At 66.9% G+C, this 55,266-nt stretch carries 54 protein-coding genes and 2 riboswitches (1 of these 56 only partly in view); of the genes, 28 read left to right on the top strand and 26 right to left on the bottom strand.

Translation table 11 applies throughout. From position 1 onward, the window contains the following. Positions 1-410: the 3' end of a tetratricopeptide repeat protein gene (locus CXK94_RS19350; RefSeq protein ID WP_102895532.1), read on the top strand. Its footprint begins 682 nt before the window's first position; only the last 410 of its 1,092 coding nucleotides appear in the window; its start codon lies beyond the left edge, outside the window; its stop codon occupies positions 408-410. A gap of 404 nt (positions 411-814) precedes the next feature. On the opposite strand, the gene CXK94_RS19345 is transcribed toward CXK94_RS19350, so the two are convergent. The 7 genes from CXK94_RS19345 to CXK94_RS19315 all read right to left on the bottom strand — a co-directional run bounded on the left by CXK94_RS19345 (position 815) and on the right by CXK94_RS19315 (position 7,918). Further along, the gene (locus CXK94_RS19345) at positions 815-3,241 is read right to left on the bottom strand and encodes a TonB-dependent siderophore receptor (protein WP_102895531.1); all 2,427 of its coding nucleotides are present in this window, start codon (positions 3,239-3,241) and stop codon (positions 815-817) included. Between the two features lie 78 nt (positions 3,242-3,319). Then, the gene (locus tag CXK94_RS19340) at positions 3,320-4,153 is read right to left on the bottom strand and encodes a FecR family protein (RefSeq protein WP_102895530.1); all 834 of its coding nucleotides are present in this window, start codon (positions 4,151-4,153) and stop codon (positions 3,320-3,322) included. Beyond that, positions 4,143-4,664 (bottom strand): RNA polymerase sigma factor, encoded by a 522-nt coding sequence (locus tag CXK94_RS19335; RefSeq protein WP_102895529.1) that lies wholly within the window; start codon positions 4,662-4,664, stop codon positions 4,143-4,145. The genes CXK94_RS19340 and CXK94_RS19335 overlap by 11 nt, the downstream gene beginning before the upstream one ends. Positions 4,665-4,766: 102 nt before the next feature. Then, a complete protein-coding gene (locus CXK94_RS19330; RefSeq protein ID WP_102895528.1) occupies positions 4,767-5,285 on the bottom strand; it encodes a DUF3299 domain-containing protein in 519 nt (172 codons plus the stop codon). Positions 5,286-5,293: 8 nt separating this feature from the next. Next, positions 5,294-6,559, bottom strand: coding sequence for an ABC transporter permease (locus CXK94_RS19325; RefSeq protein ID WP_102895527.1), 1,266 nt, complete (start codon positions 6,557-6,559; stop codon positions 5,294-5,296). A 3-nt stretch (positions 6,560-6,562) separates the two neighbouring features. Then, on the bottom strand, positions 6,563-7,270 hold the full coding sequence (locus CXK94_RS19320) for an ABC transporter ATP-binding protein (RefSeq protein ID WP_102895526.1): 708 nt from the start codon (positions 7,268-7,270) through the stop codon (positions 6,563-6,565). Between the two features lie 27 nt (positions 7,271-7,297). Then, on the bottom strand, positions 7,298-7,918 hold the full coding sequence (locus CXK94_RS19315) for a DUF2796 domain-containing protein (RefSeq protein ID WP_102895525.1): 621 nt from the start codon (positions 7,916-7,918) through the stop codon (positions 7,298-7,300). Between the two features lie 109 nt (positions 7,919-8,027). On the opposite strand from CXK94_RS19315, the gene CXK94_RS19310 reads away from it, so the two are divergent. Next, the gene (locus CXK94_RS19310; protein WP_102895524.1) at positions 8,028-8,375 is read left to right on the top strand and encodes a hypothetical protein; all 348 of its coding nucleotides are present in this window, start codon (positions 8,028-8,030) and stop codon (positions 8,373-8,375) included. A 42-nt stretch (positions 8,376-8,417) separates the two neighbouring features. On the opposite strand, the gene trxA is transcribed toward CXK94_RS19310, so the two are convergent. Then, positions 8,418-9,287 (bottom strand): thioredoxin, encoded by an 870-nt coding sequence (gene trxA / locus CXK94_RS19305; RefSeq protein ID WP_102895523.1) that lies wholly within the window; start codon positions 9,285-9,287, stop codon positions 8,418-8,420. 207 nt (positions 9,288-9,494) lie between these two features. On the opposite strand from trxA, the gene yedE reads away from it, so the two are divergent. Further along, positions 9,495-10,721 (top strand): selenium metabolism membrane protein YedE/FdhT, encoded by a 1,227-nt coding sequence (yedE, locus tag CXK94_RS19300; protein ID WP_037044298.1) that lies wholly within the window; start codon positions 9,495-9,497, stop codon positions 10,719-10,721. Continuing rightward, the gene (gene yedF / locus CXK94_RS19295) at positions 10,690-10,929 is read left to right on the top strand and encodes a sulfurtransferase-like selenium metabolism protein YedF (protein ID WP_102895522.1); all 240 of its coding nucleotides are present in this window, start codon (positions 10,690-10,692) and stop codon (positions 10,927-10,929) included. The genes yedE and yedF overlap by 32 nt, the downstream gene beginning before the upstream one ends. Before the next feature lie 5 nt (positions 10,930-10,934). On the opposite strand, the gene thpR is transcribed toward yedF, so the two are convergent. From thpR to CXK94_RS19280, 3 genes are read right to left on the bottom strand one after another with little or no spacing between them, the layout of a single operon-like run. Next, positions 10,935-11,459: an RNA 2',3'-cyclic phosphodiesterase gene (thpR, locus tag CXK94_RS19290; protein ID WP_102895521.1), complete on the bottom strand. Its 525-nt coding sequence runs from the start codon at positions 11,457-11,459 to the stop codon at positions 10,935-10,937. A 15-nt stretch (positions 11,460-11,474) separates the two neighbouring features. Then, a complete protein-coding gene (locus tag CXK94_RS19285; RefSeq protein WP_102895520.1) occupies positions 11,475-12,128 on the bottom strand; it encodes a class I SAM-dependent methyltransferase in 654 nt (217 codons plus the stop codon). Then, positions 12,125-12,550, bottom strand: coding sequence for a YbaY family lipoprotein (locus CXK94_RS19280; RefSeq protein ID WP_102895519.1), 426 nt, complete (start codon positions 12,548-12,550; stop codon positions 12,125-12,127). The genes CXK94_RS19285 and CXK94_RS19280 overlap by 4 nt, the downstream gene beginning before the upstream one ends. Before the next feature lie 113 nt (positions 12,551-12,663). Between CXK94_RS19280 and nrdR the strand changes: the two genes are divergently transcribed. The 12 genes from nrdR (at position 12,664) to CXK94_RS19220 (ending at position 22,168) form a co-directional block, all read left to right on the top strand. Next, entirely contained in the window at positions 12,664-13,131 is a 468-nt protein-coding gene (gene nrdR, locus CXK94_RS19275) for a transcriptional regulator NrdR (RefSeq protein WP_102895557.1), read from the top strand. Further along, the gene (gene ribD, locus CXK94_RS19270) at positions 13,128-14,231 is read left to right on the top strand and encodes a bifunctional diaminohydroxyphosphoribosylaminopyrimidine deaminase/5-amino-6-(5-phosphoribosylamino)uracil reductase RibD (protein ID WP_102895518.1); all 1,104 of its coding nucleotides are present in this window, start codon (positions 13,128-13,130) and stop codon (positions 14,229-14,231) included. The genes nrdR and ribD overlap by 4 nt, the downstream gene beginning before the upstream one ends. 319 nt (positions 14,232-14,550) lie before the next feature. Beyond that, a riboswitch (FMN riboswitch) is annotated at positions 14,551-14,690 on the top strand. 120 nt (positions 14,691-14,810) lie between these two features. Beyond that, positions 14,811-15,473, top strand: coding sequence for a riboflavin synthase (locus tag CXK94_RS19265; RefSeq protein WP_102895517.1), 663 nt, complete (start codon positions 14,811-14,813; stop codon positions 15,471-15,473). A 12-nt stretch (positions 15,474-15,485) separates the two neighbouring features. Further along, positions 15,486-16,565, top strand: a complete 1,080-nt coding sequence (ribBA, locus tag CXK94_RS19260) for a bifunctional 3,4-dihydroxy-2-butanone-4-phosphate synthase/GTP cyclohydrolase II (protein ID WP_102895516.1) — start codon at positions 15,486-15,488, stop codon at positions 16,563-16,565. Between the two features lie 240 nt (positions 16,566-16,805). Beyond that, the gene (gene ribE / locus CXK94_RS19255) at positions 16,806-17,282 is read left to right on the top strand and encodes a 6,7-dimethyl-8-ribityllumazine synthase (RefSeq protein WP_037039572.1); all 477 of its coding nucleotides are present in this window, start codon (positions 16,806-16,808) and stop codon (positions 17,280-17,282) included. Further along, positions 17,279-17,764 carry a transcription antitermination factor NusB gene (gene nusB / locus CXK94_RS19250; RefSeq protein ID WP_037039574.1) on the top strand — a complete coding sequence of 162 codons (486 nt, stop codon included), beginning with the start codon at positions 17,279-17,281 and terminating at the stop codon, positions 17,762-17,764. The genes ribE and nusB overlap by 4 nt, the downstream gene beginning before the upstream one ends. A 12-nt stretch (positions 17,765-17,776) precedes the next feature. Then, positions 17,777-18,739, top strand: a complete 963-nt coding sequence (thiL, locus tag CXK94_RS19245; protein WP_102895515.1) for a thiamine-phosphate kinase — start codon at positions 17,777-17,779, stop codon at positions 18,737-18,739. Between the two features lie 37 nt (positions 18,740-18,776). Continuing rightward, positions 18,777-19,277: a phosphatidylglycerophosphatase A family protein gene (locus tag CXK94_RS19240; protein ID WP_037039576.1), complete on the top strand. Its 501-nt coding sequence runs from the start codon at positions 18,777-18,779 to the stop codon at positions 19,275-19,277. Positions 19,278-19,411: 134 nt separating this feature from the next. After that, positions 19,412-20,065, top strand: coding sequence for a retropepsin-like aspartic protease family protein (locus CXK94_RS19235; protein WP_102895514.1), 654 nt, complete (start codon positions 19,412-19,414; stop codon positions 20,063-20,065). A gap of 281 nt (positions 20,066-20,346) precedes the next feature. Continuing rightward, complete coding sequence (gene ribA / locus CXK94_RS19230) at positions 20,347-20,964, top strand: GTP cyclohydrolase II (protein WP_102895513.1); 618 nt, start codon at positions 20,347-20,349, stop codon at positions 20,962-20,964. Further along, on the top strand, positions 20,961-21,368 hold the full coding sequence (locus CXK94_RS19225; protein WP_037039579.1) for a hypothetical protein: 408 nt from the start codon (positions 20,961-20,963) through the stop codon (positions 21,366-21,368). The genes ribA and CXK94_RS19225 overlap by 4 nt, the downstream gene beginning before the upstream one ends. Continuing rightward, the gene (locus CXK94_RS19220) at positions 21,368-22,168 is read left to right on the top strand and encodes a cobalamin-binding protein (protein ID WP_102895512.1); all 801 of its coding nucleotides are present in this window, start codon (positions 21,368-21,370) and stop codon (positions 22,166-22,168) included. Before CXK94_RS19225 ends, CXK94_RS19220 begins: the two co-directional genes overlap by 1 nt. Before the next feature lie 18 nt (positions 22,169-22,186). On the opposite strand, the gene CXK94_RS19215 is transcribed toward CXK94_RS19220, so the two are convergent. From CXK94_RS19215 to CXK94_RS19185, 7 genes are all read right to left on the bottom strand, one after another. Continuing rightward, positions 22,187-24,040, bottom strand: coding sequence for a TonB-dependent receptor domain-containing protein (locus CXK94_RS19215; RefSeq protein WP_102895511.1), 1,854 nt, complete (start codon positions 24,038-24,040; stop codon positions 22,187-22,189). Positions 24,041-24,137: 97 nt separating this feature from the next. Further along, positions 24,138-24,354: riboswitch (cobalamin riboswitch) on the bottom strand. A gap of 125 nt (positions 24,355-24,479) precedes the next feature. After that, positions 24,480-28,133, bottom strand: coding sequence for an AAA family ATPase (locus CXK94_RS19210; protein ID WP_102895510.1), 3,654 nt, complete (start codon positions 28,131-28,133; stop codon positions 24,480-24,482). Then, positions 28,130-29,365 carry an exonuclease SbcCD subunit D C-terminal domain-containing protein gene (locus CXK94_RS19205; protein WP_102895509.1) on the bottom strand — a complete coding sequence of 412 codons (1,236 nt, stop codon included), beginning with the start codon at positions 29,363-29,365 and terminating at the stop codon, positions 28,130-28,132. The genes CXK94_RS19210 and CXK94_RS19205 overlap by 4 nt, the downstream gene beginning before the upstream one ends. Before the next feature lie 257 nt (positions 29,366-29,622). Beyond that, positions 29,623-31,059: a putative bifunctional diguanylate cyclase/phosphodiesterase gene (locus tag CXK94_RS19200; protein ID WP_180984453.1), complete on the bottom strand. Its 1,437-nt coding sequence runs from the start codon at positions 31,057-31,059 to the stop codon at positions 29,623-29,625. Between the two features lie 167 nt (positions 31,060-31,226). After that, positions 31,227-31,760, bottom strand: coding sequence for a TadE/TadG family type IV pilus assembly protein (locus CXK94_RS19195; RefSeq protein ID WP_256046176.1), 534 nt, complete (start codon positions 31,758-31,760; stop codon positions 31,227-31,229). 25 nt (positions 31,761-31,785) lie between these two features. Beyond that, positions 31,786-33,900 (bottom strand): pilus assembly protein TadG-related protein, encoded by a 2,115-nt coding sequence (locus CXK94_RS19190; protein ID WP_102895506.1) that lies wholly within the window; start codon positions 33,898-33,900, stop codon positions 31,786-31,788. 47 nt (positions 33,901-33,947) lie between these two features. Beyond that, a complete protein-coding gene (locus CXK94_RS19185) occupies positions 33,948-34,427 on the bottom strand; it encodes a TadE/TadG family type IV pilus assembly protein (RefSeq protein WP_256046175.1) in 480 nt (159 codons plus the stop codon). Positions 34,428-34,766: 339 nt separating this feature from the next. Here CXK94_RS19185 and CXK94_RS19180 point away from each other — a divergent pair, with 339 nt between their 5' ends. Both CXK94_RS19180 and CXK94_RS19175 read left to right on the top strand, forming a co-directional pair. After that, positions 34,767-36,761, top strand: a complete 1,995-nt coding sequence (locus CXK94_RS19180) for a hypothetical protein (RefSeq protein WP_146032320.1) — start codon at positions 34,767-34,769, stop codon at positions 36,759-36,761. A gap of 169 nt (positions 36,762-36,930) precedes the next feature. Continuing rightward, positions 36,931-38,631: a ShlB/FhaC/HecB family hemolysin secretion/activation protein gene (locus CXK94_RS19175; protein WP_102895504.1), complete on the top strand. Its 1,701-nt coding sequence runs from the start codon at positions 36,931-36,933 to the stop codon at positions 38,629-38,631. A gap of 235 nt (positions 38,632-38,866) precedes the next feature. On the opposite strand, the gene CXK94_RS19170 is transcribed toward CXK94_RS19175, so the two are convergent. Together CXK94_RS19170 and CXK94_RS19165 are read right to left on the bottom strand one after the other, a co-directional pair. Then, complete coding sequence (locus tag CXK94_RS19170; protein WP_037039593.1) at positions 38,867-39,244, bottom strand: response regulator; 378 nt, start codon at positions 39,242-39,244, stop codon at positions 38,867-38,869. A 75-nt stretch (positions 39,245-39,319) separates the two neighbouring features. Then, positions 39,320-39,511, bottom strand: a complete 192-nt coding sequence (locus tag CXK94_RS19165; RefSeq protein WP_102895503.1) for a Flp family type IVb pilin — start codon at positions 39,509-39,511, stop codon at positions 39,320-39,322. Positions 39,512-39,831: 320 nt separating this feature from the next. Here CXK94_RS19165 and cpaB point away from each other — a divergent pair, with 320 nt between their 5' ends. From cpaB to CXK94_RS19125, 8 genes are read left to right on the top strand one after another with little or no spacing between them, the layout of a single operon-like run. Then, entirely contained in the window at positions 39,832-40,788 is a 957-nt protein-coding gene (cpaB, locus tag CXK94_RS19160; RefSeq protein ID WP_102895502.1) for a Flp pilus assembly protein CpaB, read from the top strand. Positions 40,789-40,797: 9 nt separating this feature from the next. After that, the gene (locus CXK94_RS19155) at positions 40,798-42,060 is read left to right on the top strand and encodes a type II and III secretion system protein family protein (RefSeq protein ID WP_423835250.1); all 1,263 of its coding nucleotides are present in this window, start codon (positions 40,798-40,800) and stop codon (positions 42,058-42,060) included. A gap of 16 nt (positions 42,061-42,076) precedes the next feature. Next, positions 42,077-43,237: a pilus assembly protein gene (locus tag CXK94_RS19150; protein WP_102895500.1), complete on the top strand. Its 1,161-nt coding sequence runs from the start codon at positions 42,077-42,079 to the stop codon at positions 43,235-43,237. Next, positions 43,234-44,481: a CpaF family protein gene (locus CXK94_RS19145; protein WP_037039605.1), complete on the top strand. Its 1,248-nt coding sequence runs from the start codon at positions 43,234-43,236 to the stop codon at positions 44,479-44,481. Before CXK94_RS19150 ends, CXK94_RS19145 begins: the two co-directional genes overlap by 4 nt. A 21-nt stretch (positions 44,482-44,502) precedes the next feature. Next, the gene (locus CXK94_RS19140) at positions 44,503-45,381 is read left to right on the top strand and encodes a type II secretion system F family protein (RefSeq protein WP_102895499.1); all 879 of its coding nucleotides are present in this window, start codon (positions 44,503-44,505) and stop codon (positions 45,379-45,381) included. After that, positions 45,381-46,271, top strand: a complete 891-nt coding sequence (locus CXK94_RS19135; protein ID WP_102895498.1) for a type II secretion system F family protein — start codon at positions 45,381-45,383, stop codon at positions 46,269-46,271. Before CXK94_RS19140 ends, CXK94_RS19135 begins: the two co-directional genes overlap by 1 nt. A 5-nt stretch (positions 46,272-46,276) precedes the next feature. Next, complete coding sequence (locus CXK94_RS19130; protein ID WP_256046174.1) at positions 46,277-47,176, top strand: tetratricopeptide repeat protein; 900 nt, start codon at positions 46,277-46,279, stop codon at positions 47,174-47,176. A 44-nt stretch (positions 47,177-47,220) separates the two neighbouring features. Next, complete coding sequence (locus CXK94_RS19125) at positions 47,221-47,484, top strand: DUF3613 domain-containing protein (RefSeq protein ID WP_102895497.1); 264 nt, start codon at positions 47,221-47,223, stop codon at positions 47,482-47,484. Positions 47,485-47,526: 42 nt separating this feature from the next. Here CXK94_RS19125 and CXK94_RS19120 read toward each other — a convergent pair whose 3' ends face one another. After that, complete coding sequence (locus tag CXK94_RS19120) at positions 47,527-48,273, bottom strand: response regulator transcription factor (protein ID WP_102895496.1); 747 nt, start codon at positions 48,271-48,273, stop codon at positions 47,527-47,529. A 159-nt stretch (positions 48,274-48,432) separates the two neighbouring features. After that, entirely contained in the window at positions 48,433-48,903 is a 471-nt protein-coding gene (locus CXK94_RS19115) for a prepilin peptidase (protein WP_102895495.1), read from the bottom strand. Positions 48,904-49,039: 136 nt separating this feature from the next. Between CXK94_RS19115 and CXK94_RS19110 the strand changes: the two genes are divergently transcribed. Then, the gene (locus CXK94_RS19110; RefSeq protein ID WP_256046173.1) at positions 49,040-51,682 is read left to right on the top strand and encodes a PAS domain-containing sensor histidine kinase; all 2,643 of its coding nucleotides are present in this window, start codon (positions 49,040-49,042) and stop codon (positions 51,680-51,682) included. Positions 51,683-51,916: 234 nt separating this feature from the next. Beyond that, positions 51,917-52,132, top strand: coding sequence for a hypothetical protein (locus CXK94_RS19105; protein ID WP_037039617.1), 216 nt, complete (start codon positions 51,917-51,919; stop codon positions 52,130-52,132). Between the two features lie 254 nt (positions 52,133-52,386). On the opposite strand, the gene CXK94_RS19100 is transcribed toward CXK94_RS19105, so the two are convergent. From CXK94_RS19100 to CXK94_RS19085, 4 genes are read right to left on the bottom strand one after another with little or no spacing between them, the layout of a single operon-like run. Continuing rightward, on the bottom strand, positions 52,387-53,703 hold the full coding sequence (locus CXK94_RS19100; RefSeq protein WP_102895493.1) for a sensor histidine kinase: 1,317 nt from the start codon (positions 53,701-53,703) through the stop codon (positions 52,387-52,389). Beyond that, positions 53,700-54,365, bottom strand: a complete 666-nt coding sequence (locus CXK94_RS19095) for a response regulator transcription factor (protein ID WP_102895492.1) — start codon at positions 54,363-54,365, stop codon at positions 53,700-53,702. The genes CXK94_RS19100 and CXK94_RS19095 overlap by 4 nt, the downstream gene beginning before the upstream one ends. After that, entirely contained in the window at positions 54,366-54,671 is a 306-nt protein-coding gene (locus tag CXK94_RS19090; RefSeq protein WP_102895554.1) for a PepSY domain-containing protein, read from the bottom strand. A gap of 8 nt (positions 54,672-54,679) precedes the next feature. Beyond that, positions 54,680-54,988 (bottom strand): PepSY domain-containing protein, encoded by a 309-nt coding sequence (locus CXK94_RS19085; protein ID WP_037039619.1) that lies wholly within the window; start codon positions 54,986-54,988, stop codon positions 54,680-54,682. Positions 54,989-55,266 lie beyond the last annotated feature (278 nt).

Here is a 55,266-nt window from a genome sequence, read left to right as displayed (position 1 = left end):
CCAAGGGGCTGCGCTTCAGCGAGGCCGAACTGGACAACCTGGTCTTGCTGGCCAGCGCCGCCGGCCAGCCCTGGCAGGGCGCCAAGCTGCTCGAAGGCCTGCTCGAGTCGCGCCTGCTGGCGAGCACCGCCACGCGCCAGGAGCGCCTGGGCATGCTCTGGTGGCAAGCCCGTGAGCGTACGGCGGCGTCGAAAGTCTATCGTCAGCTGGCGACCCAGACCGGCAGCGCCAAGTTCTGGATGAACGTGGCCCAGCTGGAACTGGAGCAGGCCCGCTGGCAGGCCGGGCTCGAGGCGCTGAAGCAGGCCGAGCGGGCCGGGGCGGAGCGCCGCCGGGTGCGTGAATGGCGTGACTGGGCCGAAGGCGAGCTCAGCTTCGAACGCGAGCGGCAGATCGCCCGCGCGAACTGATCGTACTTCCGTGGCGGTGGATGCTCACCGCCAGGCCGCCGCCGGAAGGCGACCTCATGAGCAGCGCCTTTCTGCCTGCTGCCGCTGGCCGTTGCGCCGGGCCAGGACAGCCATTTCGGCAGCCGAACCCGCGGCGACACTGTCGCGTCGGCTGCCTGCTGAGCACGATCAACGTATTCGGCCTACAGCCTGTGCCCCGCCAGTGAGTGGGCATAACGGCTCGAGTCTCTTCAGCACGATTTCAAACCTGTATGACGCGGGGCGCCGGCGGCGCTTCCAACGTGCCTCAGGGCTGGGCGGCCGTTTGGCGACGATGTCCCAGCATGCCGGGGTCGATTTCAAGAATCGAAGCGTGTGCGATGATGGCGACCGGCTGCCTTGCGCAACCGGTCGCTGCTGGCGTTCTACCAGCGGTGGTCGTAGCGCATCGCTAGCACGGTGCCGGCGGCCGGCAGGTGGCTGGTGTTGTCACTGCTGCGCAAGAGTTGGCTGTAGGTGGGGTAGTAGTGGCGATTGAGCAGGTTCTGCACGCCCAGGGTGATGCTGTTGTGCTCGTCCAGGCGATAGCGGCTGAGCAGGTCGACCAGCACATAACTGTCCACTTCGCGACGACCGAAGCTTTCCACGCCATCCAGGCGGTAGTCGCGCCGACCGAAATAGGTCGCCTGCAGGCGGTTGTGCCAGTCATCCAGCGGCGCATATTCCAGGTAGGCCGTGAGCTTGAGCGGCGGAATGCGGTAGCCGGTCATGTCCCGATCGTCACCACCCTTCGGCCGTTCGCGGCCCTGCAACCAGGTCAGGCTGGCGCCGCTGCCCCAGCGCTCGTCCAGCGAGCTGAAGTCCAGTTGCGCTTCGATTCCTTCGATGCGCTCGCGGGTGCGGCTGAGGATCAGCCCGTTATTGAAACTTTGCACACCGCCCAGGCGTGAGCGCGACTGGAACAGCGCCAGCGACGCACGGGTCTGCTCGAACTGGCCGCGCCAACCGATTTCGTAGTTGTCCACCTCGACTGGTTCCAGGTCCGACGAGCCGATATCGAAGTTGGCGCGGGCGTTGCGCACCTGCAGGCCAATGTCCGGCAGCTCGAAGCCCTGGCTGAACGAGGCGTACAGTTCGTGCTGCAGGTTGGGCGCGTAGACCACGCCGATGTTGTAGAGGGTTGCCGAGTAATCCACTTCGCCGCCGCGCACCGTCGCCGGGTTGGCCAGGTTCAGCTGGGACAGTGGCTGGAAGTCGTCGAATTCGGCGCTGGCACGCTCGTAGCGGATGCCGCCCTCGGCCGACCAGTGCGCATTGAAGCGGTGCTGCAGCTGGGCGAAAGTGCCCGTGCTGCGGGTTGTCACCCAGGGCATGTAGGTCAGTTCGCCGATCTTCTCGAATACCAGTCCGCCGCTGGCGTCGTAGATGGCCGGGTCGAACACGTCCAGCGGCATCTTGCTGCGCTCCTGGTTGTAGTCCATGCCCCAGAGCAACTGGGTACGGTTTTCCCGCAACGGGGTGGTCAGGGTCAGGCGTGCACCCTTGACCTTGGACTCCTGGGATATCTGGTCGACCTGCCCACCGCGGGTGACGACGGCGCGTGCGTCGAAGGGGCTGAAGCGGGTGAAATAGTCGCGGTAGTAGAGCTGCGCCGCCAGTTCGCTGCCGAGCAGGTCGGCGTGGCGGTAATCCAGGGACAACAGGTCATTGGTCAAGCGGGTCTGCTCGTCGAGCTCAAGCCCGCTTTGCGCACGCGCCGCTACGCTGCGTAGCGGCTGGGCCTTTACGCTCGGGTCGGGCGCATGGTCGGTGTCCTGCTGCACGTCGTAGCGGCTGGCCGACAGTTGCAGGTATTGCAGATCGTCCAGGTGTACGCCGAGCTTGCCGCCCAGGCTGTAGGCGGCCGAGTCGAACAGGTCGCCCTGGCTGGGTTCCGGCGCGATGCGTCGGCCGTCGGCGTCATAGGACGCGCCTTTGTATTGCGTGGCCAGGGCGAGGCCGTAGTCGACCGTGCCCTGGCTGCCGCTGAAGCTGTGGCGCAGGGTGCCGCCCAGCCCGTCGCTGTCCAGCTGCGACAGCGATGTTTCGGCGCTGATGCTGGTCCGCGCACGGTTCTCGCCTCCTGCCGCTACGGTGCTGACCGAGACGATGCCGCCGCTGGCGCCACCGCCATAGATGGCGCTGCTGCCGCGCTCCACGGCGATTTGCTCGATATCCAGCAGCTCCAGGTTGGCCAGGTCGCGCGACGAGCTGCGATTGGTGTTGAGTGGGATGCCATCCACCAGTACCAGCATGTTCCGTCCGCGCAGGGTCTGGCCGTAATCGGTGATGGTGCGGCTCGAGTCGGCCATGCCGGGCACCGCCTTGCTCAGCGCGGCGGCCAGGTTGGTCGAGCCCTGGCGCAGCTGTTCGAGCTCGCCGCGTTCGATCACCGTGGTCTGCCGCGCCGGGCTGACCAGATCGCTGCTGCGGCGGTCGGCGACCACTATCGCGTTGCCCAGATCCAATGGCGCAGCCTGGCCGGCCTGCTCGTCGCCGCTGCGCCGCGGTACCACGATCAGGTTGCCGTCGCGCACCTGCACCTGCAGGTCGCTGCCCTGCAGCAGCAGGCGTAGCGCTTCGCTGGCGCTGAAGGTGCCGTTGACGGCTGGAGCGTGGTGGCCGGCGGCCTGTTCGCTGCTGTAGAGAATTTCGACGCCGGCTTGGTGTGCCAGATTATCCAGCGATCGTTCGAGCGGACCGGCCGGCAGGTCCAGGTGCAAATCCTGCGCCGAGACCTCGGCCGAGAGGATCGCGCTGGCGATCAGAACAGGCAGCGCCAGGCGCCGGCGGAAAGGAGGGCGGTGTTTCATGTAGCGGATCTCTCTGGTCGTTGTTTGCCAGGTCTACCGCCGCGCGATGCCGCAAACCCTACCTCCAGATGAAAATAATTATCGTTGGTTGATCAGGAAGCCGCCGTCATCCGCTTCTGTCACGACCACGGGCAGCAGTGCCGGCAGTGCCTTGAGAAACGCGGCGACTCGCGTGGTGGACAGCGCGCCGGAAACCGGCAGCTCGGCCAGCGTCGGCTCGTTCAGCCGGATCGGTGCCGGGTGGTAGCGCTGCATCTGCACCAGCGCATCGGCGAGCGGTGTACGCCGGAAGATCAACCGGCCGCGGGTCCAGGCCATGGCCGTCTCGAGGTCCACCCGCTGCGCTTGTTCCAGGCCTCCGGCGTGCGCCGTGACCCGGTCGCCGGCGCGCAGTTCGGTGCGCCCGGCGCCCCGGGCGTCGGTTGCCGCCACCCGGCCCTCGATTACCGTGACCTGGGCCCGTTCATGCTCGCGCAGTACGCCGAACGTGGTGCCCAGCACTTCGACCTGCAGCGCGCCGGCATCGACCCGCAGCGGGCGCCAGGGCTGGCGCCGCACCGCCAGTTGCGCTTGTCCCTGCTCCAGGGTCAGCTGCCGCGAACGAAGATGCCAAGCGACGTGTAGCCGGGTACGGCTGTCGAGCAAGGCCTGACTGCCGTCGGCCAGCGTCACCGCCAGGCGCTGCTCGCCGCTGGCATGGGACTCATGGCGATAGGCCGGGTCCAGCCAGAGCAGGGCCGCGCTCGCCAACAGAAGCACCAGAGGTCCCAGCAGCGCCTTGCGCGAACGTCGCGCCGCGCGCGCAGGGGGCAATGCAAAGCGCTGCTGCAGTTCCTGGCGGTGCTGCTGTAACAGCTGCTCGGGGGAGGACCGTGGGGCTTGCCGGCCTCGTGACTGCTGCTTATCGCTCATGATGCTTTTCCAGCTCGGCGCGACACCTGGCCATGCCCAAGCGCAGATGCTTTTCCACGGTCTTGATGGAAATTCCCAGATGCGTCGCGACCTGCGCCTGCGGGACGAGGTGGATCTTGTGCATGACGAACACCTCGCGGCAGCGCTCGGGCAGCGCCTCGATCGCCTGCGTCAGTCTGTCCAGTGCCTGTCTGGCCTGTGCCAGGCGCTCCTGCTCGGACAGCGGGCAAGCCACCTCCGGCAGTTCGGGCAGCGACAGCACGCGCGATTGGCGGCGTCGCTCGTGGCGCCAGCAACTGATCGCATGCTCGTGGGCGATACGGCGCAGCAGGGCGAGCGGCGACTGGATACCGTCGCGTTCGGGCCGCTTCACCAGTTGCAGGCCGACATCCTGCACCACGTCCTGGGCGAAGTGGCGATCGCCGAAGCGCCGCACGATCTGTGCGAGCAGCGCATCGTAGTGGTGCAGGAAGCTGTCCAGTAACTGGCGCGGCGGCGAGTTCTCGGTCACGGCAGGCCCATTCGGCACGAACGCAGGGGGCGCCAATATAAATGAGATTAACTATCAATAACAATTGTGATGCATGACGGCCTCCGCTGGACCGGCGCCTCATCAATTATCGGATAGCTCGTAGACGTAGATATTCTGCGCTTCCATGCGATAGCCGGCCTCGGCCAGTTCGCTGCTGGCGTGCTCGACCTTCAGCGGCCCTTCGACCCAGAACGGCTGGTAGAGCGCATCGACCCTGACCCCCAGCTCGCTGGTGGCATGCACGATCTGGTTCGACGGTGGCGGTGGCACGTGGATGCAGGCGCCGAAGTAGGGCACCAGCAGGAACTCGGTGACGCGCCCGTCCTCGCTCAGGTCCAGCGGCACGATATACCCCGGCAGCTTCACCCGGGCGCCGTCCAGGGCCTCGACCACCGGCGCGGCGGGGGATTGCTGCGCGGCGGCGGGGCCGCTTTCGGCGGCCAGCACGTCCGCCAGCTGCGACAGGTCGTGGATCGCCACTGGCGGTGGTGGCGGCGGAGCATCCGCGGGGATCAGGTCCGCCCACTGCAGCTCACGGACCTCGGCGATCGCGAAAGGCGCCGCAAGGGCGAACAGCGTGGCGAGCAGCAGGCGCGACATGGAATTCCTCACAATCTGATCGACAGGCCATCGGCCAGGGACTGCCGGTAGGCGCGCCAGGCCGGCACGCCGCCGATCAGCAGTCCGGCCAGCAGTATGCCTGCGAGCAGCGACCATTCGTAGCGGCTCGGCCAGGCCAGCGGCAGATAGAGCCCGTACTGGGCCTGCAGCGGCGCCTGGGCGACGGCGATGGCGGCATAGAGCAGCAGCAACCCGCACAGCACGCCCGCCAGCGCCAGGCTGAAGGCCTCGGCCACCAGCAGGCCGGCGATGTGCCAGGGCCGGGCGCCCACCGAGCGCAGGATGGCCATTTCCCGGCGGCGCTCGTTGAGGCTGGTCAGGATCGCCGTCAGCATGCCGATCAGGCCGGTCAACACGACGAACAGCGAGACCACGAACAGCGCCTTCTCCGCCGTGCCCATCAGGCTCCAGAGTTCCTGCAGGGCGACGCCGGGCAGGATGGCCAGCAGCGGTTCGCCGCGGTACTGGTTGATCTCGCGTTGCAGGGCGAAGGTGGCCACCTTGCTGTTGAGCCCCAGCAGGAAGGCGGTGATCTGCTCGGGCTGCAGATCCATCCGGCGCGCCTGCTCGGCATCGATGCGCGCCGTACCGCGGGCCGGCATGCCGTTCTGCCAGTCGACGTGCAGCGCTTCCATGCCGGCGAGGCTGATGTGCAGGGTGCGGTCGACCGGCGTGCCGGTGGGGTGCAGCACGCCGACCACGCGGAACGGCTTGTCGTCGTGCTGGACCAGGCTGACCCGGGCGACGCCGTGGGCCAGCACGATCTCGTCGCCCAGCCGGTAGGCCAGCGCCCGGGCCACTTCCGCGCCGAGCACCACCTCGAACGGGTCGCTGGCGAAGGCGCGGCCTTCGGCCAGCTGCAGCGGCTGTTTGCGTCCGTAGCGGTAGTGCTCGAAGTAGGCACCGCTGGTGCCCATCACCCGGTAGCCGCGGTGCGAATCGCCCAGCGATATCGGGATCGCCCAGCTGACCCGTGGGTGTTCGGCGAAGTGCCGGTAGCTGTCCCAGCGGATGTTGTTGGTGGCGTTGCCGATGCGGAACACTGAATACAGCAGCAGGTTCACCGAGCCGGAGCGGGCGCCGACCACCAGGTCGGTGCCGCTGATGGTGCTGGCGAAGCTGGCGCGGGTTTCGTTGCGCACCCGCTCGACGGCGAGCAGCAGGCACACCGACAGGGCGATGGCGAAGATCGTCAGCAGCGCGGTGAAACGGCGGTTGTTCAGGCTCGCCAGGGCCAGGCGCAGGAGATACATCGGCTAAATCTCCGGTGTGCGGGCGGCGCGGTTGAGCTCGCCCAGCGCCAGGCTGCGGTCGAACAGCGGCGCCAGGCTCTGGTCGTGGCTGACGAACAGCAGGCTGGCCCCTGCCGCGCGGCATTCGGCGAACAGCAACTGCAGGAAGGCCTCGCGGCTGTCGGCATCCAGCGCCGAGGTCGGTTCGTCGGCGATGACCAGTTCCGGCTGGCCGATCAGCGCGCGGGCGGCGGCGACGCGCTGCTGCTGGCCGATGGACAGCGCTTCGGCGCGGCGTTCGAACAACTCGCGCGCCAGCCCGAGGTGTTCGAGCAGGCTGGCTGCAGCCCCGGCCACGCTGCCGTGACGCTGGCGCGCCCGCTCGGCGCGCAGGCGCGAGAAGTGGCAGGGCAGGCAGGCGTTCTCGCGCACCGTGAGAAACGGCAGCAGGTTGAACTGCTGGAAGATGTAGCCGGTATGGTCGACGCGGAAGCGGTCGCGCGCACCGGCCGACAGACTGCCCAGGTCCTGGCCGAGCAGCCGGACACTGCCGCGGCCGGCCTTCTGCACGCCGCCGATCAGGCCGAGCAGGGTGGTCTTGCCGCTGCCCGAGGGGCCCTTGAGGAACAGGCTTTCGCCGCGCTCCAGGCGGAACGCCGGGATGTCCAGCAGCTCGGCCTGGCGGGGCCAGGCGAAGCCGAGGTTTTCGATTGCGAGCAGAGGGGCCGTCATCGGGTCCTGTCTTTGAAGGTCGGTGGATCAGAACGGCAGTTGCGAACGCTCCGGCGTGAGTTCCGCGCCCTGCTGGCCGTTCGGGCCGATCAGTTGTACCTGAATCTTCTCGGTTCCGGGAAAGCTTTCGAACAAGCCGCGCAGTTCCAGGGCCTGCAGTGCGCCGGGGTTGCTGCAGCTGAACTGGTAATAGGCCTCGATATCGCTGTGCCCGGTGTGCTGCAGTGTGGCCGCCTCGTCATGGTCATGGTCATGGTCGTGGTCGTGCCGGTCCTGGCGCTGGTAGCCGGCATGGCTGGTGCCGAGCAGCTCGCCCTCGAATCGCTGTTCGCTCACCGTGCAATCCGCCGCGGGCGGCAGGCCGAACAGCCCGTGTGGCTGCTCCAGCTGTGCGCGGGCGTGGGCGATCCGGGCCTCGTCCGCGTCGTTGGCGGGCGCATGCTCGAAACCGAGCAGGTTGATCGCCGGGCTGTCGAACTCCAGTTCCAGGCGGTCGCCGTCCAGCGCGGCATTGAGGCGGGCCGCGCCGTGTTCGTGGGCGCCCAGGCTCAAGGCCTGTTCATGGTCGTGGTGGTGGTGATCCTCGTGTGCTTGGCTATAGCTCAGCGGCAGCAGGATCACGGGCAAGGCGAGCAGCAGGTGGCGCATGGTCGGCTCCGGTTCGAAGAAGTGGTTACGTTATAACAACTTTCATGCGCGACTGGCCAGCCCACGGCTGCCATGTGAGCATGAGCGCATACATTCGGGAGGAAGCAGCATGATTCGCATCCATGGCCGCATCGGCGATTGGCCGGTCGATCTGACTATCGAACTGGATGAGCAGGACTGGGAGCGCCTGGCGCAGGTGCCCGGTCTCGTGCTCGAAGCGGGAGGGCGGAACGGCGAGGGCGTCACGCAGCCCGCCGAGGCGCTATGGCACAGTGCGCGCGAATGCCTGCGCCGCGCCGGCAAGCTGGATGGCCCGCAGCTGCTGGCCGAGCTCGAGGCGCTTACCGGCAGCATGCAGACGGCCAAGCGTCTGCTGGTGCGGCTGCGTCATTGCGATCAGGTGCGGGTCGAGAGCGGGCCGGACATGGCCTGCTACCACTGGATCGGGGACGACTGACGGGGCCGCGGCGGATCCTGGCCGAGCGGCCCGCCGGCTTTTTTAGTAGATCGCCTGGTACAGCTTGCGGCGATAGCCGGTCACCAGTGGATGGTCGTTGCCCAGCAGATCGAACACCTGCAGCAAGGTCTTGTGCGGCAATCCTTCGGCATAGCCACGGTTGCGCACGAACAGCTTCAGCAGCCCGTCCAGTGCGGCTTCGTACTGCTGCCGCGCCAGTTGCTGGATCGCCAGCTGATAGGCGGCTTCGTCGTCTTCGGCGTTCTGTGCCAGGCGGCTTTTCAGCGTAGCGACCTCCGGCAGGTCGTTGGCCTGGCGCAGGAAGGTCAGTTGCGCCCGGGCGCCGGCCAGGGCCTGCTTGTGCGCGTCGCCTTTCACGGCATCGAGTACGGCCTCGGCCTCGCCCAGCTCGCCACGTTCGGCCAGGCAGCGGGCATAGAGGATCAGCCCCGCGCCGTTCTCGTTGTCCTCGGCCAGCAGTTGCTGCAGCTGGGCTTCGGCCTCGGCGAAGCGGCCTTCGGCGAACAGCGCCTGGGCATTCTCCAGCAGATCGCCTTCCACCGTGGCCGGCGCCTGCACGTGGGGTTCGAGCATGGCACGGATGGCCGACTCCGGCTGCGCGCCGGCGAAACCGTCCACCGGCTGGCCATCCTTGAACAGAACCACGGTCGGCAGGCTGCGGATGCCGAAGCGGGCGACGATGTCCTGCTCGATGTCGCAGTTGACCTTGGCCAGCAGCAGCTCGCCCTGGTACTCCTCGGCGATCTTCGCCAGCAGGGGCATCAGCGCCTTGCACGGGGCGCACCATTCGGCCCAGAAGTCGACCAGTACCGGCTTGTGGAAGGAGTTCTCGAGCACCAGTTGCTCGAAGCTGCTGGTGGTGGCGTCGAAGATATAGGGCGTCTGGCTCATCGGGATTCTCGTGGGCGCGTATGACTGAAAGCTGAGCATGGTATGTGGGGGCAGTCGAGACGGGAAGCAAGGGCTCGCGCGACGGTCGCTATTGGTCTATCGTTGCGCCCGCCTCGGCGCAGCGGCGCTCTTGCCGCTGCGCCGAGGCGCAACCTTTTTCCTAGACCGGTGCGGCGTTTGCAGTCGCGCGTCATAAGGAGCTTCGCAATGTCCCTTCTCTCCGTTTTCCGGGAGCGCTACCTCGTGCGCTTCTGGTCGCCCCTGCCGGCGCTCGTCGCCCTGGGCGTCGCCTCCGCGTATTACTTCGCCATCACCGGGACCTTCTGGGCCGTCACCGGCGAGTTCACCCGCTGGGGTGGCCATGTCATCGCCTGGTTCGGCTATCGTCCCGAGGAGTGGAGCTACTTCAAGCTGATCGGCCTGGCCGGCACGCCGCTCGATCGCATCGATGGCGTGATGATCATCGGCATGCTGCTCGGCGCGCTGTGCACGGCGCTCTGGGCCAACAACGTCAGCCTGCGCTGGCCGACCAGCAAGCGCCGCCTGCTGCAGGGCCTGCTCGGCGGGATCGTCGCCGGCTTCGGCGCGCGCCTGGCGATGGGCTGCAACCTGGCGGCGTTCTTCACCGGCATCCCGATGTTCTCGCTGCATGCCTGGGCGTTCATGCTGGCGACCGTCGGCGGTGCCTGGATCGGCGTGAAGATCTGCCTGCTGCCGTGGCTGCGCACGCCGCTGAAGGTGGGCAACCAGGCCAGTTCGCTGTTCGCCGATGCCGAAGGCACGCGCCGCCGCGCCAGCGTCCAGGCACGGCTCGGCACGGCGCTCGCGGTGCTCGCCATCGCCTTCGCCGCCTGGCGTTTCGACACGTCGCTGGTGCTGGGCATGGCGGTGCTGTTCGGCCTGCTGTTCGGCGGGTTGATCGAGCGCGCGCAGATCTGCTTCACCAGCGCCGCGCGTGACCTGTGGACCACCGGCCGCACCCGGGCGGCCTACGGCATCCTGCTCGGCATGGCCGTGGCCTGCGTCGGCACCTTCGGCGCGATCGCCCTGGGCGCCAGCCCGAAGATCTTCTGGATGGGGCCGAACGCGATCCTCGGCGGCCTGCTGTTCGGCATCGGCATCGTCGTCGCCGGCGGCTGCGAGACCGGCTGGATGTACCGCGCCATGGAGGGGCAGGTGCACTTCTGGGTGGTCGGCATCGGCAATGTCATCGGCGGCACGCTGGTGGCGATCTACTGGGATGCACTGGGCACGTCGCTGGCGCTGCCCTATCCGAAGGTCAACCTGCTGGAACGCTTCGGCCCGGCCAGCGGGCTGCTGCTGACCTTCGCCGGCCTGGCCGTGGCCATGCTGCTGGTCCATCTCAATGCGCGTCGTTTCCAACCGAAAAGGAGCCCTGACCGTGAGCCAGGCCAAACCGAATCTCTCGCTTGATCTGCGTGGCGAGCACTGCCCGTACAATGCCATCGCTACCCTGGAAACCCTGGCGACGATGCGGCCCGGGCAGTTGCTGGAAGTGGTGACCGACTGCTCGCAGTCGGTGCACGGCATCCCGGAAGACGCCAGGGCCAAGGGCTATAACTGCCTGGCCGTGGAGCAGCACGGTTCGCTGTTCCGCTTCCTGATCGAAGTCCCGGCCTGACGGCCTCAGCTGGCCGCCAGCAGCGGCCAGCGCCCCTGTTCCAGATAGCGCACACCGTCCGGGGTGTTCTGCGATTGGTAGAGCACGAAATGCTCGGCCCGCCAGCCAAAGGTGGGCGCCGGGCCGTGTGGCCGGCCGCGGGCCTGGCGGGTCAGGGTCAGGTGCGGCAGGAAGGGCCGGCTGTCGAGCACCACGCCGAGGGCGGCGAGCCGTTCGTTCAGCGCCGCGACGAGATACTCGAGCGCCAGCGGCGTCGCGCTCGGCTGCAGGCAGACGAAGCCCTTGCCGAGGGTGGCCAGCCGGTCCAGGTTCAGCTGGAATGCCGGCGCCTGCACCGTGGCGCCCAGTTCGAGCAGTGCCTGCAGGTGGTCGACGGGCTGCGCGCCGAGAAAGGCCAGGGTCAGGTGCAGGTTGGCGCGGGGCACCGGCCGGCCCTCCAGCTCGCGTTCGTCGCGCCAGGCGCAGATGGCCGCGGCCTGCTCGACGGGGCAGGGCAGGGCGAAGAACAGCCGCAGGGTTGGTTCGCTCATCGCATCCTCCACTGCCTATCGTGCGGCGTGGTAGAGGCTGACCCGGCGAAACTCCGCGGGTTCGGCCAGGTCCGGCCAGGTGCAGGCGTCCAGCACATCCAGCCGACGATACCGCGGGTGGGCGAAGTCGCGCACCCGCGAGTCGGCCACCAGCGCCTCGCGCCCGCGGCCGAGGAAGTGGTCCAGCAGCGGCAGGTTGGCGCGGTCGTAGAGCACGTCGGCGACGATGATCAGGTCGTAGCGGTCCTCTTCGCCGAAGAAGTCCGCCGAATAACGCAGCTCGACGCCATTGAGCGCGGCGTTCGCCCGGCAGGCCGCCAGCGCCAGCGGGTCCAGATCGCAGGCCACCACCTCGGCGGCGCCGGCCCGGGCGGCGGCGATCGCGGCGACGCCGGAACCGGCGCCGAAATCCAGCACGCGCTTGCCGCGCACCCACTCCGGCCGCTCGGCCAGCCAGCGCGCCAGCACCAGGCCGCTGGCCCAGCAGAAGCTCCAGTAGGGCGGCTCTTCGAGAATCCGCCGGGTTTCCTCGGGGCTGAAGGCACGATCCATGTTCGCCGCATCGATCAGCCACAGGCGCAGGTCGCTGCCCGGCAGCGCTTCGGCCACCAGCCGCGCATCGCCCAGCAAGCCGTTCAGCGCCGCCTGCAGCTGTGCGGGCGGCGTCACGGCGCGGGGACCAGTTGCAGCGGCCCCAGGGCCTGGCTGGCGGGGCTGGCGATGGTGCGCGGCGGCAGGCGCATGATCAGCTGGCCGTCGCGGGTGACCCGGCCGCGCAACTCGACCCGCTGGTCGGTCGGGAAGACGTCGGGGTTGAATTGCAGGATGAATGGCAGTTCCGAGCCCCGGCCCTGCAGCCGCACGTTGCTCAGCAGGCGGTCGGGCTGGTCGCGGCGGTCGACCTCGAGCAGCGCCAGTTCGACCTCGCTGCCGGCCGGCGCGCCGAGCAGGCTGCCGCTCAGTTCGTTGAGCAGCTTCGAATGCGGCGCGTCGCTCAATTCGACGGCGGGTGCCGGCGGTTCGGCGGGTGGGCTGCTGCAGCCTGCGAGCACGGCCAGCAGGGCGAGCGGAAGGGCGGGGCGTAGCGGCACGGAGAGCTCCTGGCGACGGCGAATGCGGGCCTGTATAGCAGCAAAGCCGCCGCCTTGTCTTGCCGGGTGGATGCGCTACCATGGCCGTCCCGACGTACGACCGATTCCAGCTCATGCATTGTCCCTTCTGCGGTGCCCACGACACCAAGGTCATCGATTCCCGCCTGGTCGCCGAGGGCGATCAGGTCCGCCGTCGCCGCGAGTGCCTGGCCTGCGGTGAGCGTTTCACCACCTTCGAGACCGCCGAGCTGGTGATGCCGCGGCTGATCAAGCAGGACGGCAGCCGCCAGCCGTTCGACGAGCAGAAACTGCGCGCCGGCATGCAGCGCGCGCTGGAGAAACGCCCGGTCAGCGTCGAGCGCCTGGAAGCGGCCATCGCCCATATCAAGCACCAGCTGCGCGCCACCGGCGAGCGCGAGATCAAGTCGCGGGTGCTCGGCGAACTGGTGATGGCCGAGCTGCAGAAGCTCGACGAGGTCGCCTATATCCGCTTCGCCTCGGTGTACCGCCGCTTCCAGGACCTCAACGAGTTCCGCGAGGAAATCGAACGGTTGTCCCGCGAGCCCGTGAAGAACGAATGAACGCCGCCGATCACGCCTGGATGGCCCGCGCCCTGCAACTGGCACGCAAGGGCCTGTATTCGACGCACCCCAACCCGCGGGTCGGCTGCGTCATCGTCGCCGATGGCGAGCGGGTCGGCGAAGGCTGGCACGTGCGCGCCGGCGAGCCGCATGCCGAGGTCCATGCGCTGCGCCAGGCCGGCGAACGTGCGCGTGGCGCCACCGCCTACGTCACCCTCGAACCCTGCAGCCACCACGGGCGCACGCCGCCCTGCGCCGAGGCCCTGGTCAAGGCCGGCGTCGCCCGTGTGGTGGCGGCGATGCAGGACCCCAATCCGCAGGTCGCCGGGCGCGGGCTGGCGTTGTTGCGCAGCGCCGGCATCGAGGTCGCCAGCGGCGTGCTGGAGGTCGAGGCGCGCGAACTCAATGCGGGCTTCATCAAGCGCATGGAAAGCGGCCTGCCGTTCGTTCGCGCCAAGCTGGCAATGAGCCTCGATGGCCGCACCGCGATGGCCAGCGGCGAGAGCCAGTGGATCACCGGGCCGGCGGCACGTGCCGAGGTACAGCGCCTGCGCGCCCGTTCCAGCGCGGTGCTGACCGGCGCCGATACCGTGCTGATGGATGCCGCGCGGCTGACCGTGCGCGGTGCCGAGCTGGGGCTGGACGCGCAAAGCACCGCGCTGGCGTTGCAGCGACCGCCGCTGCGGGTGCTGGTCGACGGGCGCCTGCGCGTGCCGCTGGATGCGCCGTTTTTCCAGGCCGGTGCGGCGCTGGTGGCCACTGCCGCCGATGGGCGCGAGGAGGCCTACCGCGGTGCCGGCCATGAGCTGCTGGCGCTGGGCCGGGAGCGTGTCGACCTCGCCGCGCTGTTGCGCGAGCTGGCCGCGCGCGGCGCCAACGAGGTGCTGGTCGAGGCCGGGCCGCGGCTGGTCGGCGCCTTCGCCAGCCTCGGGCTGATCGACGAATACCGGATCTTCGTCGCCGCCAAATTCCTCGGTTCGTCCGCACGGCCGCTGCTGGAGCTGCCGCTGGAGCGCATGAACGAGGCGCGCGAGCTGAAGATCGTCGATATCCGCGCGGTGGGCGAGGACTGGATGATTGTGGCGCAGCCGCGAGGCTAGGGGCTGTTGCCGATCGCGCTAAGTGCTCCTGCTCGTATCTGAAGCGTTGGCCGCCAGCACCTATACGAGCTGCAGCACCCTGCCCCCCTTTAGTAGGAGCAGGCCATGCCTGCGAACAGAGTCCACACATCGGTACGGTTGCTTTTTCGCGGGCATGAACTCGGCGTCCCCGCCCGTCCTACGGTTATCAACGCTACGTACAAAACTGAAACGTCAACAGACCCTAGCCTGCTGTGGCGTCATCGGCCGGCGCGCAGTGCGTCATCATGCATCGCCCCGGCAAATGTGATAAAACGCCACACGGCCACAGGCGTGGCCGCAACGTTCTCAGGGCGGGGCGCAATTCCCCACCGGCGGTAATGGCCACAGGCCTAGCCCGCGAGCGCTTGCTTCGGCAAGGTCAGCAGACCCGGTGCGATTCCGGGGCCGACGGTATAGTCCGGATGAGAGAGAGCGGGATATTCCGATGGGCGCCGTTCGTGCGCCCGTCATGCATCCCCATCGATCTGTCGTGCCCTGTTTTTCACAAACAGGAGTTCGTCGTATGTACCGCTGCAACAGCCTTCCACGGGAGGCCGCATGTTCACAGGAATAATCGAAGCCATCGGCACCATCCGGGCGCTCACGCCCAAGGGCGGCGACGTCCGCGTGCTGGTCGAGACCGGCAAGCTGGACCTGGCCGACGTCAAGCTGGGCGACAGCATCGCCGTCAACGGTGTCTGCCTGACCGCCGTCGAGCTGCCCGGCAACGGCTTCTGGGCCGATGTCAGCCGCGAGACCCTGGCGCGCACCGCCTTCATCGATCTCAAGGCCGGCAGCCGGGTCAACCTGGAAAAGGCCCTGACGCCCAGCAGCCGTCTCGGCGGTCATCTGGTCAGCGGCCACGTCGACGGTGTCGGCGAGGTCGTGGCGCGGGAAGATAACGCCCGCGCCGTGCAGTTCCGCATCCGCGCGCCGCGCGAGCTGGCCCGCTACATCGCGCTCAAGGGCTCGATCACCGTCGATGGCACCAGCCTCACCGTCAATGCGGTCAATGGCGCCGAATTCGAGCTGACCATCGTCCCGCATACCCTCGGCGAAACCATCATGGCCGACTACCGCCCCGGGCGGCAGGTGAACCTGGAGGTCGACCTGCTGGCGCGCTACCTGGAGCGCCTGATGCTGGGCGACAAGGCCGCCGAACCCAAGGCCTCGGGCCTGACGGAAAGCTTTCTGGCCGAACACGGCTACCTGAACAAGTGAAGGATCGGCCCCATGGCTCTGAATACCGCTGAAGAACTGATCGAAGACATCCGCGCCGGCAAGATGGTCATCCTCATGGATGACGAGGACCGCGAGAACGAGGGCGACATCATCATCGCCTCCGAATGCGTCACCGCCGAGCACATCAACTTCATGGCGCGCTTCGCCCGTGGCCTGATCTGCATGCCCATGAGCCGCGAGCGCTGCGAGCTGCTCAAGCTGCCGCTGATGGCGCCGCGCAACGGCTCGGGTTTCGGCACCAAGTTCACCGTCTCCATCGAGGCCGCCGAAGGCGTGACCACCGGCATCTCCGCCGCCGACCGCGCGCGTACCGTGCAGGCGGCCGTGGCCAAGCATGCCCAGGCCGAGGACATCGTCAGCCCCGGCCACATCTTCCCGCTGATGGCCCAGCCGGGCGGCGTGCTGGCCCGCGCCGGGCATACCGAGGCGGCCTGCGACCTGGCGCGCATGGCCGGCTTCGAGCCCAGCGGCGTGATCTGCGAGATCATGAACGACGACGGCACCATGGCGCGCCGGCCGGAGCTGGAGCTGTTCGCCGAGCAGCACGGGCTGAAGATCGGCACCATCGCCGACCTGATCCACTACCGGATGATCCACGAACGCACCGTCGAGCGTGTTTCCGAGCAGCCGCTGGAAACCGAGCTCGGGCAGTTCAACCTGGTCACCTATCGCGACGGCGTGGAAGATACCGTGCACATGGCGCTGACCCGCGGCGAGATCTCACCGGAGGAGCCGACCCTGGTGCGCGTGCACAACATGGAGCCGCTGCGCGACCTGCTGCTGGTCACCGTGCCCGGGCGCTGGAGCCTGCGTGCGGCGATGGGCGAGGTGGCCAAGGCCGGCAAGGGCGTGGTGCTGCTGCTCGGCAACCCGCTGACCGGGCCGCAGCTGCTGAGCCAGCTCAACCGCCAGCAGCCGCCGACGCCGGCCACCTACAGCACCGTCGGCGCCGGTTCGCAGATCCTGCGCGACCTCGGCGTGCGCAAGATGCGCCTGATGAGCTCGCCGATGAAGTTCAACGCGATATCCGGCTTCGATCTGGAAGTTGTAGAATACCTGCCCGCCGAGTAACGGCTGCCGCGCTACTGCGCTTGGACATACTGCGTTGAAAACAGGCGAGGCTTGCTCATTTACCTCGGTAAACTCCGCCGCCTCACCTGCTTGATTCGCTGCGCTCACCCTTCGGGCCAGCCTTTGGCTGTTACTCCCGTTGGTCGTTGCGCCTTGTCTGTCCGGCGCTCGCTACGCGCTGCTCCGCAGGGCTGCCAATTTTGCCTACAAGCTCTTTAACGCTATACGAGATTTGTTTCCATGCCCCTGAAGACCATCGAAGGAACCTTCATCGCCCCGCAGGGCAAGTACGCCCTGGTCGTAGGCCGCTTCAACAGCTTCGTCGTCGAGAGCCTGGTCAGCGGCGCAGTCGATGCGCTGGTGCGCCACGGCGTCAGCGAGAGCGACATCACCATCATCCGCGCCCCGGGCGCCTTCGAAATCCCGCTGGTGGCGCAAAAGGTCGCCCAGCAGGGTGAATACGACGCCATCGTCGCCCTCGGCGCGGTGATTCGTGGTGGCACGCCGCACTTCGAATACGTCGCCGGCGAATGCACCAAGGGCCTGGCCCAGGTGTCCATGGAGTTCGGCGTGCCGGTCGCCTTCGGCGTGCTGACCGTCGATTCCATCGAACAGGCCATCGAGCGCTCCGGCACCAAGGCCGGCAACAAGGGCGCCGAGGCCGCACTCTCCGCCCTGGAAATGGTGAGCCTGCTTTCGCAGCTGGAGGCCAAGTGAGCCTGAATCGCGACGACAGCCAGGACGCCCCGCAGCCCAAGGCCAAGGGCAAGATCGCTACGCGCCGGGTGGCGCGCAGCCTGGCGATGCAGGCGCTGTACCAGTGGCACATGGCTGGGCAGAGCCTCAACGAGATCGAAGCGCAGTTCCGCGTCGACAACGATTTCGATGGGGTCGACGGTGCCTACTTCCACGAGCTGCTCAATGGGGTCGCACGCAAGAAGAGCGAGGTCGACCAGGCCATCGCGCCGAACCTCGACCGCCCGCTGGAGGAACTCGATCCGGTGGAACTGGCGATCCTGCGCCTGTCCACCTACGAGCTGATGCAGCGCATCGACGTGCCCTATCGCGTGGTCATCAACGAAGGCATCGAGCTGGCCAAGGTCTATGGCGCCACCGACGGGCACAAGTTCGTCAACGGCGTGCTGGACAAGCTGGCGCCGTCGCTGCGCAGCGCCGAAGTGCGCAACCACAAGCGCTGAGGCCGGCTCGCCTTGCTGGGTGAGTTCGAACTGATCCGCCACTACTTCGCCGCCGCCGCTTGTGCCAGGGCCGGCGGCGAAGTCGTACTCGGCATCGGCGACGATTGCGCCCTGCTGGAGATTCCCGCCGGCGAGCAGCTGGCGGTTTCCACCGACACCCTGGTCGCCGGGGTGCATTTCCCCGAGCCCTGCGATCCTCATCTGCTCGGCCAGCGGGCGCTGGCCGTCGCGGCCAGCGATCTCGCCGGCATGGGCGCCACGCCCATCGGCTTCACCCTCGCATTGACACTGCCCGCTGCCAATCCGCTCTGGCTGGCCGAGTTCGCCCGTGGGCTGGACGCCATGGCGCTCGATTGCAGCCTGCGCCTGATCGGTGGCGACACCACCCGTGGTCCGCTGTGCCTGACCGTCACCGTGTTCGGCCGGCTGCCGGCCGGGCAGGCGCTGACTCGCGCTGGTGCGCAGGTCGGCGATCTGCTGTGTGTCGGCGGCGTGCTCGGCGAGGCGGCCGGAGCATTGCCGCTGGTGCTGCATCAGGCCGAGGCCGAGGCGGATGTGGCCGAACATCTGCTGGCCCGCTACTGGTCGCCGCAACCGCAACTGGCCCTGGGCGAAGCGCTGCGCGGCAAGGCCACGGCGGCGCTGGACATCTCCGACGGGCTGCTGGCCGACTGCGGGCATATCGCCAGGGCCTCGGGCGTCGCGCTGCGGATCGAGCGCGAACGCGTGCCACTGTCCGAACCGCTGCGCCGTTTCGCCGGCGATAACGAAGCGCTGCGTTGCGCGCTGGCTGGCGGCGACGACTATGTGCTGGCCTTCACCCTGCCACCCGCCGAGCTGCCGGCGCTGCAACTGGGCGGCTGGCCGTTGCACGTCATCGGGCGGGTGGTCGCCGGGCAGGGGGTGCAGTTGCTCGATACCGAGGGCGAGGAAATCGCCGTGTCCGCGCGTGGCTACAACCATTTCGAGGCCTGAGTCGGGGCGATCCCGGCCACATCATAAGGAAGGCGTTTTGAGCGAGATTCCGCAGGCGACCACCGCGCAGGTGCGCCCCGCCGTCTGGAACAATCCCTGGCACAACCTGGCCTTCGGCTTCGGTTCCGGGCTGATGCCCAAGGCGCCGGGTACCTGGGGGTCGCTGGTGGCCCTGCCGTTCGTACCGATGTGGCAGCTGTTGCCCGGCTGGGGCTACCTGCTGATGCTCGGCATGACGATGCTGTTCGGTATCTGGCTGTGCGGCAAGGTCGCCCGCGATCTCGGCGTGCACGACCACGAGGGCATCGTCTGGGACGAGTTCGTCGGTATCTGGATCACCTGCTGGCTGGTGCCGGAAGGCTGGTACTGGCTGCTGCTCGGGTTCGTCGTGTTCCGTGTCATGGACATCGCCAAGCCCTGGCCGATCAGCTGGGTGGACCGCAACGTCCACGGTGGCCTGGGCATCATGCTCGACGATATCCTCGCCGGCCTCGCCGCCTGGGCGGTGATGCAGGGAGTGGTGGCGCTGCTGGTTTAGACGCGATTGTGCGGCTGGTCGCTGCAGCGATCACGTGGCTGATGGATGATTCCAAGAATCTGTTACCGTTTCGCCACGAGCCACGTTGCCGCGTCAAATGGTGCCGGCCCCCGCGCCAAGCCGAGGAATGACCCATGCGTAGTATCGAAATCCTGTTCGCCGGCCTGCTGTCGCTGTCGCTGTCGCCGGCGATCGTCCAGGCGGCCTCCATGGTGCAGGTGGTCGGCCTGTTTCCCGGTGCGGCGGTGCTCAACGTCGACGGCCAGCGCAAACTGGTCCGGGCAGGGCAGACCGGCCCCGGCGGCGTCGAGGTGATCAGCGCCGATGCCTCTGGCGCGCTGCTGCGGGTCGACGGCATCGAGCGTCGCTACGACCTCAGCCGCGAATACAGCGGTGCTTACGCCGCGCCGATCAAGACGCAGCTGAGCGTCGCCAAGGGTACGGGCGGGCACTACTGGATCGCCGGCTCCATCAATGGCCAGTCGGTGCAGTTTCTCGTCGATACCGGCGCCACCTCGGTGGCGATCAACGAGAACCAGGCGCGGCGGCTGGGCATCGACTATCGTGTCAGCGGCCGGCCGATGGTGGTGAGTACCGCCAGTGGCACGGCGAAGGCCTGGCGCGTGCACCTGAACAGCGTCAAGGTCGGCACGATCGACGTGCTGGGCGTGGAAGCGGTGGTGGTCGAGGGCAACTCGCCGACCGAAGCGCTGTTGGGCATGAGCTTTCTCGGCCGGGTCAGCTGGCGCGAGGAGCAGGGCGTGCTGCTGCTGGAGTCGAAGCTGTAAAAAGCAGCTTCAAGCTGCAGGCGGCAAGAAAAGCTGCAGAATATTCGGCCATGCCCGCGAAGATTTTGCGCGCTGGCTATTCGCGGCATGGCCCGCTCCTACAGGGGATACGTCCATTCGCTACCAACAGCTAACCCAGCTATGAAGGTGCGCGGCTGGGCTTTAGGCCACGCTGAGCGCTATGGGTGGGCTGAAGCCCACCCTTGTGCTGATTCGCTTGCAGCTTGCAGCTTTTAGTTAGTGTTACAATATCCGCTTTTCTGCCTGCTGGGGTTTCTCCCGTGTCTGTCGTGTTCGTCGCTGCCTCCAAACTGCCGACGCCGTTCGGTGTGTTCACCATGCATGGTTTTCTCGATCAGGAAACGGGTAAGGAGCATGTCGCGCTGACGCTCGGCGACGTGGCCGATGGCGCGCCGGTGCTGGGGCGGCTGCATTCCGAGTGCCTGACCGGCGACGCGCTGTTCAGCCTGCGCTGCGACTGCGGCTTCCAGCTGGAGGCGGCGCTGCGGGCGATCGCCGAGGAAGGCCGCGGCGTCCTGCTCTACCTGCGCCAGGAAGGCCGCGGCATCGGCCTGCTGAACAAGATTCGCGCCTACGAGCTGCAGGATGGTGGCGCCGACACCGTCGAGGCCAACGAGCGCCTGGGCTTCGCCCCCGATATGCGCGACTACGGCATCTGCCTGCCGATGCTCGAACACCTGGGCATCGCCGAGATCAAGCTGATGACCAACAACCCGCGCAAGGTCAAGGCTTTGCAGGGCTTCGGCATCCGCGTCGCCGAGCGCAAGCCGCTGCAGATCGCGCACAACCCGCACAACCGCAAGTACCTCGCCACCAAGGCCGGCAAGCTGGGCCACATGCTCGGCGAGATCCATCAGGGCGAAGCCAAGCAGTCGTGAACCGCGTCGCCGCCCGCCGCCAGCTTGCCCGCGACGGCTGGCTGCATACCGTGTCGATGGTGCTGCCGGTGCTGGTTCTCGGCCGGGTCGCGGCCCCGCTGGCCGAGTGGGGGCTGGCGCTGTTCGCCGCCGGACTCGTCTCGCTGTTCTTCAGCCTGCCGGCCTTCACCGCCTTCAAGCATGCGCTGATCGCCGCCGAACAGGCTCTGGACGGCAGTGCCGAACCCAGTGCCTGGGCGCAACTGCGCCGCGTTCGCCGCCGCGCCCTGCTGGTCGCCTCGCTACCGGCCTGGTTCGCCGCCGCTGGTACGCTGGCGGGCATGGAGCCGGTGGCGCAATTGCTGCTGGTGTTCGGCAGCCTTGCGCTGCTGGTGCTCTACCGCATTCCGCGGCAGCTGCACTGATGCGCGGCTTGCTGCTCGCCGCGCTGTTGCTGGCGGTGCTGCCCGCACCAGCGGCGCAACGGGTGGTGAGCCTGGCGCCCTCGCTCAGTGAAATCATGCTCGAACTGGATGCCGCGGATCGGCTGGTCGGCGTGCTGGATGGCGGCGAGCGGCCCGCAGCACTGGCGCAGGTGCCCTCGGTGGGGCGCTACGGCCAGGTGGAAATGGAAACCCTGCTCAGCCTGCGTCCCGATCTGGTCCTGCTCTGGCCGGACAGCGTGCCGCGCAGCCAGCGCGAACAGCTGCAGCAGTTCGGCATTCCCGTGCTGGTGGTGGCGCAAACTCGCCTCGACGGGCTGGCCGAACAGTTCAGGGTGATCGGCCAGGCGGTCGGCCGCACAGAGCAGGGTGAGCGCCTGGCCGAGCGGTTTCGCTTAGGGCTCGCCGAGCTGCGCACAAGCTACGCCCGTGAGCGCCCGCTGCGGGTGTTCTACCAGATCTGGAATCGCCCGCTGTATACCCTCGGCGGCCGGCAGATCATCAGCGAGGCCATCGAAGTCTGTGGTGGGCAGAATGTTTTCGCCGATCTGTCCCTGGCGGCGCCGCAGGTGAGCATCGAAGCGGTGCTCGCCCGTGACCCGGAAGTCATCCTGGCCGGCAGCGGCGCACAGCTGGACGAGTGGCAGGCCTGGCCGCAGCTCGATGCCGTGCGCAACGGACGGTTGCTGGAAGTGCCCGACAAGGGGCTGGAGCGGCCGAGCTTCCAGATGCTGGGGGCGATCGGGAAGCTCTGCGAGGTGATGGTGCGGGCGGCGCCTTGAAGGCGTGCCCGCTTGCGGTCAGAGCGACGGAGTCCAGGTCATCGCGAACAGCAGGGTACGTCCGGCTTCGCGATACCCGTAGTTCCGTGACGGATCGAACCAGTTGGGCCCATCGGGGCGATCATAGGTTGCCAATGCATAGTCACGATCGAACAGGTTGTTGACCTTGGCCTCCCAACGCAGCTCCGGATGGCTCTGCCAGGCGGCGCGCAGGTCGAATACGCCATAGCCGGACAGCTCGCGGCTATTCGCGGCATTGTCGTAGCGGGTGCTGGAGATATGCCAGCCAGCCCCGACCGACAGGCTGGCGAAGGTCCGGTCGAGGTCGACGCTGAGCGTGCGTTTGGCGCGGCGCGCCAGAACATGGCCACTGTCCCGGTCGCGCGGATCGATGATGCTCAGGCCAAGGCTGGCCTGCCAACCCAGCAGCTCGCGCGCCGCGCTGGCCTCGAACCCGTTGATCCGCGCATGGCTGACGTTCTCCATCCGGGTTCCACCCCAGGCGATCATGTCTTCCACGTCGGTGCGATAGAGCGAGGCTTCGAGCAGGGTATCGTCCAGCTCGGCGCGCCACTGCAGCTCGTAGGTCTTCGAGGTCTCCGGCTCCAGGTCCGGGTTGGGGCCCCAGGCCGGCGGAGCATAGAGGTCGGTGAAGGTCGGCGCGCGGAAGCCCTCGCCATAGCTCAGAATCCAGCGCTGCGACTGGCCGACCGGCAGGCTGAACGCCGCGTTCCAGCTGTTGTGGCTGCCGAACTGCTGGTTGTCGTCGTGGCGCAGGCCCAGCTCGGTGCCAAAGTGCTCGCCCTGGAAGCTGTGCTGGGCAAAGAAGGCCAGGTTGTCGCGGCTGTCTTCCTGATAGGCCGTGGTGGCGTCCAGGCGGTCTTCGTACCAGTCGCTGCCGAGGCTCAGCTGCTGGCGCTCGTCCAGTTGCAGGCGGTTGATCCAGGCGGCGGAATGGCGGGTGGTCTCCAGCAACCCATCGTTGTAGTTGGAGCCGACCGCACGGTTGCGGTCGAAACTGCGGCCCAGCTCCAGACGGCTGTTCCAGATAGGGGCCAACTGGCCGTCCAGGTAGCCGCTGTAGCTGCTGAGGCGAAACTCGTCCTGCGGCGTGCCGGGGGCGAATTCGTAAGCGTCGTCGTACTCGTTCTTGCCGCGCTGATCGTTGAGGCTCAGGCCGGCTTTCCAGTCGGCGTTCAGCCGATGATCCAGCTTCAGGTGCAACGCCTTGCTGCGCTGGCCGTCGTCGTCGCGATCGGCGCCGCGATTGTCGCGGGTGATGTCGAAGCCGTCGCGCTCGTCGAGGCTCGCGCCCAGGTGGACGCGGGTCCGCTCGGTTCCGGCTGCCAGGCTCAGGCTGCGCTGGAAGGTCTGGTCGCTGCCGGCGGCAAGGCGGAGCTCCGGGGTCAACCCCGGCTCGCCGCTGCGGGTGAAGATCTGGATGACGCCACCAATGGCATCCGCGCCATAGAGCGACGAGCGCGGGCCGCGGATCACTTCGACGCGCTCGATATTGTCGATGGCCAGGTAATCGAGACGGGCGAAGCCGCTGGTGGCCGAGGCAATGCGCTGGCCGTCGACCAGCACCAGGGTCTGCGCCGTGCCGGTGCCGCGCAGCGATAGCGATGGCAGGCCGCCGGCACTGCTGATCTGCACGCCGGGCACGCGGCGCAGCAGCTCGGGCACGCTGCGCGCCTGCAGGCGCTCGATGTCGGCGCGGGTGAATACGGCGTTGGCTGCCGTGGCCTGGGCGCGGGGTTCGGCCTGGCGGGCCGAGGTGATGAGCATGCTCGGCAGCTCCTGCTCGGCATCGGCGAACACCTGGGCGCCGGGTAGCAGCGCTACGGCCAGGGCGAGACGGGACAGTTTCATTCTTGGAATTCCTCAAAAGATCGCAGACTTTTGAGGAGGGCAGGAACAAGCGCGGGGATGACGGGCAGCAGCGCTTGACGGTGCTGCCCTCCGCAACACCAGTCGAATCCGTCAGGCCGGTCTCCGGGCTTTCGACGCGCATCGCGCTCGCCTTCCCATGTCGGAACACAGTGGCTGTCGAGCGGACGGCGATCCCGAGGATCGCAGTCGATTACCGTTGCGGGGGCAGCGCCGGCCTTGCTCCTGCGAGCGCACCGGCTTCCCGTTTAATGCGGACCTTGCGGTCGTGCACACCTGGGCGGATAAGAAAACGCGCGAACCTTACGGCCGGGCGCGGGGAAACACAAGTGGATGACGCAAAGCAGCGGGCCTCCACCGAACCTGTGGGCGCGCCCTCGCGGCGATGCAGGCCGCAGACCTGCCCGAGCGGCGACAGGTCCTACGACAGCCCTCCGACGATGCGTAGCGCGCTCTGGCCATTGCCCTGGCGCTGCACCTGGATCTGCACCGGAATGCGCTCGTGCATCTCGGCCACGTGGGAAATCACCGCCACCTTGCGCCCCTGCGCCTGCAGCGAGTCCAGCGCGTCCATGGCGATCTGCAGCGACTCGGGGTCGAGGCTGCCGAAGCCTTCGTCGATGAACAGCGACTCGATCCTGAGCTTGCTCGACGCCATCGAGGCCAGGCCCAGTGCCAGCGCGAGGGAGACCAGGAAGGTCTCGCCGCCGGACAGCGAGTGCACCGAGCGCAGTTCGTCGCCCATCTCGGTATCCATCACCAAAAGCCCCAACGGGCTGCCGCCGCGCTTGAGCCGGTAGCGCCGGGCCAGCTGGCGCAGCTGCACGTTGGCGTGCTGCACCAGCAGGTCGAGGTTGTAGCCTTGCGCGATCTTGCGGAAGGCGCCGCCGTCGCTGGAGCCGATCAGCGCGGCGATACGTCCCCAGCGCTGCTGCTCGGCGCGCGCCTCGTCGATCTGCGCCAGCAGTGCCTGGCTCTGGCTGCGGCGCTTGTCGTCGTCGAGCAGCACGGCGCGGGTTTCGGCGCAGCGCTGCTCGGCCTGCTCGCAGCGCTGCAGCTGTTCGGCGTGGTCGTGTTGCAACTGCTCGGCATCCGGCGCCTCGGCCTGTTGTTGGTGGTGGCTGGCCAGCCGGCCGAGGCAGCCGTCGAGGCGCTCGCGGCAGCGGGTCAGGGTTTCGGTGTTCTGCTGCAGGCGCTGGCGCGCCTCGGCCAGTAGCGCGTCGTCCATCTGCAGCAACTGGGCGAGGGTGGCATCGTCCAGCTCCGGATGGGCGCTGCGCCAGGCGGCCAGTTCGGCCTGCAGCGCCTCGTGCTCCTGCGCCAGTTCGGCGTGGCGCTGGCTGCAGTTGTCCTGCTCGCTCTGCAGGCGGGTCAGGCCGAGCTTGCTGTCGTTGAGCTGGCGGTCGATATCGATCTGCGCCTGGCGGGCGGCCTGGATGGCGGTGTCCAGTTGCTGTTGCCAGGCGCTGGCGCTGGCCTGTTCGCCGAGGCTGGTGCGCAGTGCCTGCCGGCAGGCCAGCAGCAGCTGCTCGCGTTCGGCCAGGCGTATCTGGCTGCTCGTCTGCTTCTCTTGCCGATGGCGCTGCTGCAACTGTTCGTCACTCAGGCGCTGCTCGCACTGGCGCAGCTCCTCGGCCTGCTCGGCCTGCGCCTGCAGCTGTTGCAGGCGCGTCGCGACATCGGCGTCCAGTTGCATGAAGGTCTGTGCCGGATCTTCGCGCCAACGCGACAGCCGTTCGGCTGGCAGCAGCCCGGCGAACGCCTTCAGTTCCTCATCGAGCTGCTGGCCGTCGCGGGCGAGGGCGTCGCGCTGGCGGGCGAGCTGCTGGGTCGCTTCGACACAGACTTCGCGTGCCGCCTGCCAGGCCTGTTGCAGGGCTTCGCTGCGTTGTTGCAGGGCGAGCAGCTGTTGCTGGCGGCCGCTGGCGGCGGTGATCTGTTCCCTGAGCCGATCCAGTTCGCGTTCCAGCCATTGCGAGCGCTCCGCTTGCGGCTGCCGGAGCAGCTGCGCATGCGCAGGCAGGGTCTGCAGGCGTGGCGCCAGGGCCTGCAGTTGCGCCTCGACTTCGGCCTGGCGCTGCTGCGTCTGGCGCAGCTGGGTAGTGAGCGTGACGTGTCGATCGCGCAGTTCCTGCAGGCGCAGGTCTTGGGCCTGCAGCGCCTGGCGGGCGCGCTCGGCCTCGCCGTCGTCCTGCTGGTCGAGGCCGGCGAGCAGCGCATCGGCCTGGTGCCAGGGGTGCTCGTGGCTGCCGCAGACCGGGCAGGGCTCGCCGGGGATCAGCGCGGCGCGCAGCGCCTCGACGTTCTCGCTGCGCGCCAGGCGCTGGCGTTCGAGCAGGGCGAGGGTGACCTTGAGTGCCTGCTCGGCGGCATCGCGCTCGGCGCGCACCTGCTTGCCCAATGGCACCAGGCCGTCCAGCTCGGCCTGCTGCCCGCCGTGGGCATCGGCCAGCTCGCGTCGGCTGGCCTCGAGCGTCAGTTGCTGCGCCCAGAGTTGCCCGAGCGTTTCGCTTTCGCGTTCGGCCTGGCGCCATTCGTCCAGTTGGCGATGCAGCTGGGCAAGCTGTTCGGCCAGCCCGACTTCGCTGCCGCGCTCGCGTTGCAGCGTGTCGAGCGCCTCGCGGGCCAGATTCTGTTCGGTTTCGGCGGCCTTGGCCTGCGCCGCCAGCGCGGGAAGTTCGCGCTGGCCCTGCTGCAGGCGTGCGGCCAGTTGCACCGCCTGTTGCAGACGCGGACGGTAACCGCCCCAGGCGGCGCAGAGCGGCTGCAGTTCAGCACTCGCTTCGAGTTGCCGGGTCAGTGCCGCGTGCTGTTCGGCGACGCGCTGCTGGCGTTCGACGAGCTGTCCGAGCGCCGCCTCGCCGGCACGCGCGTCGGCCTCGGCCCGGGCGCTTTCTTCGCGGATCGTGGTCAGGTCGGCGTTCAGATGGCTCAGGCGTTCTTCCTCGCGGCGCGCCTGGGCGAGCCGCGGCTCGGCGGTCTGGCGGGTCTGTTCGGCCGAACGCAGCTGGTTGCCGGCCGCGTCGCATTGGCCCTGCAGTTCGGCGAGACGCTGCTGCAGGCTTTGCTCCTCGCGCTGCAGGCGAGCCAGGCTGTCGGCGGCCTTGCCCAGCAGCGGATCGAGCTCCTGCTGGCGGAGGAAGCGATGGCGCTGCGGTGCGAGCTGCTCGAACAGCTCGAGAATGCGCCGGGCTTCGCCCAGGCTCTCGTGCTCGTCTTCGGCGTCCTGCAACTGCTGGCGGGCGGCAGCGCGCTCGCCCTCCAGGCGCTGCAGCTCGGTGAGCCACTGCCGCTGGGCTTCGAGTGCCTTGAGTTGCTGCTGCAGGGCTTTCAGGTCGTCGAGCTGGGCCTGGTGCTCGTGTTCCAGCGTCGTGCGCTGTTCCGGCTCCAGCGGCTTTAGCCCGCCGGCCTGCTGCTCCAGGCGAGCGAGGTTTTCCCTGGCCTGCTTGGCGGCCTCGAAGGCGGCCTGGCCGAGACGGCTGTAGAGGCCGGTGTCGGTGAGCTTTTCCAGCAATGTGCCGCGCTCGTTGTCGTCGGCCTTGAGGAAGGCGGAGAACTCGCTCTGCGCCAGCAGCACGGCGCGGGTGAACTGCGCCAGGGTGAGGCCGAGCCGGGCTTCCAGCAGCTCCTTGAACTCGCGCTTCTTGCCGCTGGCCAGCACTTGCCCGCTGCCCAGCTCGGTGAGGCTCTGGTTGCTGGCCTGCAGGCGCCCGTCGAGCTTCTCGCGCGCGCGCTTGACCTCCCAGCGGGCGCGATAGCGGCGGCCATCGATGCCGACGAAATCCACCTCGGCATAGCCGCTGCCACAGCCTCGGCGCAGCAGGTTGCGTTCGTCGCCGCCGCCGATCTCGGTATCGAGATCGGGCACCTTGTTCAACGGCGAGACGTTGTCCAGCCGTGGCGTGCTGCCGAACAGCGCCAGGCACAGGGCGTCGAGGATGGTGCTCTTGCCGGCGCCGGTCGGCCCGGTGATGGCGAAAAGACCTGCGCTGGCCAGGGGCTCGGCGCTGAAATCGATGACCTGCTCGCCGGCCAGCGAGGCGAGGTTCTTCAGGCGGATGGCGAGGATCTTCATGCGTCACTCTCCTCGCTGGCAAACTCGACCCGTTGCAAGAGCGTGGTGAAGTCGTCCAGCGCCTGGTCGTCCGGCGGGTTGCCGAACTGTTCCTCCCAGGCGCGGGCGAACAGTTCCTGCGGGGCGATCTGGTCGAGGCCGAGCAGCACCTGCGACTCGCTTTCGCCACGCCTACCGGCATACTCGCTGGCGATGCGCACCAGGCGCGCCGCCTTGCCGGCGAGCGCGGCCTCGATACGCGGGCGCAGGTCCGGCAGCGGTTCGTCGAGCAGCACGCGCACTTCCAGCCAGGGCAGGTTGTCGTCGAACAGGCCGGTCGGCGGCAGGGCTTCCAGCGCGGCGATCACCTCGGCCAGTGGCGCGCGGCCGATGCGGAGCATCTCCACCGCGCGCGGCACCGGCAGGCTTTCGACACCTTTGAGCTGCTCGCCCTCGAACTCGACCAGCAGCACCTGATGCGGATAGTTCACCTCGGCGAAGGACAGCGGCAGCGGCGAGCCGCTGTAGCGGATGCGCGATTGCCCGGCGACCTGCTGCGGCTTGTGCAGGTGGCCGAGGGCGGCGTAGGCGATGGCCTCGGGAAACAGGCTGGCCGGCAGCGCCTCGGCGTTGCCGATGACGATATTGCGCTCGGAATCCTCCGATACTGCGCCACCGGCCATGTGTGCGTGGCTCAGGGCGACCAGCGCCTGGCCGGGCTGGCGCACGGCTTCGGCGGCGGCGATCAGCCGCTCGTGCACCTGGCGGATGCCGGCCAGGTAGTCGTCGCCGGCCTCGCCGCCGGTGACTTCGGCCGGGCGCAGGAAGGGCAGGGCGAGGCACCAGGCGGCGACCTTGCCGCTGGCGTCGTGCAGCGGCAGCAGCAGGCGGTCGTGGTCGAGCTGGCCATCGGCGATCCAGCCGATGCGGCCGACGGCATGGGCGTTGAGGCGCTTCATCAGCGGCGCCGGCAACTCGATGCGCCCGCCGGAGTCGTGGTTGCCGGCGATCATCACGATATCCAGCTGCGGGAGTCTTTCGTGGGCACGGACGATGAAGTCGTACAGGCGCTCCTGCGCCTTGAGCGGCGGATTGACCGTGTCGAACACGTCGCCGGCGATGAGCAGGGCGTCGGCCTGCCGGGCGACCAGCTGGTCGAGCAGCCAGTCGAGGAACTGCGCGTGCTCATGGTCGCGGTCCTGGCCGTGGAGGGTCTGGCCGAGGTGCCAGTCGGAGGTGTGGATCAGGCGCATTCGCTAAGGGCTCTTGGTGAGCGAAGGGGGCGCTGCGGCAGCGGGCCGGTGCGCTGTTCGTTGGGCTGAAATGTTCGCCATGACAAATGACAAGGATCTTCGTGGCCGGTCGTTGCGTATTGCTGATACGCGAACTGTACCTTCCGCCGGGGCGGATGGGGTGCAGACACGCACCTGTGCATTCCGATTGAGTGCTCGATGGTGGCGTGATGCGGGTTTGCCTGCCGACGGCAGGGTACCGTCGGCGGCCCCGGTCGCTATGGCAGCGGGCTGGCTGCCGCCGTCAAGTACTGGTGCAGCTCGGCTGGCGGCAGCGGCCGAGCGTACCAGAAGCCCTGGCCGAAGGCGCAGCCTCGCTGGCGCAGGTAGTCCAGCTGGGCGGGGTGTTCTATGCCTTCGGCGACAACCTGCATGCCGGCACTGCGCGCCATGCTCAGGATGCCTTGGACGATAGCCTGATCGACCGGGCTGTCGGGCAGCATGGCGATAAAGCAGCGGTCGATCTTGATTCGGTCGAACGGCAAGCTCTTGAGCAAGGCCGGCGAGGAGTAGCCGGTACCGAAGTCGTCCATTGCCATCTTCACGCCGAGTTGCTTGAGTGCACCAATGCTGCGCGCAGCCTGGTTCAGGTCATGGAGGGCTGTGCTTTCGACGATTTCCACCTCCAGGCGTTCTCCCGGCAGGCCGCTTTCTGCCAGCGCCTGCCGGACCGAGGCAAGGAAGTCATCACGCAGGAGGGTGTCTGCGCAGATGTTGATTGCCACCGGCACATCGAGAAGACCGGCATCGATCAGTGTGCGGTTGTCCCGGCAGGCCTGGCGCACCAGCCAACGGTTGATAACCGGCATCAAGTCGTATTCGGCTGCCAGCGGCAGGAAGCGTTCGGGCGGAACCAGCCCCGCATCGCCGTCGCGCCAGCGCAGCAGAGCCTCCAGCCCCGAGGGACGGTGGGTTTCGTTCAGTTCGAACTGCAACTGGTAGTGCACTTCCAGGTGGCCGCGCTCTACGGCCCGACGTAACCGGGAGACGGTCTTGTACACGTGCTCCGCCCGCTGACGTAATTCGCTGCGGAAGAAGCGCAGGATGTTGCCGCCCTCGGCCTTGGCCTGATGCATGGCCAGGGTGGCGTCGTGCAGTAGCTTTTCCGCGGTGGTAGCGATGCCCGAGTGGATGGCGATGCCTAGACTGGCTTTCACCTCCAGGCATAGCCCGCCGGCTTCGAAGGGCTCGTCGAACAAGCCACGCAGTCGATCACCGAGCAGGCGGGGCAATAGGCGTCCTTCCGGTAGCGGGGATGCCACGACGAAACGATCACTGTCCAGCCGGGCAAGCAAGTCGGTGTCGCGCAGGTTATGGCGCAGGCGTTCGACGACCATGACCAGCAGGCGGTCGCCGGCCTCCTGGCCATGGTTGTCATTGACCTCTCGAAAGTTGTCCAGGTCAATGCAGATCAGCGCCAGCTGCCGCAGATCGTGTTGGCTGTAGGTCATCATTCGTTGCAGGGCTTGGCAAAACCGGGTGGGCGTGGGCAGGGGTGCGGCGGCTCTTGGTTCCTGGCCACCGTGCCCGTAAATCTGGAGGGGGGCGGGGGCAATGTCTCGGATGATGCTGACGGCGCTTATCAGCGACAGGTCGAGCGCCGCTTCCGTTGGCGCCGGGAGCTGTGCGTGACGGCTGGGGAGTCTGGCGGGCATGCTGGCGTCCTCCGGGGTAGGCGGCATACCGGGTGCTCGACCGTCGGTATCGCATGTGCCTAGTAAATCTGCCGGCAGGGGCCGCGTACATATGTAATTGGTCCTAGTCGGATGGTCTGAGACGACGCGTCCGTGCGGGGCCGGCCACATGGTTTGCGGGAAGAGCTTTAAAGGCGGATCACGGTGCGTCCGCGCAGGACTGTCTCGCCGTCGTGTTCCGGCAGGTCAGGGATACTGAAGGACAGCAGCCGCAGGGGTGGGATGATCATCGCCTCGCTGGCTGGGCCATCGCGGTTGTACTTGCGTTGTAGGCAGACGTGCAGGAGCAGGCGGCCGTCCTCCGGCCGGCTGTCGTCGAGGCGCAGGTGACCGTAGGCGGTGCCACTGGTTGCCGGCAGCCGCTGCCAGCTACCTGGTCCCGGCGGTGGACAGTCGCCGTTGCGCCACTGTGCGGGCAGCCAACTGGCTTCGACGACACGCGAAACTTCGCGGTCGATGGCAGCGACATAGTCGGCAGGGGCTTGGGCGGGATTCACCTTGATCGCCGCCCGTGCCGCATCGGCACTGATCTCCTTGAAGGAGAGGGTGAGCAGCAGTGGAAGGCTGTAGGCCAGGATGGCGTAGAAGGTGACGAAGAACGACACGAAGAGCGCCGCGAATTCGATGGCGACCGCGCCGAGCTGGTGTTGCCGACTGGACATGGGAATAGCTCTACTGGGCATGGGGTTACCTGACCAGCCTGGGAATGCCGCAGCTCAGCGCGTGGAGCTCGACATCGGTACGGCCGAGTTCCAGACCAAGGCCGGCCAGCAGGCTGCTCAGGGCACTGCCGACCAGGTCGAGCAGCGGCTCCAGCAGCTGCACGACGGGGGTCAGCAGCTCGGCCAGCAGTGGTTGCACGGTATTGCCGAGCAGGTTCTGCAGCAGCCCCAGCACGCTGCCCAGCAACCCGTCGAGCAGGCCGCTCTGGCTGTTTTGCTGAAGGGACTTGACCAGTTCGCCGCGTACGCAGGCGGCGGCTTTGTTGGTGCCGGAGCAACGGTTGCCGACGTTGCTGCGCCATTCCTGCATGACCGTCTGGGTGCCCAGCCCAAGCAGGCCTCCCGGGCGATCCCAGTCGAAGCCGTCGTGTTCCAGGCGTTCGCGTATCCGGTTGAGGTCGGCGGATGAATACTGGCCGGCCGCCGTGGGCTGTAGCGCCGCCAGAGCCAGATAGCTGTCGGCCACGTCCGCAGCGGCGTCTGCCAGCAGCTTGTTGCGACTGCTGGCGTTGGCCTTGAGTTTCAGCAGCTCCAGCAGTTCCCGGGTCAGGTCCGCGACAAGGGTGCCGATGGGCAGGTGGTTGACCTCGGTCGAGACGGTCTCGCCGACGGTCAGCGTCACGTCCTCGTCGTTCGCCGGCAGGATGGGCAGGACGATCTTGCCCGGAACGGACAGGCCGGGCAGTCGGATCAGGGTTTCGTCGGCAACGTTACTGGCGCAGCTTGCCCGGGTGGCCCAGAGGGCGTCGTCGGGCATCCTGCCCACGCAAAGATTGCCTAGCTGCGACTGCATCCGGATGCTGGCCGTTGGCTTAGGCGCCTGGCAGTCGACGGCGTCCAAGGTGCCGGTCGAGCTGACCAGGTCGAGGATGATCGGCAGCTTGATGCGAATGCCGAGCAGGCTGGTGAGCGGCCCAACCAGAGTGGCGCCGTCGGTGTCGACGTTGACCAGGACGCGGATCTGGGCGTTGAACGCCGTGGTGCCCACCGGGCCGACCCCAATGGAGGGTGGTTCGACGATGCCGGCCTTGACGGTCGCCAGGCCAAGCAGGCTGATCTCGTCCACCTTGAGCGCCCGCTGTTCCTCCGGCAGGCCGAGCAGCAGGCTTGTCTTGAGCAGGTCACCCAGCTTGACCCGGGTATCCAGTGCCGGGCCGACCTGACCGTCCGGAGTCGACTCGATGGACAACAGGCCGGGGGTGTCGGGGGTTCCGAGTAGCCTTACCCGTATATCACGTAGTATCGGGCTGCGCAGAATGTCCTGGCGCAGCAGGGCCAGCTTGGCCTTGAGCACCGAGTCGGAAACCACCTGCAACGACAGATCCAGCAGCTCGTCGAGGCCAAGCAGGCCGATGCGGGTATCGACTAGCTCGACCAGGCCCTGGGGCGACAGGGCTCTGAGCTGATCGATGCCAAGGTCGACGCCCAGGGCGTGCAGCAACCCGGCCGGGGCGACGGCGACGTTGGCCAGCCCTTCGGAGTCGAGCACGCTGAGGGTCCGTGGGTCGAGGCCGGCGGCGGCCAGCAGTCGACCAAGCAGTTTGTCGCCGTCCAGGCGCAGCAACTGGGCGCCGACGCTGAAGCTGGCGCCGGGCTCGCTGCGCTCGGCCACGGCGCTGGCGCCCAGCGTGATCCACTCCGGGCTGCTGGGGGAGAACAGCACGGAGGTACGCATCACCAGGCTGCTCGGCACTCGCCGCGTCACCTCAACGCGGACGGCGCGGCCGTTGGCGGCAGGCACGGCGTTGCGCAGGCCGCCGGCGGCTTGCAGGGTCACGCACTGGACGGTCAATGTATGCCCCTCTGCGCCAGTGGAAAAACCGTTCCGCCCGGCGTTCTCGCTGGCGTATTGCAGCGCCTGTGATGACGCAGCCGCGCAATCGCCCTGCGGCAGACGCGTGATGGCTTCCAGGGCTGCGCTGTCCGCCAGTTTCTGTAGACGGCGCTTTTCCAGGAATAGGCGACCACTGTCGAGCACCAGCGCGAGGAAGCCTAGCGCTAGCAGCAGAACGAAGGCCGACAGAATGCTGAAGGCGCCTCGTTGCCTACCGGGAAAGCCATGGTCGTTGGGGCGGCGCATGGGGGAGGGTCCTCGTCTGGCCGGTGGATGGGCAAGCTCGGGAGGGATCAGCGGATGCGGATGCTGGCTTCGCCGCGGATTTCCTCGGGTAACTGCGGCACTTCCCAGCCGAGCAGGGAGAGCGGCGGCAGGATGCTGCGTGGATTGTCGTGGCGCAGGCAGACGCTCCACAGGTCACCCGTGACCCGCAGCGGACCGTCTGGGTAACCCCTACAGGAGGCGAACCAGTCGGCGGGCAGCCAGGAGTCAGCGATGACCTGACGGACGCGAACCTGCTGGCTGGCCTGCAGGAGGATGGGGTCGCCCAACTGGATGTCCTGATGGCGAATGGCTTCGCGCAATGCGTCGGCCGCCACTTCTTGGTAGGTGGCGGCGAGCAACAGCGGCATGCTGTAGCCGACCAGACCGTAGAACAGAAGAAAGAGCAGGGCGAAGAAGAAGGCGAACTCGATCGAGGTGGCGCCGGATTGTGTCCTGAGCGACTTTTTATTCACCGTGGCATACATCCGTGCGAGCGATATTTCCATGTAATGAACTATATGATCCTTGCTCGGCGGGCGCGATGTAAATAATTACTTGTATATAGTTATTAGGATATAGATGGCGCTAGTTTCAATGTAATAGTCGTTATGTTTTATTCGGTGCGGCAATGGCTATAGTCGTAAAGGAATAATTGTCTCGTCATTGGCTCATTGTTTTTCATGTTGCGTAGATTCGCCCGATGTTTTCGGGCGTTTTGAACTCAAGCACTGTTTTAGGATGAGCACATGAAAAAGAGCATTACGCTAAGCAGTTGCACGGCCCTGGCCCTGATTCTTTCGGTCAGTATGGCGACCGGTTGCAGCGCTACCACCAAGAAGTACTACGTGAGCGATTCGAGCAGTTCGACCCCGGTCGATCCGGGTAACGGCAACGGCGGGGGAGGCAATGGTGATGGTGACGGCTCCGGTGGCGGCGGCAATGGGGATGGCAGCGGCAACGGAGATGGTGGTGGTAACGATGGTAGCGATCCGCTCGCTGGTGGGACCATCAGCGATGTACAGGATCTGGTGGGCAGCACGGTGGAGGGCTCTCCGCTCGCCCCGGTCTCGGATCTGGTGGACAACCTGGTCGATCCTGAGAGTGGCCTGCTGGCCCCGGTCACCGGCTTGGTGGACAACCTCACCGGAAGCGGTGGCGCCTTGCAGCCGGTCGGCGATCTGTTGGGGGGCGTGATCGGCAGCGACGGCGTTCTGCAGCCAGTGGTTGGTATCGTTAATGGTGTGCTGGCCGAAGGTAGCGTTGGCAGCGGCAGCGTGAGTCAACTGCAGACCACTGTGGGCCAACTGACCGGCAGCGAAGGCGGCCTGGCGCCGGTGAGCGATCTGGTCGATACGCTAGCCAACCCGAGCTCCGGCCTGCTGTCGCCGGTGACCGGCCTGGTGGATCGGGTGACCGGCCAGGGTGGTGCGCTGCAACCAGTCGGCGACCTGACGGGCGGCCTGCTTGGCGAGTCGGGCGCACTGTCTCCGATGCTCGGCACGGTCAACGGGGTGGTTGGTGGGCTCGGTTTGGCACCGGTGACCGATGCTGTCGGTGGCGTGGTAGGCGGGGTTAACGGTCTGGTCGATGGCGTGACCACCACCCTGGCTTCCGGCCAGACGGGCTCTGGTGTCATCACCGACGCGCAGGGCACGGTCTCCACTCTGGTGAACGGCACGGCGCTGGCCCCGGTGGGCGCGCTGGCGGACAACCTGGTCGATCCAGCCAGTGGCGTGCTGGTGCCGATGACCGGCCTGGTCGAGGGGCTGACTGGTCAGGGTGGCGCTCTGGAGCCGGTTGGAGGCCTGGTAGGTGGCTTGGTCGGTGAGGAAGGTGCACTGAGCCCGGTGGTTGGTACCGTCAACGGCCTACTGGTTGGTCTGACCGGTGCCGAGGGCGGTCTGCTCGGTGGTCTGACGGGCGGAGAGGATGGCCTGCTAGGCGGGCTGGTAGGTGGGGAGAGTGGGCTGCTCGGTGGACTGGCAGGGGGCGAGAATGGCCTGCTTGGCGGCCTGACTGGTGGTGGGGGCGGTTTGCTCGGCGGTGCCGGCGACGGCAGCGGTTCCATCGGTGCTGTGCAGGGTACGCTCGGTACGCTGACCGAGGGCACGGCACTAGCTCCGGTCGGTGGTCTGGTCAATGGCTTGGTCGATCCGTCCAGCGGTGCGCTGGCACCAGTGACCGGCCTGGTGGACAACCTCACCGCACCGAGCGGCGCCCTGGCCCCGGTTGGTGGTCTGGTGGGTGGTCTGGTCGGAGAGGAAGGCGCTCTGAGTCCGGTGGTCGGTACCGTCAACGGCCTACTGGTCGGTCTGACCGGTGCCGAGGGCGGCCTGCTCGGAGGCCTGACGGGCGGCGAGGGTGGCCTGCTCGGAGGCCTGACGGGTGGTGAGGGCGGCCTGCTCGGTGGTACGGAGGGAGTGCTCGGGGGGCTGACAGGCGGTGCCACGGGCGCTCTGCTGGGCGGTCTTGGCGGTGGTAGTGACGAAGGCAGCGGCGCCATCAGCGACGTGCAGGGTGCGCTCGGCACTCTGACCAACGGCACCGCCCTGGCCCCGGTCGGCGGCCTGGTCAACGGCCTGGTCGATCCATCCAGCGGCGCGCTGGCTCCGGTGACCGGCCTGGTGGACAACCTCACTTCACCGAGCGGTACGCTGGCCCCGGTCGGCGGTCTGGTGGGCGGCTTGGTCGGAGAGCAGGGCGCCTTGACTCCGGTGTTGGGCACCGTCAACGGTCTGGTTGGTGGGCTTGCCGGTGGCCTGACTGGAGACACCCAGGTTGGCAACGGCGGACTGCTTGGCGGGCTGCTCGGTGGTCTTGGTGGCGCCAGCCAGAACTGAACCCTCTTGACGCCCGGACGCGGCCCCCATGATCCATGGGTGTCGCGTCGGCGCTTGCGTACTTTTCCTTCCGGGCGGCCCCGCCGCATGTGCAGGCCCTCCGGAACGTCCCGTTTGTGCTGGCCCGTGCCCGGAGCAGCTTCCGGGCACGGGCCATGGAGTCCACAACATGCGTCCAAGCTCCCCCCGTTTCCTTCCCTCCCTGCTCCTGTTGGCGGCGGCTCCGACCTGGGCCGATTCTCCCGCATTCCTCAACAGCAACGACGTGGACAGCGTGCTGCCCGCGCCCAACCTGCCGGCCGAGGAATACCGGCCGCGGATTCCTGACGCGCAGTTGTCCGCACCGCGCCAGCAGCGTTTGCCAATGAGCCTGCCGATCGACCTGCGCAACGTGCAGATCGAAGGTGGCAGCGTCTATCCCTTCGAGGAGATCGCCGGGCTGTTCGAGCCGCTGATTGGCCGCAAGGTGGCCCTGCGCGAGCTGTTGGCCGTTACCGAAGACATCACCAGGCGCTACCAGACGGACGGATACGCGTTGTCCTATGCCTACGTTCCCGCTCAGAACCTGGACAGCGGCCAGGTCCGGGTAGTGTTGGTCGAGGGGTATATCAGTGCACACGAAGTGCGTGGCAAGGCTGGCCGTTCCCAGGCCTACATCGACCGACTGGCCGCCAAGCTGATCGGCGAGCGCCCGCTGCGCAAGGCATCCTTCGAGCGCTACACCACGCTGATGGCGCAAATCCCGGGTATGACCGTGCGCGCCAGTGTCGCCCCGCCGAGCACCACCGACGGTGCGGTTACCCTGGTCACCGAGGCGGCACTGCGGCCGTTCGCCGCTTCCGCCAGCCTTGCCGACGACAGCCAGGACGACCTGCAGGCGGTGATCGGTGTGAGCAGCAACTCGCTGACCCGAGTGGGCGAGCAATTGAGCGTAAGCGTCCTGGCCCCGCCGGGCGAGGACAACGAGCGATACGCGCGCCTGGACTACAGCCAGTTCGTCGACGACGAAGGCACTCGCGTGCAGGCATTTGCCTCCACCTACCGTAGCGACCCCAAGGATCTGGTGGCGATCGGCGGTACCAGCACCGAGCAGAGCCGTCGCAATGACCGCCTTTCCCTGGGGGTGAGCCATCCGTTTCTGGCCAGCCCACGGGAAACGCTCAACGGCACGGCGCGTCTGTACGCTGTCGAGGACAAACGTGACTACGCTCGGCTGTCGCCTCTGCCGGTGGTTCAGAAGGCCGTGGAGCTGGAAAGCCGTGTGCGGGTGCTGGCGCTGGAGGGTGATTGGCGCCAGGCCGATGCCGGACGCTTGCGTATGTTGAGTGCCGGTTTCTATCAGGGCATCGATGGATTGGGTGCCGAGAGTGAGGTGCGCGTGCTGGGCGACAAGGTGCGCAGCTACCACGACCTCGACTTCCAGCGTCTGCGTCTCTCTGGCCTGCAGAGCGACCAGCTGGGTGGGAACTGGCAGGGGGTGCTGTCTGGCGCCTTCTACTGGTCCGGCGATACCCTGCCGGAAAGCGAGCAGGTGTTGTTTGGCGACCGCAACTTCGGTCGCGGCTACCCGGACGACCAGACACGAGGCGACAAGGGCTGGGGCCTGGGCTATGAGCTGAACCGAAGCTTCGCTTATGACGGCAACTGGCTGCGCCTGGTACAGCCATACGCAGCGCTGGATGCGGCGCGTGCCTGGTACAACCGCGACGGCGCTTCTTCCGAGCTGTCCTCGTTCGCCTTGGGGGTACGCATTGGTGACCGGCGGCACTACAACCTTGCGCTGGAAGCGGCCAGGCCGCTGGGCGACCGGGCGATCGACAGCGGGGACCGCGCGCCTCGAGTAGGCTTCACCCTGAGTTATTGGTTGTAGGTACTGTTTGCACCGCAGCGGACAAGCAGACGCATGGTCCGGAGGGCGGTTGGCTCAGTACCCGGCTGTAGCTCCGATGGAGCCCTCCTTCCCTGCCGGGAAAGAGGGCTGTTCGGTACCCTCGTGGTCAGGCCATGGAGCGCACGCGAGGGCATGCAGCAGCCAACTCACTGGAATGCCCGATCTTCATGACCTTACGAGAAGAGCTATCGCACGACTGCGGCGCGTGGAGGGTTCAGCAATTGCTATCCGGGAACAGGCGCTGAAGAACCGTGAACAGGTGTTCATAGTAGATGGGCTTGGGCAGGAAGTCGACGACGCCCAGGCGGAACAGGCCGATGACGTCGTGCATGTCGGCGTGGCCGGACATGCCGATGACCGGCAGGGTGGAGCCGCGAGGGCCGTTGCGCAGCCGCTGCAGGAGGCTCAGGCCGCTGGCGTCGGGCATGCGCAGGTCGCTGATGATCAAGGCGATATCATCATGCTGTTCGAGCAATGCCAGCGCAGCCTCGACGCTAGGTGCGCACAGGCAATGAAAGCCGCAGCCGGTCAGCAGCTCGTCCAGTTCAGTGAGAAATTCCGCTTCGTCATCGACCAGCAGCAGTGTCGTCATGATGGGCTCATGAAATGAGCCAGGCGTGGCGAGGTGCCTGGCGAACTCAAACCGGCGTGAATGCGTAGATATCGCTCAACCCAGTTTCAGCGCTTCCTGGATTCTGTCAAATACATCCGCGAGATTATCTCCGATCAGTCCAGCGCCAGTAATGATAGCCACTGCGATCAAGCCGGCGATGATTCCATATTCGATCGCCGATGCGCCTTCCTCGCGGCGCAGAAAAGTTTGAATTCTGTAATAAAGGGAAATGATCTTGCCTTGCATCTGAATGGTCCTTTTCGACGGAGGATGGTCTGCCCGGCATGTTATCCCTGAGTGCACTTTTCGAATATATAGATAAAGCATTAAGCATATTGTGCGATGGGCGTTGCCAATTACTTTGGGTCTAATTCGCTGCACCGTTGGGGATGACTGTTGGAAACAGTGCTCCCCATTAGTTCGTGCGTCGGAGTTCCTTCGTCGCATCGATTTTCCGTTCGCTGTATCCCCTGCCAACATCCGTCCGCCATCTTTCCGCTGAGCCGGGAAGTGGAGGGTGGGAGAGGACGGATGTCGCCATTCACGGTCGTAAGGAGAACGCCGTCATGAGTAGTCGATTTACCCTGCTGCTGGCCGGCATCCTGCTGGTCGGTGCGCTCGTCGCGGGGTACTGGGGCGTGAGACTGTCGCGCCAGTCCGAACCGGCACCACTCCAGCCCCAGTTGGAACCGCCTGCATTGGCGGATGTGACGCAAATACCCGAGCGCGTCGAGGCGCGCCTCGAGGAGGAGCGACGTAATCCCGTGGTGGTGCTGGCCCGCGATCTCAAGCCGCTGGTGCCCATCGTCGCTGAGGACCTGGCAGTCGAGCACTTGCGCATCGCCCCGCCGGGCAGCTTCGCCAGGGTCGAGGAACTGCTCGGCCGCACCCTGTGGCGCGAGCTACCGGCCGGCAGCATGCTGAACGCGGCCTCCTTCGAGATGGGCGGGCCGCTGGCGCGAATGATCCGCCCGCAGGAGCGTGCCCTGGCCATTGCGGTAGACGACGTGGTAGGTGGCGGCGGCCACCTGGCGCCTGGCGACTACGTGGACGTGATGCTCTACCTACGCGAGAGCGAGAAGAACCGTGACCAGACGGCGCAGGTAGTGATCCCCGCTCTGCGCGTGCTCAGCTTCGGCGAGGCGCTTGGTGCCACCAATACCGGCGAGCCGGCCGTGAGAGCCGAGCGTGAGGAGGACAAGGAGCAACGTGTGACGCGGCGCAAGGAGCCCGCGCGTACCGCGGTATTGGCCGTGCCCGAGCAGCTGTTGAGCCGTTTCCTGCTCGCTTCGCAGGTCGGCGTCCTGCGTCTGGCGGTACGTAGCGCCGATGAACACTTGCTCGCCGACTACTATGCCGGCGCGCCCCTGGCGAGTGACGTCGAGGAGCTCAAGCGCCAGCTGTTCCAGTTCGAGAAGCTTGCCTTGCGCCAGGCACGCCAGCCGCAGAGCGGTCTGGTCCGTCCTCGGGCGATGGCAGTCCAGGTCTACCGCGGGACTGACGTGTCCCGGCAAACCCCCTGATTGGCAAGGATGCGGAAGATGAACCACGCAAGAAGAACCCTGTCCGCGACCCTGCTCGTGACATCGTTGGGCGGCTTCGCCGCTGCTTCGCTGCCGCTCTCTGCACGGGCCACCTGCGGCGATTTGCAGCCAGCTCCCGCGGTGCTGGAAGTCGCTCAGGGCATGCAACGCGAGCTGCGCTTCCCGGTGCCGATCCAACGCCTGGCGGTGGGCGACCCCGAAGTCGCCGACGTACGCCTGACCAATCGCAACGGCTTTTTACTAATCGGCCGCAAGGGAGGTGCGACCAACGTCAGCGTATGGACCACCTGCTCGCCCGAGCCGCGGCAAAGCATGGTTTTCGTGCAGGGCGCGGCGACCCACGCGGTGGCCCGGCCGGTGCTGCCGCAATACGATGAGCCGGAATTGCCCAGCCAGGTGCAGACCGATATCCGCTTCGTCGAGGTCAACCGAAGCAAGCTCAAGGAAGTCGGCATCAACATCTTCGGCACCCAGTCCAACAATTTTCTGTTCGGTTCGCCGGGTAGCGCGCCCGACAGTGTACCGGTCGGTGGGGCCAACGGTCTGACTCCGGGCGCTGCGCTGCCGCTGTCGCCGAATGGCTTCAACATCGTCTGGGGCGGCGGCAGCAGCAAGTTCCTCGGCGTACTCAATGCACTGGAGAACAGCGGCTTTGCTTATACCCTGGCACGCCCCAGCCTGGTGGCGCTGAGCGGTCAGAGCGCCAGCTTCCTGGCCGGCGGCGAGTTTCCGGTGCCGGTGCCGAGCAGCGGCAGCGACTCGGTGACCATCGATTACAAGGCATTCGGCGTGCGTCTGATCCTGACGCCGACGGTGGTCGCCCGCGAGCGCATCGCCCTGAAGGTGGCGCCGGAGGTCAGCGAGCTGGATTTCAACAATGGTGTGACGATCCAGGGCACCACTGTGCCCGCGTTGAACGTACGGCGTACCGATACCACGGTATCCCTGGCCGATGGCGAGAGCTTCGTCATCAGCGGCCTGATCAGCGCGCGCAACACCTCGGCGGTGGATAAGCTGCCGGGCCTCGGTGACCTGCCGGTGCTGGGCGCCTTCTTTCGCTCCTCGCGCATCGATCGCGAGGAGCGTGAACTGCTGATGGTGGTCACGCCGCGCCTGGTACAGCCGCTGGCCGCCGACAGCCGGGTGCCGGAGCTGCCCGGCGAGAAGCTGCGCCAGTACGACCCGAGCGTGCTGGATCTGCTGCTGTTCGAGGATGGCAGCTTCGATCGCCGCAATGGCTTGTCGTGGTAAGGAGCGGGAGTTGAGCATGGAATACACTTTTCTCGCCGCCGCGCAGAACGTGGACGATGGTGTCTGGTTACAGGAGACCCTGGCCCCGTTGGGGCAGGTCCTCAAGTCCTCGGACCATATGGAGGAACTGCTCGGATTGATCGAAGTGACCGGTGCCAGCCTGGTCTTCGTTGGCATCGACCGCGAGCACATGGTGAGCCAGTGCGCACTGGTCGAGGGGCTGCTGGAGGCACGGCCGATGCTGGCGGTGGTCGGCATCGGCGATGGCTTCGACAACCAGCTGGTGATCTCCGCCATGCGCGCCGGTGCCCGCGACTTCATTTCCTACGGCCTGCGCAGCAGCGAAGTACTGGGCCTGGTGCGACGCCTCATCCAGCGCCTGCCGCAATTGCCGGCGCATCGCGAGCAGGGCGGGCTGACGCTGCTCTACGGTGTGCAGCCGGACGCCGGCGCGGCGCTGGTGGCCAGCCAGTTGGCGCTCGGTCTCCAGACCCGTGGCCAGGATGTTCTGCTGGTCGACCTCGGTATGCCGGGCGGAGAAAGCTTGGATCTGCTGGGGGTCGAATCCACCTTCAGCTTCGGCGATGCCCTGCGTAACTTGCGACGTCTGGATAGCGATCTGATTGACAGTGCTTTCTGCCGTCACCCTGGCGGCCTGCGCGTGCTGCCCTTGGGCAGTGGCGACGAGCCCCTGGCCGCCAGCACTTCGGCTGAACTCTACCTGTTGCTTGGCGCTCTGCGCCAGAGCTTCGCCCATGTGGTCCTGAACCTCTGCGGGCAGCCGGATAGCGATGCCCTGCGTACCTGCATCAACAACGCCCAGCGCCTGTACTGGTATGTCGACCAGGGGGTTTCTACCTGCCGGCGTAACCTTGACCAGTTGCAGGCTTGGCAGGGCAAGGGCATCAAGCTGGAAGGGGCAGCACTGCTGGTGGATCGCTACATCCCCGGGGTGGCGCCCGATGCCATGACCCTGGCGCACACCTTCGAGTTGCCGCTGGCCGCCAGCCTGCCGGGTTCGGCATCTCTGCGTCTGCGGGTGCTCAACCAGGGACGGCCATTGTCCCGCCTGGCACCGCGCGATGCCCTGACCCGCGCCATCGAGCGGCTGGTCGAGCAAGGCGCGGGCACGCCCGTGCGCCGCTGGCTGCCGTATCTGCTGGGGCGGTTCGCATGAGCCGCGGCCGCTTGTTCGGCGCCGGCCAGACGTCTCTCGGCAACCGCAGCCTGAAGGCGGCATTGCATCGCCACATCATCGACGCCCTCGAAGATGAGGGGCATAACTTGCTGGATGGCACCCGGCAGATGCTGGCACAGTTCGTCGCCGAGCGGGTCGGCGACTACGTACGCAACCGCCAATTGGCGGTGTCCCGATACGAGATGGACCAGTTGGGCGAGGAACTGGTCGACGAACTGGTCGGCTTCGGCCCGCTGGAGGTGCTGCTGCGCGACGCCTCGGTGACCGAGATTCTAGTCAACGGCCCGCAACGGGTATTCGTCGAGCGTAACGGCGTGCTGCAGCACAGCGACCTGCGCTTCATGGACGAGCGCCATCTGCAGCGGGTGATCCAGCGTATCCTGGCGCCGGTCGGCCGGCGCCTCGACGAGTCCTCGCCAATGGTCGATGCGCGCATGCCCGATGGCAGCCGGGTCAATGCGGTGATCCCGCCGGTGGCCTTGGACGGCCCCTGCCTGTCGGTGCGCAAATTCCGCAAGGATATGCTCAAGAGCGCCGACCTGCTGGCCTCGCGCTCGCTGAGCAGGGAGATCCTCGAATTCCTCGACATGGCGGTAGCGCGGCGCTGCAACATCCTGGTCAGCGGTGGTACCGGGACCGGCAAGACGACCCTGCTCAACCTGCTCAGCCAGAACGTCTCCGCTCACGAGCGGATCGTCACCATCGAGGATACTGCCGAGCTGCAGCTCAAGCACGATCACGTGGTACGCCTGGAGACACGGCCGCCGAACGCCGATGGCCATGGTGAGGTGAGCGCCCGCGATCTGGTGCGCAACGCCCTGCGCATGCGCCCGGACCGCATCATCCTTGGCGAGATACGCGGTGCTGAAGTGCTCGACGTGCTAACGGCGATGAATACCGGTCACGACGGCTCGATGAGCACCGTGCATGCCAACAATGCGACCGACGCCCTGCTGCGTCTGGAGACGCTGGTGGGCCTGTCCGGGGTGCAGGTGGCAGAGCGCACCCTGCGTCAGACCGTCTGTGCGGCGATCGATCTGGTGATCCAACTGACCCGTCTGGCCGATGGCCGCCGTTGCGTCAGTGAAGTTCTCGAAGTGGTTGGCCTGCGTGAGGGCCAGTACGTCACCAACACGCTGTTCCGTCTGGAGCGGCGCGGCAGCGGCGGCTTCCTGCGCGAGGCGGTGAACCCGGCCGGGGAAAAGCTGCGCAGCGATAGCTAGGCCGCACAAGGAGGAACGCGAATGATGGCGGTGATGGGGTTGGTGGCTCTGGTGAGCCTGGCAGCGGGAAGTATCCTGTTGCGCCGCGGCTTGCGCCAGGCCCGCTCGGAGCAGGTATTGCAGCGGCTGACCAACGCACAGCCGGCCCAGGCACGTGGCGCAGGCCGGCAGCGGCTGGAGCGCGCGTTGCTGCGCGCCGGCCTGCAGGTGGATGGTCGACACCTGGGCGCTTGGTTGATGAGCTGGCTGGCAGGCCTGGTGCTAAGTGCCCTGCTCGGTGGCAGCTGGCCGCTGTTGCTGGCGATGGCGCTGCTGCCGCCCCTGGTACTGCGCGCCTACCTGGCCTGGCGCTACCGGCAGCGGGTACGGCGGATGATCGAACAGTTGCCGCCGTTCCTTGATCAGGTGATCCGCAGCCTGAAGTCCGGCCGCACTCTGGGCGACGGCGTCCTGCTGGCCATGCAGAATGCGGTCGAGCCACTGCACGCGGGCTTTGCCCGCAGCCGCCGCAATATCGAGCGGGGCATGCCGCTGGACGAGGCTCTGGACGACTTCGCCGAACTCTACGAGCAGGACGAATTCCGCATCCTCGCTCTCGGCGTGCGGGTCAACCAGCGCTACGGCGGCAACGCCAGCGAGCTGCTGGAAAACCTTATCGGCATGATCCGCGATCGCGAGCGGGCCGCCCGCCAGCTGCGGGCGATGACCGGCGAGACGCGCATCTCGGCGCTGGTTCTGGCCGGCCTGCCGGTCTCCCTGGCTGCGTACATTTTCATCAGCACCCCGGCATTCCTGCTCGGCCTGTGGGCAGATGCTACCGGCAAGCTGGTGTTGTTGGCCGCCTTGGTACTGCAGGCCGCCGGCAGCTTCCTACTGTGGCGCATGCAGAGGAGTGTCTGATGAACGGCCCGACGATTCTCAGCGTGGCACTGCTGCTGGCCGCCGCCGTGTTGCTGGTGAGCAATATCCTGCGTCAGCACTGGCACCGCCGCCAGGTGGTGGAGCGCCTGGGCGTGGGCGACGTGGCGCGCGGTGCGCGGTTGTTGCACGAACTCGACAGCGGCTCTCTGGTCCGCCGCGCGCGCAGCCTGGACCCGGAGGTGCGCCAACTGCTCGACCGCTTGGGTTGGCGGCAGGCGCGTCAGCGCACCCTGTTCCTGGTCATCCAGTTCGGCCTGCCACTGCTGCTGGCCGGCCTGGCCGTTCTTACCGGGTGGCTGGCGCCTGGGGCGCAGCAGCATGCCTGGCTGGCGCCGCTGTTCGCCCTGGGCATCGGCTACCTGGTGCCCAAGCGGCTTCTGGCCCGGGCGGCCGCGGCGCGCCAGGCGTGTCTGGCCCTGGAGATTTCCACGGCCATCCCGCTGCTGCGCATCCTCTTCGAAGTCGGCATGACCGTCGAGCAGGCATTGCGCGTGTTGGCCGCCGAGGGCCAGGGGATTCTTCCCGAATTGGCTGCCGAGCTGCGGCAGGCCCTGCAGCGGGTCGATGCCGGCCTCGAATTGGGCCAGGAGCTGCGCCATGTGGCTGCACTGGTCGATGTGGATGAGGTCACCGATTGCTTCGTGATCCTCGAGCAGCTGATCCAGCAGGGGGGCGGCGCCATGGCTTCGCTGCTGACGATGAAGCGGCTGATCGACGATCGACGCATGAGCGCCTTGCAGGAAAAGGTCTCCAAGCTGTCGGCGAAGATGTCCGTGGTCATGATCACTTTTCTTTTTCCGGCCCTGCTGATCGTACTGGCAGGGCCGGGTTTCATAGCGATTATCCGGGCCCTGGGAGAAATAGGATGAGGCGATTGAGCAGTTTGCTGTTGGTCATCGGAACCTTGACCGGATGTGCGGGCGGGCCCTCGGGCTCGCCCTGGCTGATCGAGCGCATATCGTCGTCGCCGTCGACCTGCGCGCCGCTGACCCATGATCAGGAACTGGCCATTAACCTGTCCCAGGAGATGTTCGAGGGCGGTCGTCTGCATGCGGCGTTGGCCAACCTTGAACGGCTGCCGGGCGATTTGCCGGAGGCCCGCCTGCGCAAGGCGCGTATCCTGCGCCTGTTGGGCCGCAGCGAAGCGCAAGGGCTGTACCGCGGGTTGCTCGGCAGTTGCCTGACAGCCGAGGCCCATCATGGCTTGGGGCAGTTGGCCGCCAGTGCCAGGCGCTACGACGAAGCGCTGGAACACCTGCGTGGCGCCGTCAGCCTGGTGCCGACCGACGATGCCATGCGCAACGACCTCGGTGTGGTTTACCTGAACCTGCGCCAATTGCCGGAGGCCCACTTCGAGCTGGTCACTGCGCTGGAGCTGAACGAGCGCGACAACCGGGCGGCGGAGAACCTGTTGACCCTGTTGCTATACCAGAATCGCTGGCCTCAGGCCAGCGAGCTGGTGAGTCGCCGCAAACTGACGCCGGCGCAGTTTCGCGAGGCCGAGCAGCGCGCGCTGCGCTTGCGCGAGGAGGATGCCCCGGGCGCCGCGAAGGGGGCCGCCGCCGTGTCGCCGGCCAAGCCGGCGACGACCATGGCGCCCTCTCCGGTCGTAGTGCCGTCCGCGTCGGTGGCGAGTGCCGACGCGCCACGGCCATCGGTCGTCCTCGTTGCACAACCGTCTTCCGCCGCGCCGCCGACTCCGGCCCGCAGCGGGGTGCAACGGGTACAGTCGGCCGCCGTACGCCAGGTGGTACCGATCACCGGTATCGAATAACCCGTCGGGATAGGCTTCGTGGTTCTGAATGAGGAGACAATGAAATGCTGAAACGAGCCATTGGGGGGGCCGCTCTGTTGTTATCGCTGGGGGCGGCTGCTGACGAGGGCGGGAGGTTGGTTGCCGCTGTGCCGACGACGAGCGACGCCTGGCTGCAACTGCAGCGCGAGGGTGGCGCGGCTTCCAGGCATCCACAGCAGGCGACGCCAGCCGAGCGTGAACTGGCCCTGCAGCGCTGGCTGGAGAGCTTCAAGCACCCGATTCCGGAGTTCTTCGAAGAGGATGTCGGGGATAGCGTGCAGCGCTGAAGGTCAGGGCCGGGTGTATGAAGAGCGGGTGTCCCCCGTGGCTCATAGATAGGGTTGGCTGGGCGACAAGGCCAACGCCAACTGGGTGCGATTGTGCATGTTGGTGATGCGCAGGATCTGCGAAACGTAGAGTTTGACCGTGTTTTCACGAATGCCCAGTGCGCAGGCGATCTGGTAGTTGGTCATGCCCCGGGAGATCAGTTGTAACACCTCGAACTGGCGGCGGGACAGCTTGTTGGCCAGCGAGTCGGCGGGCTGTCGGGCCAGCATATGGGCTTCCGGGGCCTGCGCCGGCAGTTGCTGGAACTTGTGGATGTCCAGGCAGAGCTCCTCCAGCGACGAGGTAAGGTTTTGCAGGCGCTGGCTGAGGTTGCCTAGGTGCTGCTCGCGGTTTCGCTTGTCGAGCCGACTGGCGAGTCGTTCGACGCCAGCGAGCAGGTCGGCGAGGTGCAGCGGTTTCTGATAGTAGTCGGCGAAGCCGGTGCGCATGGCTTGGATGACGTCCTGCTTGTCAGATTGCCCAGTGAACAGGATGGCTTCGAAAGAACGATGCCCGCCGGCCTGTTCGTGCAGGGTTTGCACCAGCTGGATGCCATTGATGCCCGGCATGTAGAGGTCGGTCAGGACGATAGAGATCGCGGGGTCGCCATGGAAGCGCTCGAAGGCTTCCTGCGATGATCCCGCGCCGACGCAACTGTGACCATGCTCGCAGAAGAACTCACAAAGTTCTTCGACGATAAAAGGCTCGTTGTCAATAATGAGAATTTTATGTGTAGCTGTATTATTCATGATGGGACCCTATTCCGTTCTTAATGAGGGCAAGGCTGAGTTGAGGATGTTGTTCTAAGACAGTACTTGTTTTTTTGGTGATTATACGGAAGCAGTAATCCCATGTTGATATTGGTCAATGCTTTTCTGGACTGTTGGTCGAAAGTGTTAATTCTTTAGTTATACGAGCAGCGCAGTCGCACCCAGGAAACCCACTAGCAGAAACGGTATGTAAGGGAGCCGCTGGATGTTTTCCGGCGCGAAATGCGCCAGGCTCGTGCGGGTGGCCGCAGGCAGGTACCGCCATAGGCGGGCTGCCGCCAGGCCCCAGACCACAAGGGCCAGGCCGGCGCCGACGACACTGAACAGCAGGTGCATGAGGTCGCTGGCCAGGCCCAGCACGGCCAGCAGTTTGACGTCGCCGGCGCCCATCTGGCCCCGGCGATATCCGGGCACGCCCAACAGCAGGCCGGCCAGCAGGGCCATCATGGCTTGGTTCCAGGATGCGCCGGTCAGTGTCTGGCTGGACAGCAGCAGGACCAGCAGTGCACCGATCAGGCCGATACCGACGAGCAGGTTGGGGACACGCTGAAAACGGGCATCGATAGCGGCGCACAGCAATATCCAGGCAATCAGAATTATTTGCAGCATTACCCTCTCTCCGGGTCACTAGAAACGACGGCCTATCATAGGTAACTGGTGTTTCTGATGAAGACTTTTAATTCTAGGAAACAGCGGCAGTTTCCGTCCTTCTGTTGCTCGGGGGTTTGAAGTTCTGGGCAGGGATATGAACGACCAATTGAATCGATTCAGTGCAAGTCAAAAATCGGGCGCCATTAATTGTGTGATGGATGTATCAATTTGGCAGGGGCTTTATATCGAACTGGATACAGCGGGCAGAGTGCGTGACTGCAAGGGTGCGTTGGCGGCACGGCTGGATGGTTCGGTGAATACTGCGGACGTCGAACTCGCACATTTGCTGGCCGAGCCACCCGCCTGGACCGTCGAGGACTTTTCGATGCTGGAGGGCCAGACACTCGATCTGGCTTTCAAGGGAAGAGCCGGTGTCCGCCTGCACACCCGGGGCTGGCTGGAGCGGTTGCCCGGTGGCTGGTCGCTGCGGCTGCTGGATGTGAGCGATCAGGTCGAGCGCGCCAGGGCGCAGGAAAGGCGCCTACGGCTGCTGGATCATGGCGCTGAGCTGGCACGACGCTTGCGATTGGCGCGTAATACCGACCGGGATACGCTGCTGGACGAGTTCCTCGAAGGCTTGGTTCTGCGCCTGGCCATCCCCGGCGCGGGGGTGCTGGTGGTCCAGGCGGATCGGCGCTGGCGGCTGGCCCGCCGGTTCGTGCGACCGGGAGCGCCGGCCTTCCCCGATGAGCGCACGTTGCAGCGACTGCCGGGCCTGGTCGAGACCGCGCCGCGAAGCGTGCGACTGGACGCCACCGGCGACCTCTGGCTGGTGCCCCATAGAGGGCGCGACGGCGTCGAGGCGTGTCTGGTGTGCCATGCCGGGGTGGCCGAGACCACTGACTTGACCGGCGAAGACTGGATGCGACTGGTGGACGGCGTGGTTGCCCCCTGGCTCCAGCACCTACGCGACGAGACCCGCAGGGAGGAAGACGAGCGCAATGCGTGCCTGCAGGACATGCTCGGCAGCGGCTGGTGGGAATACTGCTCGCAGACCGGCCGCTACCTGCTCGCGCCCTGCCTGGGGGATGCGTTGGGGGTGGCTAGGGCGTCGGAAGTGGATTGGCCTGCCCTGGTGCACCCGGCGGACCGCGACGAATTCCGTGTTCGCTTGGCCGACGTTACAGCCGCAGGCGGGCAGTTCGCGCAGGCCCTGCGCCTGTCCGTGGCGGGGAACTGGCGCTGGTTCCGGCTGAGCGCCCGGGCGCAGCGGCAGCGGATCATCGGTTTCGCCGTCGACATTGACGATATCAAGGCGAACGAAGCGGTTGCGGCGGCGGCCACCGCGCGCTTGGAGAGCCTGGTGGACAGCGCCCCGGCCATCATTTACGTGCAGCATTGCGAGGAGGGCGTGCTGCGGCCGGAATTTTTCAGCGCAAGTCTCGAGGTCGTGCTGGGCTGGACGCTGGCCGAGCTGTGCGAACGCTCGCTGCTGTCATTGGTGCATGAGGACGACCGGGACATCTTCCTGGAGCGCACGCGCCGGCTACTACGTGAGGGCAAGGCGAGCTGTCACTATCGCATGCGTGATCGCCACGGCGGCTATCACTGGATACTCGACGAGGCCAAGATGCTGCGTGACGACTACGGACGGCCACTGGAAGCGGTCGGGCTGTATCTCGACGTGACCGAGGCGCGCGAGGCGGCTGAGCGGGTCCGGCAGAGCGAGGAGCGCTACCGCCTGCTAGTGGAGGACTCGCCCAGTATGATCTGCCGTTACCGCCCGGACCTGTCCCTGAGTTTCGCCAACCGTCCGCTGCTGGACTACCTGGGCTGCCCGCCGGAGCTGGTCGGCAGTCTGAGCCTGGTGGACTATTTGTCTGACGAGCAGTGCGAGGCATTTCGCCGGCGCATTGCTGCGCTGACGCCGGAACAACCGCTGTGCACTGCGGAGATCCGTGTGCAATTGCCGGGACATGAGCACGCCTGGTGGCTATGGGCGGAGCGTGGGGTCTTCGACTGCGCGGGGCGGCTCGTCGAGATTCAGGCGGTCGGTCGCGACGACACGGAGCTGCACCGTTCCCGCCAGCAACTGCACCAGAGTGCGAAGATGGCCACTCTGGGAACCATGGCCACGGGTATTGCCCACGAGATCAGCCAGCCGCTCAACGTGATGCGGGCGGCGCTGATGAATCTGCTCAAGCGCGTGGAGAACGGTGGGCTGACCGATGAGTACCTGGCGGCCAAGCTCGAACGCATCGAGGGGCAGGTCCAGCGCGCCGCGCGGATCGTCAATCACATGCGCGGCTTCGGCCGGCGTTCCGAGGTCGAATGGCAACGCTTCCGGCCACGGGCGGCCATCGAGGGGGCCGTCGCTCTGATATGCGAGGATATGCAACAGCAGGGTATCCGGCTGGAGTTGGAGCTGGTTGAACTACCGGAGGTCTGCGGCCACGCTGACCAACTGGAGCAAGTACTGATCAATCTGCTGGTCAATGCGCGAGATGCCTTGCTGGAACGCAAAGCGCGCGAGCCGACACTGCAGCCGTGGGTCCGGCTGGGCGCCGGGGCACGGGAGGGGCGGGTTCGGGTCGAGGTGCAGGACAATGCCGGTGGCATCGAGCCGGAGCTGTTGGAGCGGGTGTTCGATCCGTTCTTCACCACCAAGCCGGTGGGACAGGGCACAGGCCTCGGGCTGTCCGTGAGCTACGGCATCATTCGCCAGATGGGGGGGGAACTGACGGCGCGCAACGAGTCGTCGGGCGCCTGCTTCAGCGTCGATCTGCCGGCTGGCTAGTGGGCAGCAGTCCATTTCGACGTTCATGGCCCGATACCGCGTTGCGGTCTTCGCTGTAGCCCTGTGGTTCGTCGCGTCTTGGGAACCCAGGACCGTTCGGTGGTGTTAATCCGCTAACCGCACAGGCCGCTAGATGAGCGTTTGGTGAACCTGGCACACCATCCCGATGGACGGCTGGAATCTCCAGGCGCGGGGCAAGGTCTCTGTGACAGGCTCATTGCTTCGAGATGCTCGATGAAGACCTTGTCCCGCCACCTGGCCGAAACCTTCACCTCACAGTACCGCACGCGCGTCGAGCCGCAGGCGGACGGCCGCCTGGTGGTCCATGTCGGCTACCCGATCAACGGCACCGAGGCGACACGGGTCATGGCGGGGCACCAGGTGCAGAACACCCTGCTGGTGGAGACCATTCTCGAAGATATGCGCAACGAGCTGGCCCGCCCGCACTAGGCGCTACCCCTTGTTGGAGCAGGCCCTGCCTGCGAACGACACCACATCCGTTCCATGGCCATGGCACAGGATGCCTTTTGCAGGAGCCTGGGGGACGCCGAGTCCTTGCGGGCGATCGGCGCGCAACGCCGATGCTCGCCGGCAAGCCGGCTTTCTGTAGGAGCGGGCCATGTCCGCGATTCGCGCGCATGGCGCGCTCCTACAGGAACCTGCCCCCTGTTTGCTGCGCGACAGCGTTGCTGCTTGGTCCCGCCTCAACGTCCCGCCGGCAGGCGGATCGTGACCCGCAGCCCGCCCAGCGGGCTGTCGTCCAGTGTCCATTCGCCGCGCCAGGCCGCGACGATGTCGTCGACGATGCCCAGCCCGAGGCCATGGCCCTGTGCCGACTCGTCCAGGCGGGCGCCGCGGGCGAGAACCTTCTCGCGCTGCGCCGGCGCGATGCCCGGGCCGTCGTCCTCGACGCGCAGCCGATAGCCGCCGTCGGCCTGTTCGATGGTCAGCACGACCTTGCTCCGGGCCCATTTGCAGGCGTTGTCCAGCAGGTTGCCGAGCAGCTCCAGCATGTCCTCGCGGTCGCGCGGCAGGCGGCAGCCGGGCGGGGCCTGCCAGCGCAGGTCGAGGTCCTGGCGGTGGATCATCGCCAGCGTTTCGAACAGCGCCGGCAGCTCCGCGTCGCAGTCGAAGTGCGCGCCGGGCAGCACGTCCGCGGCCAGCCGGGCGCGGCCGAGTTCGCGGCTGACGCGCTGCTGGATCTGCGCCAGTTGCTCCTGCAGCCCCGCCTGTAGCTCCGGATAGGCGGCCAGTTCCTCGCGCCGGGTCAGGCTGCCGAGCACCGCCAGGGGCGTCTTCAGTGCATGGCCGAGGTTGCCCAGCGCGTGGCGCGAGCGCTGCAGGGTGTCTTCGGTGTGCGCCAGCAGGTGGTTGATCTGCGCCACCAGCGGCTGCAGCTCCAGCGGCGCCTGGCTGTCGAGCTGCTGGCGCTGGCCCTGCTGCAGTTGCGCGATCTGCTGGCGGATGCGCTCCAGCGGGCGCAGCGCCAGGGCCATGGCGTAGCGCTGCACCAGCAGGAACACCAGCAGCGCCACGCCGACCAGACCCAAGCCGCTCAGGCGCACCCGGGCGAAGCTGTCGAGCACCGGCGTGTAGTCCTGCGCGACGCTGATGACGATGGGCTGGCCTTCGCGCCGGTACTGCGCGCGATAGCTCAGCAGGCGCTGCCGTTGCGGGCCGTCCAGCAGTTCGCTGGCCAGGCCGGGCGTCTGCGGCCATTGCGGCGTGGCGTCCCAGAGCGAGCGCGAGCGCCAGGTGCGGTCGGGCAGCTGGATCTGGAAATAGTGGCCGGAAAAGGCCCGCTGGTAGCGCGGGCTGAGCCGCTGGGTATCCAGCTGCACGCCGTCGGGGCCGTTGACCACGGCGATCAGCAGGCCCTCGGCTTCTTCGCGCAGGTCGGCCTCCAGGCTGCGCTTGAGGCCTGCTTCGAACAGCCAGAGGCTGGTCTGCAGCAGCAGCAGGGCGACCACCAGCAGTGCCGCGACCAGCCCCAGGGCGAGGCTGCGCTGGATGGATCTCACGGCTGGTCGCCGAAGCGATAGCCCTGGCCGCGGCGGGTTTCGATCAGTTCGCGACCGAGCTTGCCGCGCAGGCGGTTGACATGCACCTCGATGACGTTGGAGTCGCGCTCGGTCTCGCCGTCGTAGAGGTGTTCGGCCAACTGGGTCTTCGACAGCAGCTGGCCGGGATGCAGCATGAAGTAGCGCAGCAGGCGGAATTCGCCGGCGGTCAGTGCGATTTCCTCGCCGTTCTTGCGGCAGCTCTGGCGGCCCTCGTCCAGCTCCAGCCCGCCGGCGCGCAGCAGCGGCTGGTTGGCCAGGCCATGGGCGCGGCGCAGCAGGGCCTGGATGCGCAGCAGCAACTCCTCGGGATGGAAGGGTTTGGTCAGGTAGTCGTCGGCGCCGGCCTTGAGCCCCTCGATGCGCTCGGCCCAGGAGCCGCGGGCGGTGAGGATCAGCACCGGTGCCGTCAGCCCGCGCGCGCGCCAGTCGCGCAGCACCTCGAGCCCCGGTTTGCCGGGCAGGCCGAGGTCGAGCACGATGAGATCGTAGGGCTCACTGGTGCCCTGGTAATCGGCGTCGCGGCCATCGGCCAGCCAGTCGATGGCATAGCCGTGGCGGCCGAGGCTGGCGGCCAGTTCGTCGGCCAGGGGCACGTTGTCTTCGACCAGCAGCAGGCGCATTCAGTCTTCCTCATCCTTGAGCAGGCGGCCGTCGCGGGCATCGAGTTCCAGCTCGCGGGCGACGCCCTCGGCGGTGAGCAGTTCGATCTCGTAGACGTAGATGCCGTCCTCCTCCTCCAGCTCCGCTTCCAGCAGGCGTGCGCCCGGATAGCGCTCCAGGGCGTGTTGCAGCAGGTTTTCCAGCGGCATGATGAGGCCCTCGCGGCGCAACCGCAGGGCTTCGTCCTGGTCCAGGTCGCGGCTCGCCACCGGGGTGGCGGCGAGCAGCAGGGCCAGGGGGAGTGTCAGGGAAAGGGAGGCGCGCATCGCTGGCATCAGTCGTCCTGTTGGTCCTTCAGCACTTCGCCGGTCTTGGCGTCGAGCTCCAGGTCCCATTGCACACCTTTGGCGTCGCGCAATTCAAGCTGGTAGACGTAGCGGCCGTATTCTTCCTCCAGCTCGGTTTCCTCGACGGTGGCGCCGGGGTGCTTGGCCAGGGCCGCTTCGTTGAGTTTCTCGAAGGACAGGATGGTGCCGGCATCGCGCAGGCGCAGGGCCTCGTCCGGGCCGAGGTCCTTGGCCAGTGCCAGGTTGGCGCCGAAGGCGAGGGTGGCGGCGGTCAGTACGGTTGCGAGGGTTTTCATGGTGGGTTACCTGTGGTTGGTTTCGACGCTGCACAGGTTACGGCCATGGGCTTACGCGAAGCTGAACGCCCCGCGTCGCCGAGACAGGCATCCCTCGCTCGCGTGCGACGGCCGCCGCCGCGCATCGTCAGCTTCCGGCGCCACAGGCGACTAGCAGGCCGTTGAAAAACTCGGCTTCAACTGCCCCAACCCGTCCGGTTTGGCGCTTTTTCAAGCGCTTTGGCCTAACGGAGTCCAAACAAGGCCTGACTTCAGGCCTTTTTGACAGGTTTCAGCAC

The organism is Stutzerimonas stutzeri (genome assembly GCF_002890915.1).
Classification (GTDB): domain Bacteria; phylum Pseudomonadota; class Gammaproteobacteria; order Pseudomonadales; family Pseudomonadaceae; genus Stutzerimonas; species Stutzerimonas stutzeri_AF.
Note: the sequence above shows the minus strand (reverse complement) of the source record. Positions and strands in the feature narration are given on the sequence as shown.

What these genes read in the sequence shown, in the direction of transcription:
- CXK94_RS19345 (WP_102895531.1), bottom strand. Translation starts at nt 3,241, where the DNA reads ATGAAACACCGCCCTCCTTTCCGCCGGCGCCTGGCGCTGCCTGTTCTG.
- CXK94_RS19340 (WP_102895530.1), bottom strand. Translation starts at nt 4,153, where the DNA reads ATGAGCGATAAGCAGCAGTCACGAGGCCGGCAAGCCCCACGGTCCTCC.
- CXK94_RS19330 (WP_102895528.1), bottom strand. Translation starts at nt 5,285, where the DNA reads ATGTCGCGCCTGCTGCTCGCCACGCTGTTCGCCCTTGCGGCGCCTTTC.
- CXK94_RS19325 (WP_102895527.1), bottom strand. Translation starts at nt 6,559, where the DNA reads ATGTATCTCCTGCGCCTGGCCCTGGCGAGCCTGAACAACCGCCGTTTC.
- CXK94_RS19320 (WP_102895526.1), bottom strand. Translation starts at nt 7,270, where the DNA reads ATGACGGCCCCTCTGCTCGCAATCGAAAACCTCGGCTTCGCCTGGCCC.
- CXK94_RS19315 (WP_102895525.1), bottom strand. Translation starts at nt 7,918, where the DNA reads ATGCGCCACCTGCTGCTCGCCTTGCCCGTGATCCTGCTGCCGCTGAGC.
- CXK94_RS19310 (WP_102895524.1), top strand. Translation starts at nt 8,028, where the DNA reads ATGATTCGCATCCATGGCCGCATCGGCGATTGGCCGGTCGATCTGACT.
- trxA (WP_102895523.1), bottom strand. Translation starts at nt 9,287, where the DNA reads ATGAGCCAGACGCCCTATATCTTCGACGCCACCACCAGCAGCTTCGAG.
- yedE (WP_037044298.1), top strand. Translation starts at nt 9,495, where the DNA reads ATGTCCCTTCTCTCCGTTTTCCGGGAGCGCTACCTCGTGCGCTTCTGG.
- thpR (WP_102895521.1), bottom strand. Translation starts at nt 11,459, where the DNA reads ATGAGCGAACCAACCCTGCGGCTGTTCTTCGCCCTGCCCTGCCCCGTC.
- nrdR (WP_102895557.1), top strand. Translation starts at nt 12,664, where the DNA reads ATGCATTGTCCCTTCTGCGGTGCCCACGACACCAAGGTCATCGATTCC.
- ribD (WP_102895518.1), top strand. Translation starts at nt 13,128, where the DNA reads ATGAACGCCGCCGATCACGCCTGGATGGCCCGCGCCCTGCAACTGGCA.
- CXK94_RS19265 (WP_102895517.1), top strand. Translation starts at nt 14,811, where the DNA reads ATGTTCACAGGAATAATCGAAGCCATCGGCACCATCCGGGCGCTCACG.
- ribBA (WP_102895516.1), top strand. Translation starts at nt 15,486, where the DNA reads ATGGCTCTGAATACCGCTGAAGAACTGATCGAAGACATCCGCGCCGGC.
- ribE (WP_037039572.1), top strand. Translation starts at nt 16,806, where the DNA reads ATGCCCCTGAAGACCATCGAAGGAACCTTCATCGCCCCGCAGGGCAAG.
- CXK94_RS19235 (WP_102895514.1), top strand. Translation starts at nt 19,412, where the DNA reads ATGCGTAGTATCGAAATCCTGTTCGCCGGCCTGCTGTCGCTGTCGCTG.
- CXK94_RS19220 (WP_102895512.1), top strand. Translation starts at nt 21,368, where the DNA reads ATGCGCGGCTTGCTGCTCGCCGCGCTGTTGCTGGCGGTGCTGCCCGCA.
- CXK94_RS19215 (WP_102895511.1), bottom strand. Translation starts at nt 24,040, where the DNA reads ATGAAACTGTCCCGTCTCGCCCTGGCCGTAGCGCTGCTACCCGGCGCC.
- CXK94_RS19210 (WP_102895510.1), bottom strand. Translation starts at nt 28,133, where the DNA reads ATGAAGATCCTCGCCATCCGCCTGAAGAACCTCGCCTCGCTGGCCGGC.
- CXK94_RS19205 (WP_102895509.1), bottom strand. Translation starts at nt 29,365, where the DNA reads ATGCGCCTGATCCACACCTCCGACTGGCACCTCGGCCAGACCCTCCAC.
- CXK94_RS19200 (WP_180984453.1), bottom strand. Translation starts at nt 31,059, where the DNA reads ATGCCCGCCAGACTCCCCAGCCGTCACGCACAGCTCCCGGCGCCAACG.
- CXK94_RS19195 (WP_256046176.1), bottom strand. Translation starts at nt 31,760, where the DNA reads ATGTCCAGTCGGCAACACCAGCTCGGCGCGGTCGCCATCGAATTCGCG.
- CXK94_RS19190 (WP_102895506.1), bottom strand. Translation starts at nt 33,900, where the DNA reads ATGCGCCGCCCCAACGACCATGGCTTTCCCGGTAGGCAACGAGGCGCC.
- CXK94_RS19185 (WP_256046175.1), bottom strand. Translation starts at nt 34,427, where the DNA reads ATGGAAATATCGCTCGCACGGATGTATGCCACGGTGAATAAAAAGTCG.
- CXK94_RS19175 (WP_102895504.1), top strand. Translation starts at nt 36,931, where the DNA reads ATGCGTCCAAGCTCCCCCCGTTTCCTTCCCTCCCTGCTCCTGTTGGCG.
- CXK94_RS19170 (WP_037039593.1), bottom strand. Translation starts at nt 39,244, where the DNA reads ATGACGACACTGCTGCTGGTCGATGACGAAGCGGAATTTCTCACTGAA.
- CXK94_RS19165 (WP_102895503.1), bottom strand. Translation starts at nt 39,511, where the DNA reads ATGCAAGGCAAGATCATTTCCCTTTATTACAGAATTCAAACTTTTCTG.
- cpaB (WP_102895502.1), top strand. Translation starts at nt 39,832, where the DNA reads ATGAGTAGTCGATTTACCCTGCTGCTGGCCGGCATCCTGCTGGTCGGT.
- CXK94_RS19155 (WP_423835250.1), top strand. Translation starts at nt 40,798, where the DNA reads ATGCGGAAGATGAACCACGCAAGAAGAACCCTGTCCGCGACCCTGCTC.
- CXK94_RS19150 (WP_102895500.1), top strand. Translation starts at nt 42,077, where the DNA reads ATGGAATACACTTTTCTCGCCGCCGCGCAGAACGTGGACGATGGTGTC.
- CXK94_RS19145 (WP_037039605.1), top strand. Translation starts at nt 43,234, where the DNA reads ATGAGCCGCGGCCGCTTGTTCGGCGCCGGCCAGACGTCTCTCGGCAAC.
- CXK94_RS19140 (WP_102895499.1), top strand. Translation starts at nt 44,503, where the DNA reads ATGATGGCGGTGATGGGGTTGGTGGCTCTGGTGAGCCTGGCAGCGGGA.
- CXK94_RS19135 (WP_102895498.1), top strand. Translation starts at nt 45,381, where the DNA reads ATGAACGGCCCGACGATTCTCAGCGTGGCACTGCTGCTGGCCGCCGCC.
- CXK94_RS19125 (WP_102895497.1), top strand. Translation starts at nt 47,221, where the DNA reads ATGCTGAAACGAGCCATTGGGGGGGCCGCTCTGTTGTTATCGCTGGGG.
- CXK94_RS19120 (WP_102895496.1), bottom strand. Translation starts at nt 48,273, where the DNA reads ATGAATAATACAGCTACACATAAAATTCTCATTATTGACAACGAGCCT.
- CXK94_RS19115 (WP_102895495.1), bottom strand. Translation starts at nt 48,903, where the DNA reads ATGCTGCAAATAATTCTGATTGCCTGGATATTGCTGTGCGCCGCTATC.
- CXK94_RS19110 (WP_256046173.1), top strand. Translation starts at nt 49,040, where the DNA reads ATGAACGACCAATTGAATCGATTCAGTGCAAGTCAAAAATCGGGCGCC.
- CXK94_RS19105 (WP_037039617.1), top strand. Translation starts at nt 51,917, where the DNA reads ATGAAGACCTTGTCCCGCCACCTGGCCGAAACCTTCACCTCACAGTAC.
- CXK94_RS19095 (WP_102895492.1), bottom strand. Translation starts at nt 54,365, where the DNA reads ATGCGCCTGCTGCTGGTCGAAGACAACGTGCCCCTGGCCGACGAACTG.
- CXK94_RS19090 (WP_102895554.1), bottom strand. Translation starts at nt 54,671, where the DNA reads ATGCGCGCCTCCCTTTCCCTGACACTCCCCCTGGCCCTGCTGCTCGCC.
- CXK94_RS19085 (WP_037039619.1), bottom strand. Translation starts at nt 54,988, where the DNA reads ATGAAAACCCTCGCAACCGTACTGACCGCCGCCACCCTCGCCTTCGGC.